The organism is Pantoea phytobeneficialis (assembly GCF_009728735.1).
Taxonomy (GTDB): Bacteria; Pseudomonadota; Gammaproteobacteria; order Enterobacterales; family Enterobacteriaceae; genus Pantoea; species Pantoea phytobeneficialis.
Genome location: NZ_CP024636.1, coordinates 1,737,022 through 1,793,357, shown reverse-complemented (window position 1 = coordinate 1,793,357; position 56,336 = coordinate 1,737,022). Strand labels below are relative to the sequence as shown.

General features: G+C 55.5%; 58 protein-coding genes and 1 pseudogene (2 of these 59 only partly in view). 25 read left to right on the top strand and 34 right to left on the bottom strand.

Annotation, left to right across the window (positions count from 1 at the left end; genetic code table 11):
• The 10 genes from glnT to exaC form a co-directional block, all read right to left on the bottom strand.
• A protein-coding gene (glnT, locus tag CTZ24_RS08365; protein ID WP_021185692.1) for a type III glutamate--ammonia ligase crosses the window boundary here: on the bottom strand, positions 1–380 show its beginning. It extends 988 nt beyond the left edge of the window; only the first 380 of its 1,368 coding nucleotides appear in the window; it begins with the start codon at positions 378–380; its stop codon lies off the left edge, out of view.
• A 12-nt stretch (positions 381–392) separates the two neighbouring features.
• A complete protein-coding gene (locus CTZ24_RS08360; RefSeq protein WP_208725285.1) occupies positions 393–1,379 on the bottom strand; it encodes an aldo/keto reductase in 987 nt (328 codons plus the stop codon).
• 10 nt (positions 1,380–1,389) lie between these two features.
• Positions 1,390–2,553 (bottom strand): aromatic ring-hydroxylating oxygenase subunit alpha, encoded by a 1,164-nt coding sequence (locus tag CTZ24_RS08355; RefSeq protein WP_208725284.1) that lies wholly within the window; start codon positions 2,551–2,553, stop codon positions 1,390–1,392.
• Between the two features lies 1 nt (position 2,554).
• On the bottom strand, positions 2,555–3,625 hold the full coding sequence (locus CTZ24_RS08350; protein ID WP_021185689.1) for an LLM class flavin-dependent oxidoreductase: 1,071 nt from the start codon (positions 3,623–3,625) through the stop codon (positions 2,555–2,557).
• Positions 3,625–4,515 carry an amino acid ABC transporter permease gene (locus tag CTZ24_RS08345; protein WP_244634030.1) on the bottom strand — a complete coding sequence of 297 codons (891 nt, stop codon included), beginning with the start codon at positions 4,513–4,515 and terminating at the stop codon, positions 3,625–3,627. The genes CTZ24_RS08350 and CTZ24_RS08345 overlap by 1 nt, the downstream gene beginning before the upstream one ends.
• A 67-nt stretch (positions 4,516–4,582) precedes the next feature.
• On the bottom strand, positions 4,583–5,365 hold the full coding sequence (locus tag CTZ24_RS08340) for an amino acid ABC transporter ATP-binding protein (protein WP_302474908.1): 783 nt from the start codon (positions 5,363–5,365) through the stop codon (positions 4,583–4,585).
• Positions 5,362–6,123 (bottom strand): SDR family NAD(P)-dependent oxidoreductase, encoded by a 762-nt coding sequence (locus tag CTZ24_RS08335; RefSeq protein ID WP_021185686.1) that lies wholly within the window; start codon positions 6,121–6,123, stop codon positions 5,362–5,364. The genes CTZ24_RS08340 and CTZ24_RS08335 overlap by 4 nt, the downstream gene beginning before the upstream one ends.
• Positions 6,111–7,745: an FAD-dependent oxidoreductase gene (locus CTZ24_RS08330; RefSeq protein ID WP_208725283.1), complete on the bottom strand. Its 1,635-nt coding sequence runs from the start codon at positions 7,743–7,745 to the stop codon at positions 6,111–6,113. The genes CTZ24_RS08335 and CTZ24_RS08330 overlap by 13 nt, the downstream gene beginning before the upstream one ends.
• Positions 7,742–8,629 (bottom strand): ABC transporter substrate-binding protein, encoded by an 888-nt coding sequence (locus tag CTZ24_RS08325; RefSeq protein ID WP_208725282.1) that lies wholly within the window; start codon positions 8,627–8,629, stop codon positions 7,742–7,744. Before CTZ24_RS08325 ends, CTZ24_RS08330 begins: the two co-directional genes overlap by 4 nt.
• Positions 8,630–9,209: 580 nt before the next feature.
• Positions 9,210–10,730, bottom strand: a complete 1,521-nt coding sequence (gene exaC, locus CTZ24_RS08320; RefSeq protein WP_021185683.1) for an acetaldehyde dehydrogenase ExaC — start codon at positions 10,728–10,730, stop codon at positions 9,210–9,212.
• A 235-nt stretch (positions 10,731–10,965) separates the two neighbouring features.
• On the opposite strand from exaC, the gene CTZ24_RS08315 reads away from it, so the two are divergent.
• A complete protein-coding gene (locus CTZ24_RS08315) occupies positions 10,966–11,529 on the top strand; it encodes a class I SAM-dependent methyltransferase (RefSeq protein ID WP_021185681.1) in 564 nt (187 codons plus the stop codon).
• Here the strand turns inward: CTZ24_RS08315 and CTZ24_RS08310 are convergent.
• Positions 11,517–12,242, bottom strand: coding sequence for a glutamine amidotransferase (locus CTZ24_RS08310; protein ID WP_021185680.1), 726 nt, complete (start codon positions 12,240–12,242; stop codon positions 11,517–11,519). The two genes, CTZ24_RS08315 and CTZ24_RS08310, sit on opposite strands and share 13 nt — an antisense overlap.
• 182 nt (positions 12,243–12,424) lie before the next feature.
• Here CTZ24_RS08310 and CTZ24_RS08305 point away from each other — a divergent pair, with 182 nt between their 5' ends.
• Together CTZ24_RS08305 and CTZ24_RS08300 are read left to right on the top strand one after the other, a co-directional pair.
• On the top strand, positions 12,425–13,309 hold the full coding sequence (locus tag CTZ24_RS08305) for a DMT family transporter (RefSeq protein ID WP_021185679.1): 885 nt from the start codon (positions 12,425–12,427) through the stop codon (positions 13,307–13,309).
• Positions 13,310–13,340: 31 nt separating this feature from the next.
• The gene (locus CTZ24_RS08300) at positions 13,341–14,705 is read left to right on the top strand and encodes a CoA transferase (protein WP_208725281.1); all 1,365 of its coding nucleotides are present in this window, start codon (positions 13,341–13,343) and stop codon (positions 14,703–14,705) included.
• 1 nt (position 14,706) lies between these two features.
• Here the strand turns inward: CTZ24_RS08300 and CTZ24_RS08295 are convergent, their stop codons facing one another.
• Genes CTZ24_RS08295 through ghrA form a run of 3 tightly spaced genes read right to left on the bottom strand, consistent with a single transcriptional unit; the run spans position 14,707 to position 17,018 of the window.
• Complete coding sequence (locus CTZ24_RS08295; RefSeq protein ID WP_021185677.1) at positions 14,707–15,267, bottom strand: TorD/DmsD family molecular chaperone; 561 nt, start codon at positions 15,265–15,267, stop codon at positions 14,707–14,709.
• A gap of 27 nt (positions 15,268–15,294) precedes the next feature.
• Positions 15,295–16,032: a phosphatase gene (locus tag CTZ24_RS08290; protein ID WP_208725280.1), complete on the bottom strand. Its 738-nt coding sequence runs from the start codon at positions 16,030–16,032 to the stop codon at positions 15,295–15,297.
• A 47-nt stretch (positions 16,033–16,079) separates the two neighbouring features.
• A complete protein-coding gene (ghrA, locus tag CTZ24_RS08285; RefSeq protein WP_208725279.1) occupies positions 16,080–17,018 on the bottom strand; it encodes a glyoxylate/hydroxypyruvate reductase GhrA in 939 nt (312 codons plus the stop codon).
• Positions 17,019–17,224: 206 nt separating this feature from the next.
• Between ghrA and treA the strand changes: the two genes are divergently transcribed.
• Positions 17,225–18,907: an alpha,alpha-trehalase TreA gene (treA, locus tag CTZ24_RS08280; protein ID WP_208725278.1), complete on the top strand. Its 1,683-nt coding sequence runs from the start codon at positions 17,225–17,227 to the stop codon at positions 18,905–18,907.
• 232 nt (positions 18,908–19,139) lie between these two features.
• Positions 19,140–21,239 carry a TonB-dependent siderophore receptor gene (locus tag CTZ24_RS08275; RefSeq protein WP_208725277.1) on the top strand — a complete coding sequence of 700 codons (2,100 nt, stop codon included), beginning with the start codon at positions 19,140–19,142 and terminating at the stop codon, positions 21,237–21,239.
• 42 nt (positions 21,240–21,281) lie between these two features.
• On the opposite strand, the gene CTZ24_RS08270 is transcribed toward CTZ24_RS08275, so the two are convergent.
• From CTZ24_RS08270 to CTZ24_RS08260, 3 genes are all read right to left on the bottom strand, one after another.
• A complete protein-coding gene (locus tag CTZ24_RS08270; RefSeq protein WP_208725276.1) occupies positions 21,282–22,112 on the bottom strand; it encodes an oxidoreductase in 831 nt (276 codons plus the stop codon).
• Between the two features lie 139 nt (positions 22,113–22,251).
• Positions 22,252–23,247: an AraC family transcriptional regulator gene (locus CTZ24_RS08265; protein WP_208725275.1), complete on the bottom strand. Its 996-nt coding sequence runs from the start codon at positions 23,245–23,247 to the stop codon at positions 22,252–22,254.
• A 140-nt stretch (positions 23,248–23,387) separates the two neighbouring features.
• Entirely contained in the window at positions 23,388–23,636 is a 249-nt protein-coding gene (locus CTZ24_RS08260; RefSeq protein WP_021185669.1) for a GlsB/YeaQ/YmgE family stress response membrane protein, read from the bottom strand.
• 183 nt (positions 23,637–23,819) lie between these two features.
• On the opposite strand from CTZ24_RS08260, the gene CTZ24_RS08255 reads away from it, so the two are divergent.
• On the top strand, positions 23,820–24,554 hold the full coding sequence (locus tag CTZ24_RS08255; RefSeq protein WP_021185668.1) for a flagellar brake protein: 735 nt from the start codon (positions 23,820–23,822) through the stop codon (positions 24,552–24,554).
• Between the two features lie 209 nt (positions 24,555–24,763).
• Here CTZ24_RS08255 and CTZ24_RS08250 read toward each other — a convergent pair whose 3' ends face one another.
• The 7 genes from CTZ24_RS08250 to CTZ24_RS08220 form a co-directional block, all read right to left on the bottom strand.
• Positions 24,764–26,248 carry an FGGY family carbohydrate kinase gene (locus CTZ24_RS08250; RefSeq protein WP_208725274.1) on the bottom strand — a complete coding sequence of 495 codons (1,485 nt, stop codon included), beginning with the start codon at positions 26,246–26,248 and terminating at the stop codon, positions 24,764–24,766.
• Positions 26,249–26,250: 2 nt separating this feature from the next.
• A complete protein-coding gene (locus CTZ24_RS08245) occupies positions 26,251–27,195 on the bottom strand; it encodes a transketolase family protein (RefSeq protein WP_208725273.1) in 945 nt (314 codons plus the stop codon).
• Entirely contained in the window at positions 27,188–28,018 is an 831-nt protein-coding gene (locus CTZ24_RS08240; RefSeq protein WP_021185665.1) for a transketolase, read from the bottom strand. Before CTZ24_RS08240 ends, CTZ24_RS08245 begins: the two co-directional genes overlap by 8 nt.
• A gap of 91 nt (positions 28,019–28,109) precedes the next feature.
• Positions 28,110–29,219, bottom strand: coding sequence for an ABC transporter permease (locus CTZ24_RS08235; RefSeq protein WP_021185664.1), 1,110 nt, complete (start codon positions 29,217–29,219; stop codon positions 28,110–28,112).
• Complete coding sequence (locus CTZ24_RS08230) at positions 29,219–30,736, bottom strand: sugar ABC transporter ATP-binding protein (RefSeq protein WP_208725520.1); 1,518 nt, start codon at positions 30,734–30,736, stop codon at positions 29,219–29,221. The genes CTZ24_RS08235 and CTZ24_RS08230 overlap by 1 nt, the downstream gene beginning before the upstream one ends.
• Positions 30,736–31,347: a DUF2291 family protein gene (locus CTZ24_RS08225; RefSeq protein ID WP_208725272.1), complete on the bottom strand. Its 612-nt coding sequence runs from the start codon at positions 31,345–31,347 to the stop codon at positions 30,736–30,738. The genes CTZ24_RS08230 and CTZ24_RS08225 overlap by 1 nt, the downstream gene beginning before the upstream one ends.
• A gap of 13 nt (positions 31,348–31,360) precedes the next feature.
• Positions 31,361–32,302 (bottom strand): D-ribose ABC transporter substrate-binding protein, encoded by a 942-nt coding sequence (locus CTZ24_RS08220; protein WP_021185661.1) that lies wholly within the window; start codon positions 32,300–32,302, stop codon positions 31,361–31,363.
• Between the two features lie 183 nt (positions 32,303–32,485).
• On the opposite strand from CTZ24_RS08220, the gene CTZ24_RS08215 reads away from it, so the two are divergent.
• On the top strand, positions 32,486–33,436 hold the full coding sequence (locus CTZ24_RS08215; RefSeq protein ID WP_021185660.1) for a sugar-binding transcriptional regulator: 951 nt from the start codon (positions 32,486–32,488) through the stop codon (positions 33,434–33,436).
• A 39-nt stretch (positions 33,437–33,475) separates the two neighbouring features.
• Here CTZ24_RS08215 and emtA read toward each other — a convergent pair whose 3' ends face one another.
• A complete protein-coding gene (emtA, locus tag CTZ24_RS08210) occupies positions 33,476–34,117 on the bottom strand; it encodes a membrane-bound lytic murein transglycosylase EmtA (protein WP_152521912.1) in 642 nt (213 codons plus the stop codon).
• 150 nt (positions 34,118–34,267) lie between these two features.
• On the opposite strand from emtA, the gene ldcA reads away from it, so the two are divergent.
• Both ldcA and CTZ24_RS08200 read left to right on the top strand, forming a co-directional pair.
• Complete coding sequence (gene ldcA / locus CTZ24_RS08205; protein WP_208725271.1) at positions 34,268–35,191, top strand: muramoyltetrapeptide carboxypeptidase; 924 nt, start codon at positions 34,268–34,270, stop codon at positions 35,189–35,191.
• A gap of 24 nt (positions 35,192–35,215) precedes the next feature.
• Positions 35,216–35,878: an MBL fold metallo-hydrolase gene (locus CTZ24_RS08200; RefSeq protein ID WP_021185657.1), complete on the top strand. Its 663-nt coding sequence runs from the start codon at positions 35,216–35,218 to the stop codon at positions 35,876–35,878.
• On the opposite strand, the gene CTZ24_RS08195 is transcribed toward CTZ24_RS08200, so the two are convergent.
• From CTZ24_RS08195 to CTZ24_RS08185, 3 genes are all read right to left on the bottom strand, one after another.
• Positions 35,879–36,292, bottom strand: a complete 414-nt coding sequence (locus tag CTZ24_RS08195) for a GNAT family N-acetyltransferase (protein WP_021185656.1) — start codon at positions 36,290–36,292, stop codon at positions 35,879–35,881.
• Positions 36,293–36,316: 24 nt separating this feature from the next.
• Positions 36,317–36,700 (bottom strand): hypothetical protein, encoded by a 384-nt coding sequence (locus tag CTZ24_RS08190; protein ID WP_021185655.1) that lies wholly within the window; start codon positions 36,698–36,700, stop codon positions 36,317–36,319.
• A 123-nt stretch (positions 36,701–36,823) separates the two neighbouring features.
• Entirely contained in the window at positions 36,824–37,048 is a 225-nt protein-coding gene (locus CTZ24_RS08185; protein WP_013508714.1) for a YgdI/YgdR family lipoprotein, read from the bottom strand.
• Positions 37,049–37,147: 99 nt separating this feature from the next.
• On the opposite strand from CTZ24_RS08185, the gene CTZ24_RS08180 reads away from it, so the two are divergent.
• Positions 37,148–37,504 (top strand): DUF4186 domain-containing protein, encoded by a 357-nt coding sequence (locus CTZ24_RS08180; RefSeq protein WP_208725270.1) that lies wholly within the window; start codon positions 37,148–37,150, stop codon positions 37,502–37,504.
• Between the two features lie 3 nt (positions 37,505–37,507).
• Here the strand turns inward: CTZ24_RS08180 and CTZ24_RS08175 are convergent, their stop codons facing one another.
• A complete protein-coding gene (locus CTZ24_RS08175; protein ID WP_036627398.1) occupies positions 37,508–37,690 on the bottom strand; it encodes a hypothetical protein in 183 nt (60 codons plus the stop codon).
• A 213-nt stretch (positions 37,691–37,903) separates the two neighbouring features.
• Between CTZ24_RS08175 and CTZ24_RS08170 the strand changes: the two genes are divergently transcribed.
• The 3 genes from CTZ24_RS08170 to CTZ24_RS08160 are packed head-to-tail and all read left to right on the top strand — an operon-like array spanning position 37,904 to position 39,873.
• On the top strand, positions 37,904–38,233 hold the full coding sequence (locus CTZ24_RS08170) for a hypothetical protein (protein WP_208725269.1): 330 nt from the start codon (positions 37,904–37,906) through the stop codon (positions 38,231–38,233).
• Positions 38,234–38,276: 43 nt separating this feature from the next.
• Entirely contained in the window at positions 38,277–38,828 is a 552-nt protein-coding gene (locus CTZ24_RS08165) for a hypothetical protein (protein WP_021185651.1), read from the top strand.
• A gap of 37 nt (positions 38,829–38,865) precedes the next feature.
• Positions 38,866–39,873 (top strand): Ppx/GppA phosphatase family protein, encoded by a 1,008-nt coding sequence (locus CTZ24_RS08160; RefSeq protein ID WP_021185650.1) that lies wholly within the window; start codon positions 38,866–38,868, stop codon positions 39,871–39,873.
• Positions 39,874–39,907: 34 nt separating this feature from the next.
• Here the strand turns inward: CTZ24_RS08160 and CTZ24_RS08155 are convergent, their stop codons facing one another.
• Entirely contained in the window at positions 39,908–40,117 is a 210-nt protein-coding gene (locus CTZ24_RS08155; protein WP_021185649.1) for a DUF2767 family protein, read from the bottom strand.
• Between the two features lie 129 nt (positions 40,118–40,246).
• On the opposite strand from CTZ24_RS08155, the gene CTZ24_RS08150 reads away from it, so the two are divergent.
• Positions 40,247–40,495, top strand: a complete 249-nt coding sequence (locus CTZ24_RS08150; protein WP_208725268.1) for an ElaB/YgaM/YqjD family protein — start codon at positions 40,247–40,249, stop codon at positions 40,493–40,495.
• Positions 40,496–40,683: 188 nt separating this feature from the next.
• Positions 40,684–43,698 (top strand): glycoside hydrolase family 18 protein, encoded by a 3,015-nt coding sequence (locus tag CTZ24_RS08145; RefSeq protein ID WP_208725267.1) that lies wholly within the window; start codon positions 40,684–40,686, stop codon positions 43,696–43,698.
• 58 nt (positions 43,699–43,756) lie between these two features.
• Here the strand turns inward: CTZ24_RS08145 and CTZ24_RS08140 are convergent, their stop codons facing one another.
• The 3 genes from CTZ24_RS08140 to CTZ24_RS08130 form a co-directional block, all read right to left on the bottom strand.
• Complete coding sequence (locus CTZ24_RS08140; RefSeq protein WP_235056625.1) at positions 43,757–44,032, bottom strand: hypothetical protein; 276 nt, start codon at positions 44,030–44,032, stop codon at positions 43,757–43,759.
• 38 nt (positions 44,033–44,070) lie between these two features.
• On the bottom strand, positions 44,071–44,268 hold the full coding sequence (locus CTZ24_RS08135) for a DUF6404 family protein (RefSeq protein WP_021185645.1): 198 nt from the start codon (positions 44,266–44,268) through the stop codon (positions 44,071–44,073).
• Positions 44,269–44,597: 329 nt separating this feature from the next.
• A complete protein-coding gene (locus CTZ24_RS08130; protein ID WP_208725266.1) occupies positions 44,598–45,227 on the bottom strand; it encodes a hypothetical protein in 630 nt (209 codons plus the stop codon).
• A 650-nt stretch (positions 45,228–45,877) separates the two neighbouring features.
• Here CTZ24_RS08130 and CTZ24_RS08125 point away from each other — a divergent pair.
• Together CTZ24_RS08125 and CTZ24_RS08120 are read left to right on the top strand one after the other, a co-directional pair.
• Complete coding sequence (locus CTZ24_RS08125) at positions 45,878–46,063, top strand: ribbon-helix-helix protein, CopG family (RefSeq protein WP_208725265.1); 186 nt, start codon at positions 45,878–45,880, stop codon at positions 46,061–46,063.
• A 297-nt stretch (positions 46,064–46,360) separates the two neighbouring features.
• Positions 46,361–46,980 (top strand): annotated as a pseudogene (locus CTZ24_RS08120) (hypothetical protein); the annotation flags it as partial.
• 704 nt (positions 46,981–47,684) lie between these two features.
• On the opposite strand, the gene icd reads toward CTZ24_RS08120, so the two are convergent.
• Positions 47,685–48,935 (bottom strand): NADP-dependent isocitrate dehydrogenase, encoded by a 1,251-nt coding sequence (icd, locus tag CTZ24_RS08115; RefSeq protein ID WP_013508701.1) that lies wholly within the window; start codon positions 48,933–48,935, stop codon positions 47,685–47,687.
• Between the two features lie 131 nt (positions 48,936–49,066).
• Between icd and rluE the strand changes: the two genes are divergently transcribed.
• The 8 genes from rluE to CTZ24_RS08075 all read left to right on the top strand — a co-directional run.
• Complete coding sequence (gene rluE, locus CTZ24_RS08110; protein ID WP_208725264.1) at positions 49,067–49,720, top strand: 23S rRNA pseudouridine(2457) synthase RluE; 654 nt, start codon at positions 49,067–49,069, stop codon at positions 49,718–49,720.
• A gap of 16 nt (positions 49,721–49,736) precedes the next feature.
• Positions 49,737–50,213, top strand: a complete 477-nt coding sequence (locus CTZ24_RS08105) for an NUDIX domain-containing protein (protein ID WP_021185641.1) — start codon at positions 49,737–49,739, stop codon at positions 50,211–50,213.
• 38 nt (positions 50,214–50,251) lie between these two features.
• Positions 50,252–51,364, top strand: a complete 1,113-nt coding sequence (mnmA, locus tag CTZ24_RS08100) for a tRNA 2-thiouridine(34) synthase MnmA (protein ID WP_208725263.1) — start codon at positions 50,252–50,254, stop codon at positions 51,362–51,364.
• A 34-nt stretch (positions 51,365–51,398) separates the two neighbouring features.
• Entirely contained in the window at positions 51,399–52,040 is a 642-nt protein-coding gene (gene hflD / locus CTZ24_RS08095; RefSeq protein ID WP_208725262.1) for a high frequency lysogenization protein HflD, read from the top strand.
• 48 nt (positions 52,041–52,088) lie between these two features.
• Positions 52,089–53,459 (top strand): adenylosuccinate lyase, encoded by a 1,371-nt coding sequence (gene purB, locus CTZ24_RS08090; protein WP_208725261.1) that lies wholly within the window; start codon positions 52,089–52,091, stop codon positions 53,457–53,459.
• 104 nt (positions 53,460–53,563) lie between these two features.
• Entirely contained in the window at positions 53,564–54,232 is a 669-nt protein-coding gene (gene phoP, locus CTZ24_RS08085) for a two-component system response regulator PhoP (RefSeq protein ID WP_021185638.1), read from the top strand.
• Between the two features lie 3 nt (positions 54,233–54,235).
• The gene (gene phoQ / locus CTZ24_RS08080) at positions 54,236–55,696 is read left to right on the top strand and encodes a two-component system sensor histidine kinase PhoQ (RefSeq protein WP_021185637.1); all 1,461 of its coding nucleotides are present in this window, start codon (positions 54,236–54,238) and stop codon (positions 55,694–55,696) included.
• Between the two features lie 57 nt (positions 55,697–55,753).
• On the top strand, positions 55,754–56,336 hold the 5' portion of the coding sequence (locus CTZ24_RS08075) for a ribosomal protein uL16 3-hydroxylase (RefSeq protein ID WP_208725260.1). It continues 539 nt past the right edge of the window; the window shows 583 of its 1,122 coding nt (coding positions 1–583); it begins with the start codon at positions 55,754–55,756; its stop codon lies off the right edge, out of view.

Here is a 56,336-nt window from a genome sequence, read left to right as displayed (position 1 = left end):
CCGAGGTTAAACCCAAAACCCAGGGCGTTAGCCTGTTTAATCACGTTCTGCAACGCCACCCGCGTGCTGAGCGCATAGGGTTCGCCCTGAAAGTGGTTATCGGCGGGCATCCACGCAATCTTCGGTTCCCAGGGTAACTGGATGATGTGGTCGAGATCCGGCACCGAGGTCAGTTCATCTTCGTGCGGCGACTGACCCAGACCGTCCAGCGCATAGCCGGTGTAACGTTCGGAACCCTGTGCCATCTGATCCAGATGACCAATCGGCACCACTTTACCCTTGGGGACACCGTGAATGTCCACGTACGCGCCCATGCAGTACTCCACCCCTTTAGCCATCAGGGCCTGTTTGATCTCGGCGATCTGTGCTGCGCTTTTCATTGGTGCCCTGCCTTAGTCATGTTCAACAATAGAATGGGGAATATATGGGGCGTCGAGCGCGGCGATTTCGTCAGCGCTTAACGTCAGATCCAGCGCCGCCAGTGCGTCGCTCAAATGCAGGGGACGGGTGGCTCCAATCACGGCCGCCACCACCGCCGGACGGCTGTAGATCCATGCCAGCGCCACCTGTGCCATCGGCACGCCACGCGCCTGCGCTACCTGCTCCACCGCGCGGATCACCGCGCTATCGGCGTGCTCAGTCGCGGCATAGAGAAAATCGGTATAGCTGTCGTCGGCACCACGCGTACTCGACTTCGCCGCCTCCACCGGGCGGGCCAGCCGTCCGCGCGCCAGTGGGCTCCAGGGCGTCACCGCGACCCCTTCCGCCTGACACAGCGCCAGCATTTCGCGTTCTTCTTCGCGATAGATCAGGTTGAGGTGGTTCTGCATGGCGATAAAACGGCTCCAGCGTTCGTACTTCTGGATTTGCAGCGCCTTGCTGAACTGCCATGCGAACATGGACGACGCTCCGAGGTAACGCACCTTGCCAGCCTTCACCAGGTCGTTGAGCGCCTCCAGCGTCTCTTCAATCGGCGTGTCATTATCCCAGCGGTGGATTTCATACAAGTCGATGTAATCGGTGCCGAGTCGGCGCAGGCTGTGATCGCACTCCTGCATAATCGCCTTACGCGACAACCCCTTGCTGTTTGGTCCACTGCGCATTGGGTTATACAGTTTGCTGGTGATCACCACTTCATCGCGGGAGGCGAAATCACGCAGCGCACGACCAAGGATCTCTTCACTCGCCCCTTTGGCATAGATATTGGCGCTGTCGAAAAAGTTGATGCCCTGCTCCAGCGCGGCACGGATCAGTTCGCGGCTGGCGGCTTCATCCAGCGTCCAGCTCCGGCCACTGCGCGCCGGTGGCGCATAGGTCACCGTCCCCAGACAGAGCGCAGAGACATCCAGGCCGGAGTGTCCCAGCTTCAGATAACGCATTGCCTGCTCCTCACTCCGCCATGCGGATTTTCAGGTAATTGGCCAGATGCCAGACGGTGGTTTCGAGGTGGCTCAGGCGTCCCGGACGTGCGAGACGGGAACGGCTACCGCGCTGCTGCTCGGCGTTGATCCACTGGTCTTCATCGATAATCGCCAGGCTGCCCTGCTTCATCGTCGCGGCGGTCTGAGGAAAATCCTCCCGCGCCGCAGACGCCTGCGATACCAGCACCACGCGGTGCCAGCGAGTAGCATGTGGCGACACCGGCAGAATGGCACTGATGGAGAGACGATCCGGATTCAGTGAGATCAGGCAGTTGGGAAACAGCAGCAGCAATTCACTGAAGCGCATCTGCTCGTCGCTCAGGCCACTGAACGGTTCCAGACCGGCGGTCAGGATCTCGCTCAGTTCACCGTTTTTCCGCAGCGGCTGATGACAGATGGTCCAGCCCGGGCCTTCATCAATGATCGAACTGAGTCGACCGGGAAAGCTATCCTCCAGCGTGGTGCGATGCACCGCCGCATGGTGGTAGCACTCCATAAACGTTTCGATCGCCATTTTCCAGTTGTACGGACAGTCGTAATCCAGCGTGTAAGCGGTTACCAGATCGGCGACGTGGTAGCGTTGAAAACGTTCGGTGAGCGGTGCCAGCCGGGGTGCCAGCGGCTGGGCATCGGCGTTGAAGGTGACAAAGATCATGCCGAACACCACCTCATGGCGGATCTTCGGCAGGCTGCACTGCTGACGGTCAAAGTCCTGCGCCTGATTCATGGATGGCGCGCCACTCAGCTTGCCGTGGGTGTTGTAGGTCCAGTTGTGGAATGGACAGATAAATGAACGGCTGTTGCCGCTGCCGTGCGCAATCGGCGCCCAGCGATGCAGACAAACGTTGGAGAACACCGCAATGCCAGCGTCGTTCCGCAAAATCAGTAACGGCTCGCCCACCACATCCAGCGTGAAGAAATCATTCAGGTTAGCAATTTGCGACTCATGGCCGACAAATAACCAGTCCTGGCGGAACACTTTGTCTTCTTCGAGACGGAAAAAACTGTCGCTGTTATAGGCTTCTGGCGGCAGGGTTTCTGCACGGCTGGCATCATGGCGTTGCTGCTCCAGCATCCGTTGCAGAATGCTGTCACCGTCATCAAACACCACATCAATCTTCTCGCGATACATTTCACTCTCCTCTGGCGGTACGAAAGGTCAATGGACCAAGCTCTTTTTCCAGCAGCGGCACGACCCGCTCGCCAAACAGCGTCAGCGAACGACGCGCATCAGCAATCGGCATATCGCCAAACTGGAAGAAACAGTTGTAGTGGCTGGGACGGAGGGTGCGGATCTCCGCCAGCATGCGCTCAGCGACGGTTTCCGCATCGCCAATCATCAGGTTATTGCTCACCGTCTCCAGCGAAGGTTCATCTGCTAACGCTGGCGCGTGGATAAACGCCTGCTCGCTGACGCTGGTGTTCTCGCGCAACGCCGCGATCATGCGCGCGACAAACAGCGCGCGTTCCGCTGCGGCATGGGCCTGCTGGCGGTTGTCACAAACGTGGATATATTGCTGCACCGCCACCGGCATCGCCGCGTCGAGGCCCGCCTGCTGCCAGCCGAGACGCGCATCGGCCACCATCTGCTGCAATTTGTGAGTGCCGCGATAACCCGCAGTAAAAAACGGCGTCGCCTGCCAGCGCTGAAACTGCGCAATCAGTTGCGGATTGGATGAGGTGAGGTACAGCGGCGGTAAGGGTTTCTGCAACGTGTCGAGCAGAAAATCGGTACGCAGCGGCTGACCAAAACGGTCTGGCGAGTGGGTATAGCCCTGGGTCAGGGCATCGCTGATAAACTGCCAGTGCGCCAGTAGTTGCTGACCACGGGTTTCTACATCCAGTCCATAGCGGTCAAATTCCCACGCCTGATAACCGCTGCCTATACCCAGCACCAGCCGCCCTTCCGTCAGGCGATCGACCAGCGCAATCTCCTGCGCAATACGCATCGGCTGGTACAACGGCAATACCACCACCGCCGTACCCAAGCGGATACGCCGCGCATAACCGGCCATATGTGCCACCAGCATCAGCGGCGATACGCTGAGCGAGTAGTTGGTGAAGTGATGCTCGGCAAACCACGCGGTATCGAAGCCGATCTCCTCCGCCAGCAGCACCATGCTGCGCATATCCTCAATCACCCCCTGTACACCGCGCGGGTTGTCTTTATACGACATCAGGTTGAACAGACCGAGTTGCATCATTAACCCCTTGTCCAGCGATAGTGATGTTCCACACGCGCCTGCACCAGACTGAGCACGGTGGTGGCGGCGAGATACCAGATACAGGCAACAATCAGCAGCGGGATGTTTTCGTATGTGCGTGAGTAGATCGCCTGCGCCGAGTAGAGCAAATCCGAGAGCGAAATCACGCTCACCAACGAGGTGGTTTTCAACATGCCAATCACCTGGTTGCCGGTGGGTGGTATGATGAACGGGATGGCCTGCGGCAGGATCACCCGCTTCAGATACTGGCCGCGTGTCATACCCAGCGCCCGGGCGGCCTCCTGCTGGCCATCATCCACCGAGGAGATCCCGGCACGGATGATCTCCGCCATATAGGCCGACTCATTCAGTCCAAGGCCGAGAATCGCTGCGGCCAGCGGAGTGATCAAATCGTTGGTGCTCCCGCTCCACAGGGTAAACAGGCCGGGGATCCCCAGGCTGACCTGCGGATAGAGCGCCGCGAGGTTGTACCAGAAAATCAGCTGCACCAGCACCGGCGTGCCGCGAAAGAACCAAATCCAGCCGCGGCTGAAACCCACCAGCAGCGGGTTACTGGAGAGGCGCATCACCGCCAGCAGCACGCTGAGTACAATCGCCAGCACCATGATCACCAGCGTCAGCCAGAAGGTGGTCCACAGACCGAGCAGGATGGTGGGTGAGAACAGGTATTTACCCACCGTCGCCCAGGCGAAATTAGGGTTGGTGATCATCGAATGCGCTACCAGCGCCAGCAGCACCGCCAGCACCAGTGCGGAGATCCAGCGACCGGGATAGCGCTGTGCCACCACATGGCGGCCATGATCCGCTGGTGTGCGCGTGGCATTCAGCGGGGAAGTCAGGGTTTTATCCGTCATCAGCGTTCTCTTCATCGTTTTAACCGGACAAATTTAATTAACTGATTAATTAAGATCTACAGTCTGCCTGCGCATCTGTCAATCATTCGGTGCTCACTGCCTGCACTCGGGCGAGAAAATCTCGGGTACGGGGATGGCGTGGTGCGGAAAAAAAGTGTTTAGATTCCGCCACTTCAATGATTGCGCCGTTGTCCATAAACGCGACACGATTGGCGACATCACGCGCAAAACCCATCTCATGGGTGACAATCACCATCGTCATACCGTCACGCGCCAGATCGCGCATCACCGCCAGCACTTCCCCCACCAGCTCAGGATCGAGCGCGCTGGTGGGTTCATCAAACAGCATCAGCGACGGCTTCATCGCCATCGCCCGTGCAATCGCCACCCGCTGCTGCTGACCACCCGACAGCGCCGCCGGACGCGAATGGTAACGATGGCTGAGCCCGACGCGATCCAGCAGCGCTTTGGCCTCCGCCATCGCCTGGGCGCGCGGCACTTTTTTTACCGTCATCGGCGCTTCCATCACGTTTTCCAGCGCCGTCATATGGCCGAACAGATTAAAGCGCTGAAACACCATGCCAATATTGACGCGGTTACGCGCCACCTCAGCCTCCTTCAGTTCGTACAACTTTTCCCCCTGCAATCGGTAGCCGACCATACCGCCATTGACCCACAGCTCACCGCCGTCAATCTTTTCCAGGTGATTGATACAGCGCAGGAAGGTGGATTTTCCCGAGCCGGAGGGGCCAATCAGACACACCACCTCGCCTTGTTCAACGCTGAGATCCACCCCTTTGAGGATCTCCACGCCGTGAAACGATTTGGTGACCTGCTGCGCATCCACCATCAGCGTTTTGCTCATCTCGCCTCCTGTTCGGTCATGTACCAGGTATTCAGGCCACCGCTGTCGAGGATCAGCATCTGGCCGGTGAAAGAGGCCGTGGTGGCCAGAAATGCCACGCTGCGCGCCACCTCATCACTGCTGACCGGACGTTGCAGCGGCAAGCGCGCCACCTCCTGCGCCAGCAGTGGCTCCTGGGTAGCCCAGTGACTATCCGGGTCACGAATCGGTCCCGGACTGATGCCGCACACGCGGATACCGCGAGGTGCCCATTCAATCGACATTTGCGCCGTCAGATTCACCACGCCCGCCTTCGACGGACCAAAGGCACCCGCATTGGGGTAGCAACGATGGGCAGACGCACCGGCGATATTGATAATCACTCCACCGGGTGCCATGCGCCGCACCGTTTCGACACTCATCACAAAGGTGCCGGTTAGCTGGGTATTCAGCACCTGCTGCCACTGTTCATCGCGCAGTTCCAGCAACGGAGCCGCCGCAGTTGATCCGGCGTTATTGACCAGCAGACTCGGTGCGCCAAGCACGTTGACCACCTCGTCGAGAACCTGCTGCACCGCCGGGCGATCGGTGATATCGACCCGCCAGAAAGCCGCCCGCGCGCCCTGCGCCGTCAGTTTGTCCACCGCGTGTTGCGCCGCCTCGACATCGCTGCGCACCAGCAGCGCGATGGCATAGCCCTGCCGCGCCAGTTCGCGGGCAATACACAGGCCGACACCGCGTGAACCGCCGGTAATCAGCGCGGTTTTTACGCTGTGCATAATCTTGCCTCCTCGGTTAATGCCTGACGGCGTGCCAGCAGCGACGAACCGCAGATATAGCCCCAGGTCAGGTTGGGCCCGAGCGTGGTGCCTGCGCTGACCGCTTTGCTGCCGATCGGATTAGCCATCGCCGCCCCGGCACAATACAAGCCCGCCAGTGGCCGACCATCGCGATGCAGCACATTACCGCTGGCATCGGTACGCGGCCCGCCTTTGGTGGCAAGGAAGGTGCGGTTGAACGGTATGGCGATAAACGGGGCATGGCAGATCGCCGCTAATCCCCCCTGCAAGCGCCGGTCAGCTTTGCCATGCGCAGCACTCAGATGACGGGAAAAATCTTCATCAATGCCCCGGGCGCAACTGTGGTTAAACCGCGCCACGCTGGCCTCCAGTGCACCCGCAGGCAACGCCAGTTGTTGCGCCAGTTGCGTCAGCGTCGCGGCCTGCCGCAGCCAACCCGGTGTACGCCAGCGGTAGTAACGCAGCAGCGGTGCCCGGCGTAGCAAACGAGCGTCGCTGATCAGCCAGACCGGCAGATGGCGCGGCAACCCCTGCGCATCACGCGCATCCAGCGCCGCACCGAGGTTAAAAACAAATTCATTGGTGAAACGCTGACCGTGGCGATCGACCAGAATGGCGTTGGGTTCGTAATGGAAGAAAACAGACAACCCGCTCCACGGCTGGCCTGGCGCGGCGGGTATACCGCCCCCGATATTGGCCTGATCCATATGCGCCAACTGCGCACCTGCGCTTTCCGCCATACGCTGCCCATCGCCGCTGTTATCGCGGGGGCTGGCGATAAAATCATACGGACCTGGGAAATGCTGCTGCCGTTGCTGCGCATCCCACTCGAAACCGCCGCTGGCGATCACTACGCCACAACGCGCCTCAATCTCCCGTTCCTCGCCCTGATGCCGGTAACGCACGCCCGTGACCTGATGGCTACCGCGCATCAGTAAGCCCTGCACCGCTGCCTCAGTGATAAACTCGCAGCCCGCCGCCTGACAGCCATCAAGCAACCCGGCCACCAGCGCCGCGCCTTTGGTCAGTTCCCCACGCCACTGTCGCCGGAGCAGACGCGGCAACGCGCGCAGATACGTCCGTATCGGCTGATGCCAGAGGTCACTCGTCAGCAGTTCGTGGTAGGAAAACAGGCGCGGTAACGGCGTGGGACGTAAGCGCCACGGACGTTGCGGTTGCAACGGCATGGGTGCCAGCATCCGCCCCTGCTGTTTGGCTCCCGGCAGCGGCCACAGTGGATCGCCCTCTGGCGTCAGGGCGAAACGCAATGCGCTGTGCTGCTCGACAAACGCCAGCATCAACGGAGCTTGCTGCGCCAGCGCCTGCCAGAGCGTGTCCTCGCTCGCCTGCCAACCTTCAGGCGCACTGGCACGCAGATAATCGAGCGCCTCTTGTGATGAATCGGCCAGGCCGGCGGCCAGGGCGTGATGGTTGGCTGGCACCCAGGTGGCCCCGCCAGACATCGCTGTGGTGCCGCCCAACCAGGCGCTTTTTTCCAGCACCAGTACCGACAAACCGCCCACCGCCGCCCGCAGTGCGGCGCTTAGCGCCGCACCACCGGAACCGATCACCAGCACATCACACTGGCGACCCCCACTCATAATGGCTGTGTGCTGGTGAGGTTGATGCCGGGTTTATCCAGCTTCATCGCCTCCAGATCCCACTTCTCCATGATCTTGTCGTAGGTGCCGGTTTCATGCAGCACGTTAAGCGCCTTCAGCAGCACCTCCGCCAGTTGGGTGTTCTCTTTCGCCACCACAATACCGAGGTAGTATTTCGGCATCAGTGGCATCTGCACGGTGCGAATGGGATGCGGGGCTTTTTGCTTGATGTCATCCACCGAGGCGGCATCGTTCAACACAAAATCCACCCGGCCCGAATAGAGACCGAGCAGGACCGCATCAGCCGACGGCAGCGTCACCTGTTCGATCGCCGGTTTGCCGTTTTTGGTGCAGTTCGGGGTGTAGATCTCGCTGATGGCTTTTTCGAAATCGGTACCGGTTTGCACGCCCACTTTCAGGCCGCACAGGGTCAGCGGATCGTTGGTGATGGATTTTTCGGTCGCCAGCGTATACACCTCGCTGGTGGCGTAGGCGTAGTTAACAAACGACACCTGCTTTTCACGTTCGGCGCTGTCGGAGATACACTCCATTGCCACGTCATAACGACCGCTTTTTACGCCCGGTATCAGCCCGGCGAAATCGATCGAAACCGGTTTGACTTTGATACCCAGCACCTGGCCGATCGCGTCCCACAGGTCCGGCTCAAAGCCGACCATGGTTTTATTGTCTTCCGCGAAGGATTCGCACGGCGGGTAGTGAGCATCAGTGACCAGATTGAGGGTTTTGCTGCTACGGATTTTTTCGGGTAACTGCGCATGCAGGGAGGCATGCATTTTGAGTGGCGCATCGGCGGCCTGCGTGGAAAATTGCGTCAGTGCAGAAACCAACAGCGATGCAGCAACAACCAGACTTTTCATTCTCATGCTTTTAACTCCAGTAGAAAGGCGCGATGCCTGAAGACCCTGATGATTTAAAAAAGCAAAAAAGGAAGACGGTGCGCAGGAAGAATTGCAAGCGTTATGCCAGTTTTTAAATAACTGATTAATTAATCATGAGAGCAGAGAGCACAAGGGATGAGGCGTGAGACGGCAGCGGGTGCGGCCTGGCACGTTGAACAGAGAATCACCAACGGAGTGCATAAAGTGAGCTGATGGTGCAAAAAAACACCGCGGCGCGATCAGCGCCGCCAGGGGGGATAAATTGTAGCGGCACGATTTATCGTGCAATTTGGTGTGCAGTGTGGGGGGACAAAACGCGCGATAAATCGCGCCGCTACGGTACATTGCACATATTTGTAGCGGCACGATTTATCGTGCAATTTGGTGTGCAGTGTGGGGGACAAAACGCGCGATAAATCGCGCCGCTACGGTACATTGCACATATTTGTAGCGGCACGATTTATCGTGCAATTTGGTGTGCAGTGTGGGGGACAAAACGCGCGATAAATCGCGCCGCTACGGGAGCGTGGGGAAATGGCAGCGGGTAACCCCGCTGCCAGCTTCATCAGAAGAAACCGAGTGGTTGGGTGCTGTAACTCACCAGCAGGTTTTTGGTTTGCTGATAATGATCGAGCATCATTTTGTGGGTTTCACGGCCAATTCCCGATTTTTTGTAGCCGCCAAACGCCGCATGTGCCGGGTAGAGATGATAACAGTTGGTCCAGACGCGGCCGGCTTTAATCGCGCGTCCCATCCGGTAAGCCCGGTTGATATCGCGTGTCCAGACGCCCGCACCCAGGCCATACATGGAATCATTGGCTAAGGCGATAGCTTCGGCTTCATCTTTAAAGGTCAGGATGCCGACCACCGGGCCAAAGATTTCTTCCTGAAACACCCGCATGCTGTTGCTGCCTTTCAGCAGCGTCGGCTGAATATAGTAACCGCTGGCGAACTCTTCTCCGACACTCTCGATGCCACCGCCGTGCAGCACCTCAGCCCCCTCACGTTGGGCAATTTCCAGATAGGAGAGGATTTTGTCGAACTGCTGCTGTGACGCCTGTGCACCGATCATGGTTTCGGTGTCGAGCGGGTTGCCACGTTTAATGGTTTTGATGCGTTTCATCACCGCCGCCATAAAGGGTTCGAAAATCGATTCCTGTACCAGCGCGCGTGACGGGCAGGTACAGACTTCGCCCTGATTAAGGAAGCCCAGCACCACCCCTTCCGCCGCTTTCTCAATAAAGCTCTCCTCGGCCTGCATAATATCTTCGAAGAAGATATTGGGTGATTTACCGCCCAGTTCGACGGTGGACGGGATCAGGCTTTTCGCCGCCAGTTCAAGAATATGGCCACCGGTGGCGGTTGAACCGGTAAAGGCGATTTTGGCGATACCCGGGTGCGATGCCAGCGCTTCACCGGCTTCTTTACCGTAGCCATGCACCACATTGATCACTCCCGGCGGGACCAGGTCTTTGATCAAATCAAGGAACAGGGTGATGGATAGCGGCGTCTGTTCTGCCGGTTTCAGCACCACGCAGTTTCCCGCCCCAAGTGCCGGAGCCAGTTTCCACGCAGCCATCAGCAACGGGAAATTCCACGGGATAATCTGCCCTACCACGCCCAGCGGCTCGTGGAAGTGGTAAGACGCCGTGAACTCATCAATCTCCGAAGCGGTGCCTTCCTGTGCGCGCACACAACCGGCGAAATAGCGGAAATGGTCCACCGCCAGCGGCATATCGGCAGCGAGGGTTTCACGCACCGGTTTACCGTTATCCCAGGTTTCATTCACCGCCAGATATTCGAGGTTTTCCTCCAGCCGATCGGCGATCTTCAACAGTACCAGGGAACGTGCCTGCGGGGAGGTTTTGCCCCAGGCCTCTGCGGCGGCATGGGCGGCAGCGACAGCATTATCAATATCCTCACGGTCGGAGCGCGGAAACTCGCCAATCGACGAGGCATTAATCGGCGAGGTGTTGACGAAGTAGTTACCGTTCACCGGTGCCACAAACTCACCGTTGATAAAGTTGCCATAGCGTTTTTGGAGTCTAATCAGAGAACCTTGTTCTCCAGGTGCAGCGTAACGCATGATGTTTCTCCTTGCGGGACAGAGGTTTTGTGTAACAACTGCGAAACTTATTATTAACATTGATCGATCAATAGCACGCTGTCAGATCTGCCGGTGGGAAACTGTGACACCGCGCGATAAATCGCGCCGGTTTGCTGCCTGGAAAATTCCGACTTTTGCCGGTTATGCAGTAAAAAGCGGAACATGTCCGATAAATAGGGTCAATATGAAGCAGGACACTAACCAGGAGAAAGAGATGTTGGCTTCAGCCCTGACGTTAATGCGCGCCAAAGCAAATTTTGTTCATCAGTTCATTCGCAACCCCCGCAAAATGGGCAGCATCACGCCCTCCTCCGCGGCATTATGTCGAACCATGACCGATGCGGTTAACTGGGATCGTAGCCTGCGTATTGCTGAATTGGGTGCGGGCGATGGGGTGCTGACGCGACAGATTCTGCAACGCATGTCGCCACAGGCCCAACTGGATGTGTTTGAAATCAGCCCGGAGTTGGTGAAGACGTTACGTGCTTTACCGGATGATCGTATGCAGGTACGCGCCTGTTCGGCGGAATATCTGTCCGGTGAATATGATGCGATTTTTTCCGGCCTGCCGCTGCTGTCACTGCCGGTAGCGACCCGAGACGCCATCCTGCAAGCCGTGCATGATGCGCTGGGACCGCGCGGCGTCTTCGTACAATTTCAGTACACTTCGCTCACGCAACCCAGCTTGTCCCGTTATTTCACCTGGCAGCGCCAGCGGGTGCTAAAAAACGTGCCACCCGCCTGGGTTTATCGCTGCACCCGTCATTACGCGCCCTGAGCCTGCACGCGCGGCTGTGGCCGCGTTTGCTGCCAGAAGCGATGCAGCAGTTCCCGCGCCCAGTCTTCACCCGTCAGCTCACTCCCCTCATCCGCCACGCCTGCCGGTAAACAGGCGGTCATGATGCCGCGGGTAAATTCAGGGTGAAACTGTACCGATAATGCCTGCGCGGAATAACGCAGAATCTGGCAGCCATCCAGTTCGGAGGAAGCCAGGACCCGCGCCTGGGCCGGTGGTGTGATCACCGACTGACGATGTGACAGCCAGGCATGAAAATCGTCCGGCAGGGTTGCCAGCCAGGGATCTTGTGCCGCCTGCGCATGGCGGGTCAGGGGTTTCAGGCCACGTTCCCAGCCATTGGGGTTATCCGCAACTTTACCACCCAGCGCATAGGCCATCAGTTGATGTCCATAGCAAACCCCCAGCAGTGGCAGCTCCGCCTCCAGCGCCGCCCGAATCCAGGCTGCGGTGCGTTCACTCCATTCCGCATGGTCGGTCACCATCGCCCAGGAGCCACTGAGGATCGCGCCGCTGACGCGATCAAAAGCGGGCAACTCATCACCGAGGTGCGGTCGCACGATCACATAGTCGCCGGGCTGAAGCGCCAGCGCATCAATAAACCAGACGGGTTGTTCACCGATTTGCGCCACAACGGCCGGTGGCGGTACTTCAAGTTGAATCAGGGCAAGGGGTAAAGCGCGGGTCTGTGTCATTCCGAAGACTGTCCTCTGCAAGGTCACGTTTCGGAAAACCAGTCTGACAGTAATTGCCTGCAATGTGTAGATTTTTTGCGGGAAAGCATCGAGAGAAAATATTTTTGCCTGCGCTGCACCAACCACACCGCTTCATGCCATCATTAGCCGGTGACAACAGAATTTCCGTGAAGGATGACATTGTGGCTGTGCGGCATTTTTTTCTGGTCCTGCTGGTGGTATCCATCTGGGCCTTCAACAACGTGGCGATAAAGTGGGGATTGCTGGAACTTCCGCCACTGTTTTTGACCTGGATGCGTTTTGTGGTGGTGGCGATCATGTTGATCCCCTTCTGCCGCATCACCCGTGAGCAGTTGCCGTGGCTGTTGCTGCTGGCCTTCACCTTTGGTTTTCTGCACTTCTCGCTGCTGTTTGTCGGCATGCGCTACACCGACGCCGGCACCGGTGCCATTGTGGTCCAACTCGGCACGCCGATAGCCATGCTGCTGGCGATGGTGGTACTGAAAGAGAAGCTACGCCTGGTGCAATTACTTGGCATCGCGATTTCATTAAGCGGCGTGGTGGTGCTCTCCGGTAGCCCCACCATTCCCGCCTGGTGGGTATTGTGTATCCTGCTGTGCAGCGCCACCGGCTGGGCGGTGAGCAATATGATTGTGAAGAAATCGCCGCCGATTAAACCCTTGACCCTGACCGGCTGGATTTCATTTCTGGCCGTGCCGATCGTGGGTGTCGCCTCCTGGCTTACCGAGTCGCAACAATTTTACGCCCTCGGGCACGCGGGCTGGCGTGGCTGGTTTGCGATTCTTTACAGCGCCCTCGCCTCATCTATCATTGCCTATACCCTGTGGTACACGTTGCTGAAAAAGTACAACGTCAACCTGATAATGCCCTACTCGCTACTCACCCCGGTGCTGGCCGTGCTGATGGGCGTGGTGGTTCTGGGCGATAGCCTGAACAGTTTTAAGATCCTCGGCGCATCGCTGGTGGTGTTGGGCACGGCAATTGCGGTGATTAACCTGCGCAATCTGCGGATGCACGCGCGCTTTCCGCGCCTGCGCCGTCGCTAAGATCCCGCTCTGATTGACCCGGAGGCTTCGCATGGATTACCAACTCGCTGCCGCACTCTGGCAGCACATGTGGCAAGGATTACGAGGCACAGCTGATACCCCGCCGCCCCTCACCTTTTCTCAGGCCGACACCTTCCCTTCGGCCTATGCCGTCAGCGAACTGGCGGCCACCAGCATTGGACTGGCGACCCAGGCGGTGAGCGATCTGCTGGGACGTTCGGCTCCGGTGAGTGTCAATGTGCGTCTGGCCTCGCGCTGGTTCCAGCACAGTTTTATACCGCTTAACCGCCCACCGGCGGCATTGTGGGATCCGTTCGCCGGGGATTACGCCACGCGTGATGGTTGGATCCGCCTGCATACCAACGCCAGTCATCACCGCCAGGCGATGGAGAAGGTGCTTGGTGTGCATCGCGATCGCACGGCACTGGCAACTGAAGTGCTGAACTGGTCGGCAGCAGCCCTGGAACAGGCGGTGGTGGATGCCGGCGGTTGCGCTGCACAGATGCGCAGCGTCGAGCAGTGGCAGCAGCATGCGCAGGGCATTGCCGTAGGTCAGGAGCCGTTGTTCGCGCAACAAGCCACCGCGAGCGGAGAGATTCCCGACTGGCCGCTCAGCGCAGCACGTCCGTTACGGGGCATCCGCGTGCTGGATCTGACGCGCATCATCGCTGGCCCGGTCGCCACACGTTTTCTCGCCAGCCTGGGTGCCGAGGTGCTGCGCATCGATCCTCCCGACTGGCAGGAACCCTCGCTGGAAGAGGAGATCACCAGCGGCAAACGCTGTGCGCGGCTTGATTTGAAAAGTGTGGTCGGACTGGATCAGTTGCGCACGCTGCTCAGTCAGGCTGATGTACTGGTGCACGGCTATCGCGCCGATGCGCTGGAAAATCTCGGACTGGATGCCGCCACTCGCCAGCAACTCGCGCCGGCACTGGTTGATGTCAGCCTGAATGCCTGGGGCTGGCGCGGCCCGTGGCGTAACCGACGCGGTTTCGACAGTCTGGTGCAGATGGCTTGCGGCATTGCACATCAGGGGATGCAGTGGAGCGGCAGCACCAAACCCACACCTTTGCCGGTGCAGGCGCTGGATCACGCCACCGGTTATATGCTGGCAGCCGCCGTGCTGGAGGGATTACGTCAGCGCCGCCTGAATGGCACGGGCTGGCAGGCACGTCTGTCGCTGGCGCGCACCGCTCTGCTGTTGCAGCAACACGGCTTTGCCCCCAGCGGAACGCAGAACGGCATCACGCCGCAGCCTGATGATGTGCTGCCAACGCTGGAAATCACCCATTGGGGGATCGGTGAGCGGCTGCGTGCGGCGTCATACCTGCCCGGCACGCCGCAGCTGTGCGCTACGCCGGGCGTCCCGCTCGGCAGCAGCGCCGCTCGCTGGTAACTTATTCCGCGTCGCCGGCTTCTTCCGCCAGCTCGTCACGCATCGCCTGAATCGCTTCGCGGCTCAGCATCGCCAGGGTGCGATAAAACGCGGTGCTGGCGTGCGCCTCCACCTTGCCAAGGAAGGTGCCGCACCACGGCAGCAGGTAGTCATCAAACAACGCCGTTTGCGCGGCAGATTCATCTTCCGCCGACTGATCTTCCAGCCAGGATGCCGCCAGCAGCAGTACGCCGAAATGATCGGCAGGCGCGTCGCTCAGTGGCATGCCGCGAGAGCTGAGAAACGCGCGCACCTCCGCTTCGGTCGCACCATTCGGCCACTGTGAGGCATAGGGCGGCACGCTACAGTCGCTGCCGACAAATAACGCGTTATAGTCGGCGGCCAGCGCCTGTGGGTCGCTATTCTGCTGCAACCGGGTCAGCAGCTCATCCTGCTCCAGCGGCCACTGCGCCTGTAATTTCCCCTCACGCAGTAAGGTGAACAGGGGCACCAGCAGCGGGTCCTGCGGCTGACGATTGAACAACGAGCCGATGACACGGCAGAGAATGGAAAACTCATTCATGCAACAGAATTCCTTGAGGCAAAAAAGTTAAAAATCCGCCAGTTCGGCAATATGCTTGCCGGTACGCTGTTCGAGAAAATCGAGCAGGCGGCGCGGCGTGACATTTAACACGCGATCTTCCGGAAAATCCACTTCACGCGCGATACGCAGGCAATGTTCGAAATTTCCGAGGGTAAAGGCGGTATGGGAGTCGGAACCAAATGCCAGACGCCCACCGGCATCGCGTACCGCTTCGGCGATAGCACGGCAGTTAGGTTCACTGCCCGGACGAGAATGGGTGAACGATGAGTTGTTCAGCTCCAGCGCCACATCATAATGCGCCGCCGCTTCCGCAATCGCGCGGATATCCACCGGGAATTTCGGGTTGCCCGGATGGCTGATGATATGCACCAGGCCGCTCGCCATCGTGGCGATCATCGCTTCGGTATGATGCGCTTTGTCGCGCGGGGCATACACCGGTTCATGGAACCCGGCGACGATCAGATCCAGCGCATCCAGCATCGGGCCACTGCAATCAATCTCGCCCTGCTGGTTTTTGATATTGGCTTCAATACCGCGCAGCACGCCCACACCGTCAATCACGCGCGGCCAGATACGCATGTTAACGAAGTGCCAGTAATGCGGCGCATCGGCCATATCCGGGCCGTGGTCGGTAATCGCGAATAACTTCAGACCGTTCTGTTTCGCCTGCACGACATAGTCATGCAGGGTGCTGTAGGCATGGGTGCTGGCCACGGTGTGCATATGTAAATCAACGGGATACATCGGATTCTCCTGACAGACCGCCTGCCACGCGCAGGCAGCAAAGTAAATTAATAACCGCGCTGACGATCCACCCGTCCGGTGGGCTGCTGTCCCTGCTCCAGCTCAAGTATGGCACCGGCAATATAATCCATCGCCTCATGCGGTAAGGTAATGGCCGCATTATGGGGCGTGATTGTGACATGCGGATGTGACCAGAGCGGATGGTGCGCCGGTAGCGGCTCGGTCTGGAAGACGTCCAGAGCTGCCGCCGCCAGTTGGCCGCTGTTGAGTGCCGCCAGCAAATCGTCTTCCACCACATGCGCACCTCGTGCGATGTTGAGAAAATACGCCCCTTGTGGCAAACCACTAAGCAACTGGCGATCAATCAGGTTGGTGGTTTCAGGCGTGGTTGGCAGCAGGTCAATCAACACCTGAGTGCCATCGAGAAACGCGGGCAACTGATCACGGTCATGGAACGTGGTCACCCCCTCAAGCGTTTTCGCTGAACGGCTCCAGCAACGTACCGGGAAGCCCCACTGACGCAGGCTCTGCGCCACGCTACTGCCCAGCACGCCAGCCCCGAGAATACCAATGGTGAAGTTTTCACGCGTGTACGGTTTGAGCTGCTGCCAGTGTGCCTGTTGTTGCTGGCGCTGATAATCGGCAAAGCGGCGGAACCAGCCGAGTACGCACCATGTCGCGTATTCCTGCATCTGTCGTGCCATGCCGGTATCTTCCAGCCGGAACAGCGGCACCTCTGCTGCCAGCATTTCCGGGTGCTGACGCAGTTGCTGTAAAATTTCGTCCACGCCTGCGCCCATCGCAAACACGCCTTTTAACGCACGTCCACGCAGCATTTCCACCGGTGGTGAACGGACCACCGCATAATCCGCCGGTGCATTATCGTCTGGCTGCCAGCGACGGACCTTAGCCTGCGGTAAACGCTGACGTAACCCACTGAGCCAGCTCTCGGGGTCCATCGACGGGTGATACCAGATAATCTCCATACTGCTCTCCTTTTTTTCTTTCAGCCTCAGGGAAATAGCGTCGCAGGGCAAGCAAAAACTTAGCGCGAATGCAATTTCTTCCGTGATTAATTCCAGGTGCTTCACATTTCCTGTGCCATAAGCGGCTAAGCCCGGTGATAGCGACTAAAGTTGTTTGGGTGGTCAATGCGTTAGCGCACCACCTTTTCGGACAAGGAGAAAAACCGATGATAAAAAATGTCGTATTTACATCAGGGCATCTGCGCCTGTTGCTCAGTACCGCTCTGCTGATGGGAAGTGCCGTGGCTCATGCCGAAGATAATGGCCGTATGCTTAACAACCAGCCTCAGCCACCCGATATCCGTCTCGGTCCTCTTTTTAATGCGGTGCAACAGGCAAAATTTTATCCGGACCAGAAAACCTTTGCCGATGCGGTGCCGAAATATAACCCCTCATCGATTCTCGCCGACTGGCAGATGCAGAAAAGTCAGCGCAACTTCGACCTGAAACATTTCGTTGATGCCAATTTCACGCTGCCCAAAGAGCAGGATAAATACGTGCCTCCCGCCGGTCAGAGCCTGCGTGCCCACATAGATGGCCTGTGGCCGGTACTGACACGATCCACACCGCAGACCAGCCAGTACGATTCTCTGCTGCCGTTGCCCAAACCCTATGTGGTGCCCGGTGGTCGTTTCCGTGAGGTGTATTACTGGGATAGCTACTTCACCATGCTCGGCCTGGCGGAAAGCGGCCACTGGGATCGGGTGCAGGATATGGTGGATAACTTTGCCTCGGAACTGGATCGTTACGGCCATATCCCCAATGGCAACCGCAGCTACTATCTGAGCCGCTCGCAACCACCGTTTTTTAGCCTGATGATCGACCTGCTGGCGTCCCACGACGGTGACAGCGTCTACACCCACTATTTGCCGCAGTTACAGAAAGAGTATGACTACTGGATGGCGGGCAGTGACACGCTGGCTGCCGGTCAGGCCAGTAAGCGGGTGATTAAACTGAGCGACGGTACTCTACTCAACCGTTACTGGGACGATCGCGATGTGCCGCGTACCGAATCCTGGCTGGATGACGTGAATACCGCGAAGAAAGCGACGCAGCGTGATAAGGCGCAGGTGTATCGCGATTTGCGCGCCGGCGCAGCATCCGGTTGGGACTTCAGCTCACGCTGGTTTACCGATGCGCACAATCTGGCGACCATTCGTACCAGCCAACTGGCCCCGGTCGATCTCAACAGCCTGCTGTTCCATCTGGAACAGACGTTATCTAAAGCCGAGAAGCTGGCGCATCACAATGATCGGGCGCAGCAGTTTGCCAGCAAAGCGGAAACCCGCCAGGCGGCGATCAATCGTTATCTGTGGGATGAGCAGCATGGCTGGTACGCCGACTACAACTGGCAAAGTAAGCAGGTTCATCCACAACTCACGGCGGCGGCGTTGTTCCCGTTATATCTGCAACTCGCCAGCGATAAACAGGCGGATCGCACCGCTACTGCCGTGGAAAAACAGTTGCTGAAACCCGGCGGGCTGGTGACCACTACCATCAATAACGGCCAGCAGTGGGATGCCCCTAACGGCTGGGCTCCGTTGCAGTGGGTCGCGGTGACCGGACTGGAACATTATAAGCAGCCGCAACTGGCCCAGCAGATTGGTCAGCGCTTTTTACAGAACGTACAGATGACCTATGACAAGGAGCATAAGCTGGTTGAGAAATACGTGGTGGAAGGGGCGAAACTCGGCGGTGGCGGCGGGGGCGAGTATCCGTTACAGGATGGCTTTGGCTGGACCAACGGCGTAACCCTGATGCTGCTCGACAAATATTGTCCAAAAGAGAAAACCTGCGACAGCGCGCACGACATTCCGAATATGCCCACGCTGACCGCGACACAACCGTAATCCTTCTCTCCTGGCCGGGTCATTCGATCCGGCTATTTATCCATCGTAGCGGCGCGATTTATCACGCATTTCCGCGTTCGATGTCGGTAAAAACCGCGCGATAAATCGCGCCGCTACGCAATGCCCGGTTAATCAAACCCTCATTTACATCTTGAAACGCCTTTATCGAAAAGATAATAATTCTCACTCTTATAACGATTTCTATTATCTCATTTCTTTCGAAGGAACTAAGATGACCTGCCTGTTTACCCTCAATCGTTGCCGCGTGCTGTGCGCACTGGCCCTGGCGTTACCCGGCATCAGTTTTGCTGAAGATACGCTGGTGGTCACCGCACAACCGCAGGAGAGCGCCACCTCCCCCACGCAAGGCTATCTGGCGACACGCAGTAGCGGCGCAAGTAAAACCGACCAGCCGCTGATCACCACGCCGCAGTCCATTTCGGTGGTGACGCGCCAGCAGATGGAAGATCAGGGCGCGACCGATCTTAACCAGGCGCTGAATTACACCCCTGGCGTGTTTACCAACTTTGGCGGCGCAGCAACCCGTTACGACACCATCTCGCTGCGTGGCTTCCACGGCGGTGATGTCGATAACACCTTCCTTGATGGCCTGCGCGTCATGAGCGATGGCGGCAGCTTTAATATCCTGCAAGTGGATCCCTGGTTCCTGGATCGCATTGATATTATTAAAGGCCCCTCGTCGGCGTTATATGGCCAGACGGTGCCCGGCGGCCTGGTGAATATGGTGAGTAAACGACCGCAATTCGCTGAAGAGGGACATTTCCGCCTGTCGACCGGTACCAACGCGACCAACAGCGCGGCCTTTGATTACACCAACGCGATTAACGATCAGTGGGCATTTCGCCTGACCGGCATTACCCGCAACAGCGACACGCAATACGACCATACTCGCGAAGAGAAATACGCCATTTCGCCGCAGCTGATGTGGCAACCCAATGACGATACCAGCCTGATCCTGCGCGCTTATCTGCAAAAAGATCCGTCAGGCGGCTATCATGGTTCGGTGCCTGCCGAAGGTACGCTCTACAGTCACAATGGCCGCAAACTGAGCGACAGTTTTTATGAAGGCGATAGCGCGCTTGATCAGTTCAAACGTCATCAGCAGATCTACAGCTACGACTTTTCCCATCGTTTCAATGAAGTGTGGTCAGTGCACTCCACCGGCAGCTACAGCCACTCGAATGTCGATCTGGATCAGGTCTACCAGATTGGCTGGGATGCAACTAACCCGGACCTGCTGACGCGCTATTATTCTGGCGAGCGTTCGTCGCTGTCAGCCTGGGCAACCGATAATCAGTTGCAGGCGGATTTCACCACCGGTGCGGTACAACACCGCGTCACTCTCGGGGCGGAATATCATCGTTATAAGAACGATATTCTCAGCGCCAGCGGCTACGCCAGCTCACTCAATCCGTGGACCGGCGTCGCAGTGGGCAGCATGCCGGACTACGACTGGACAGCTGAGACGCGTCGTTACTATCAAACCGGTTTGTATTTGCAGGATGAACTGCAACTGGACCGCTGGCACCTTGATCTGTCTGGCCGCTATGACCGCATCGTTTCAGAAAATGGCACCAGCCGCCGCCAGGATGATCACGTTAGTGGCCGTGCCGCCCTGCTGTACGCCTTCGATAATGGACTCTCCCCGTATGTCAGCTGGAGCCAGGCCATCACCCCTGCTTCTCTGACCGACCCCTACGGCAACCAGCTAAAACCGACGACCTCTGAACAATACGAGGCCGGCGTGAAGTATCAGCCGGTTGGCACACGCGATATGTATTCGATTGCGGTGTACGACCTGACGCAGAATGATGTTGCCAACCGTGATGTGATTTCCGGCACCTATACGCCATCGGGCAAGGTCCATTCACAGGGTATCGAGCTGGAAGCACGTAACCAGATTACGCCACGCTTCAGCACCATCGCCGGGTATACGCTGAACCATCTGCGCTTTAAAGATTCTGTTGATGGCAACGACGGCCATACTCCGTATGTCACCCCCAACAGCATGGCGTCATTCTGGGGTCATTATCAGTTCGACTACGGTCTGAGTGCCGGAGCTGGCGTGCGGTACATTGGTAAGCAGTGGGCGGATAACGAAAACACCACGCGTTTGCCTTCGGTGACCTTGTTTGATGCGTCATTACGTGCCGATTTGGCCGCGTGGAACAGCAGCCTGAAAGGTGCATGGTTGCAGGTCAGTGGTAATAACCTGACCGATCGTAAATATCTCGCCGCCTGCTATGGCACCGGTTATTGCTACCGCGGCGCGGAACGCACCGTGACAGCGACCATCGGGTACGATTTCTGATGCCCCGACCGCATCTGCTGAAATCATCAGATGCGGTCTGAATCAGCGCGATACCCCGGTTGCCAGACGCATTAAGCGGTCAAACGCACGGTCAGATAACCAGCGACGCAGGAAGAGCAACGGTCTGGCACCGAAACCGACGGCGTAGCGCGTTTTGGGGCGGCGTGCCTTTACCGCTCTGGCAATGGTGTCGGCGATCAGCGTTGGCGGAGACAGACGTTTACGGCCCGCCTCCCCACCCATCGATTCGGCCATCGACTTCGCCTGCCCGGCATAAGCTCCCTGGCCAGAAACCTCGCGCAACTTGTCGGCGGCAATATCGGCCCACTCAGTGCGAATTCCCCCCGGTTCAACCACCACTACGTCGATGCCGAAAGGTTGCACTTCCATGCGCAGACAGTCGCTGATGGCCTCCAGTGCGAACTTGGTGCCATGATACCAGGCACCGAGTGGCGTATGGAGTTTGCCCCCCATAGAACTGATATTCACGATGGTGCCCGATCGCTGCGCCCGCATGTACGGCAGCACCAACTGACATAAGCGCGCGGCACCGAACACATTGACCTCAAATTGCACGCGCGCCTCGTCCAACGGCACATCTTCCACCGCGCCGTACGAGCCATAACCGGCATTATTCACCAACACGTCAATACGTCCTGACCTGGCGATGATCCGGGCGATACCCGCCTGCATCGATGCATCATCGGTCACATCCATTGCCAGGACATGAACACCGCTATCGGCCAGATTTTGCATCCGTTCAACACGGCGCGCGGCAGCATATACCGTGAAACCCAGGGCTTTGAGACGATGCGCGGTCGCTGCACCAATACCGGAAGAAGCGCCTGTGACGAGAGCAACTTTGGTGGTCATAACAGATTTCCTTAAACGAAAACGCAAGAGCCAAGCGGCCAGGATTAGCCACTTTGTTAGCGGGAGAGTGTAGGTAATGGGTGAAGGCATTTCTCTGGCGAAAAGCGCCAGATTGCTTGCAAAAAGCGCCAGGCTTTACTCAACGCATCGCACTACGGACACCATCAGGCGTCTGCCCGGTCCAGCCGTGGAATGCACGGTAAAAAGAGTTGGGATCTTCAAAGCCGAGTAGAAAAGCGATCTCTTCACTGGAGAGGGTGGTGTTGCTGAGATAATGACGAGCGAGGCTTTCGCGGGTCATATTCACCAGCGCACGAAAACTCTCGCCTTCTGTCTCAAGGCGGCGCTGCAAGGTCCGCGCACTGATACACAGACGCGCAGCGACATTATCAATGGTGGCCGTATTGCCAGGTAACAGTTCCAGCAGCACAGCGCGCACTCGCTCGGTCGCCGTGGCCGTCATATCGAGCTCACTCAATCGACGGCGCAAATCCGGCTCGAATACCCGCCACATGCCGTCATTGACGGTCAGAAAAGGACGTAACGCATCTTCCGCAGCAAAGGCAATGGTGGGGTGTTTGCCCTGCTGCACCGCAGTGCCAAAGAAGTGCTCGAAACCGCGGATGTTATGGCCTGACGGGAGGACCACCCGCAACGCCCGGACCGGTTCACGCGTCGCCAGCCGAACTAATCTCAGGAAAAAGGCGATCTCAGCCACTTGCAGTGAGTCCGGGACCTCAGCGGGTAACTCAAGCCAACGTGGCGCTACCGTCAACTCACCCTGCTGACCGACCTCCACCGTCAGGCTCATTGGTGCTACCAGCTGCTTATATTTTGCGAGGCGCTGAACCGCCTGCATCAGATTGGCGCTACACAGGGCCGCAAACAGCGGCGGGTTGAAAGATTCGGCGGATACCGCAGCCACTATGCGCAGTGGAAACAGCTCGTCACCAGCTTCCGCCGCCATCGCACGCCAGAAGCGAAAATATTCATCGGACGTCAGCCCGCGATCCTGATGGGAAAACCTGTCTTCCGGCAGTCCCGCACGGCGCAGCACATGGTGAGCGGAAATCCCCATGTCCCTGAGCAGCGGTTGCCACCCGATATCCAGCGCAAAAGTTTGGTTACGTTTCATTTTTTCAGTATAACGCTGCCAGAGAGACGCTGGCTGGCAAAATACGCCAACTTACCTGCCAAGTGCGCCAGCAACATGCGTGGAATGTAAAAAACCCGCCATCTGCTGCCAGATGACGGGTTTCAGGGAAACCGGATGGGTTAACTGCGCACTTTACGATAAATCCACAGCACCACAATGGCACCAATCACCGCCACCACGAAGCTGCCGAAGTTGAATCCGTCCACCTTACCAAAGCCAAACAGGGTACTGATCCAGCCACCAACCACCGCACCCACTACGCCGAGAACCACGGTCATAATGAATCCGCCACCGTCTTTACCCGGCATAATCCATTTAGCGACAATCCCGGCGATCAGACCAAAAATAATCCATGAAAGAATACCCATTTGTTGCTCCTTACTTTATTAATCAAGGTGTTCACAGCGCTAAGTATAGACGGAATATTTTGAGCTGCTGCACAAACGCAACGGGAAATAATAGTTAGCAGGCTAAAGCTTTTTTATCATGTACCGATAACTGACGGAAAGCCGCGCACGCGTGATAGTAACGATCGGATAGTGGAGCAGGACGTGAGAGAAGCCGATAAAGAACAATATATTAAACGAGGTACATTGGCCGTTCTGAATGTAATGAAGGACCTGTTACGTTTCCAGACCCCGCTAATGGTGAACTTCTCGCGCGGACAATTTATCAGCCGCATGCTGGCGGCCGATGAAGATCAGGTGATCTTCGATCTGGGTAGCCATAGCCAGGATAATGAGATGGCTTTGCGGAGTGGTGAAGTCAACATCGCCGCTGAGACTCAGGGGGCAAAAGTCGAGTTCAGTCTGAGCAGTTTGCAGAAGGTGGACTACGAGGGGTTGCCTGCCTTTGCCGCTGCCCTGCCGGAGCTGGTGTGGCAAATTCAACGCCGTGAATTCTTCCGTGTTAACGCGCCGATGGAGCCTGTCTTCTGGTGCCACAGTGAATGGCCGGATGGTAACAAAGCACGCTTTCGCTTGCAGGATCTGTCACTGGGTGGCATTGGGGTGCTGGTGGATGAAAAACTGCCGGAAGATTTAAACAGCGGCGACACCTTTAAGAAACTGCGCGTCGAACTGGGCGAATATGGTCAGTTTGAGGTGACGGCACAACTGCTGCACATCGGTGAGCGCAGCACCATTACCAGTAAGAATGAAACCCGCGTGACACCCCGGCTAAGCTTCCGTTTTACCGCCATTGAGCCAGTGCAGGAGCGCCAGCTACAGCAGGTGATTTTTGCGCTGGAGCGCCTGGCGCGTGATAAGGCGAGTCGGTTTCAGTAGTATTGCATTGGCTGCTTTCCCCCTCACCCTAACCCTCTCCCGCCAGCGGGAGAGGGAACTGATCGAGCACAATTTCCACAAGCGAGAGAGGGAACTGATCGAGCACATTTTCCGTTAGCGGGAGAAGGGAACAGTTCGGGCAGATTGCACGTCTCCCTCTCCCGCTGGCGGGAGAGGGCTGGGGTGAGGGCTCAGGCCGCACCTTCCAGTCAAGGCTGGTAACGACAGCGTGCCACGGCTGCCAGCCATCCCTGATAATTTTCCTGCATGCTTTGCGCCTGCTCCTGTCGTGGATAGATCACGCTTCCCCCCTGTAACGCCGCCATGTCACTGCCCTGCTGCCACCAGCCCAGCGTGCGTCCGGCCAGCAACGCGGCTCCCAGCGCTGAGACTTCGGGAGTGGGTACGCGGCGCAACGGGCGTTGCAACACATCGGCCTGCAACTGCATCAGCCAGCTATTTTCCGTGGCGCTACCGTCAACGCACAGGGCCGGAAGCTGCACGCCACTCGCCTGCTGCATGGCAAAAAACACATCGGCAATCTGAAAGGTAATGGATTCGAGCGCCACGCGTGCCAGCACCGCCGGGGTTGCCGCATCGGTCAAACCGCACAGCATGCCGCGCGCTTGCAGATCCCACCAGGGCGCGCCGAGGCCGGAGAGCGCCGGGACAAAATAGATACCCTGGTTGCTCGCAGTGCTTTGCGCCTGTCTGGTCAACTCACGCGGGTCGCTGATGCCAATCATCCGTCCCAGCCAGGCTGCCCCCGAGCCGGTATGGGTGATGTTGCCCTCAAAGGCAAAGCGTAAAGCGCCATCATGCCACGCCACCGTGGTGCTCAGGCCATTTTCGGTCAGTAACGGTGTCGCCATCGACATCATCAACGAGGAGCCGGTGCCGTAGGTGGCTTTCACCACTTCCTCGCTACCGCTACGCTGTGCCTGAAGCGCGGCGTGGGAATCACCGATGCGTGCCAGCAGCGGCGTGCCGGGTGGCAAACCGGGGATATCCTCAATCGCCACTTCCCCCTGCGCACTGGCCGACGGCACGATGACCGGCAGCGCCGCGCGGGGAATGTGAAATAGCGCCAACAATTCATCATCCCAGTCGCCACTGTGCAGGCTATACAACTGGGTGCGCGCGGCGTTGGCATGATCGGTGACGAAACATTTGCCGCCCGTAAGCTGCCAACTGAGCCAACTGTCGACCGTACCAATACACAACTCCCCCGCCTGCGCACGCGCCAGACCATCCGGCAAGGTCGCCAGCATACCGGTCAGCTTGGCCGCGGGAAACATCGGGTCCACCGCCAGCCCGGTCAGGCCGGTGATACGCGGTGCTTTTCCCGCCTGGCGTAAGTCACGACAGAACGATTCGGAACGGCGATCCTGCCAGCTCACCAACGGGGTTAAGGGTTGCCCATCGCGCCGTTGCCAGATCAACACCGATTCACGCTGGTTGCTGATCGCCACCGCCTCCACAGGCTCGCCGTGGCACTGCGCAAGGCAGTCGCTTACCGCCTGTTTCACCGCCTGCCAGATGGCTAAAGGGTCCTGCTCCGCCAGGCCAGGCTGAGGATGGTTGAGTGCCAGCGGCTGACTGCCGCGCGCCACCACCGCGCCACTGCGATCCACGGCGATCGCCTTGGCGTTGGTGGTGCCCTCATCGATCGCCAGAATTAACGGACCTGCCATGTTTACTCTCCTGTGCAGATACGCAGCGCATTTTTCACCACGCTGGCCGCATCGATGCTATGTCGCGCACGGGTTGAGGCACGGTCGCCCGCAATCGCGTATTGCCCATCGGGAATGCCGAGCCGCAATAACGGAATGCCACATCCCCCTTCCGCCAGCACCTCAGCCACCAGACTACCGACGCCACCATTGACGTTGTGCTCCTCAACGGTAATCACCGCAGGATAGTGATTTAACAGTTCGCGCAGTTGTTGGGTATCACAAGGGCGAATCGATGGAATGGCGATCACACCTGCGTCGATTCCCTGGCTTTGCAGTTGCTCAGCCGCATCGACAATCTCATGCACCGTCGACCCCATCGCCACCAGCGCAATCTCTTTTCCGCTGCGCAAGACATCGATATTGCCGGGACGGAACTGGTAGCTGTCATCGTGCAGCTGGCGCAAGTCCTTGCCGTCCAGACGGATGTACACCGGTCCAACATGATCCAGCGCGTAGTCGATTATCTGACGACACTCCAGCGGGCAGGATGGCGCATAAATTTCGATGTTGCCGAAACCACGCATAATCGCGATGTCATCAATGCTGTGGTGGGTACTGGCGAGCGGGCCGTAGCTGGTACCGGCATTCAGACCAAACAATTTGACGTTGGTGTTGTTGTAACAAACATCGACTTTCACCTGTTCATTGGCGCGTGAAATCAAGAAGGGTGCGGCGTTGCAGGTCACCGCTACTTTGCCACCAATCGCCAGCCCGGCCGCGGTGCCAACCAGCGTCTGTTCGGCGATGCCGACGTTGACCAGCCGATCCGGAAACGCCTTGATAAAGGGGGCGATTTTGGCGGTGGAGGTCGAATCCGCCACCACCGGCACCAGATCAATACCGCGATTGACCGCATCGATAAAAGCATTGACCATGACATTGGCCAGGTGTTGTGCGTTACTCATCTTTCAACTCCTCCAGCGCCTGAGCGATCTCTTCTCCCTTCGGTACCCGGTGATGCCACTCAGCTTTGCTTTGAATAAACGAGATACCAAAGCCTTTCTCGGTATCGGCCACCACCACCTGCGGTTTGCCGTTACGCGGCAGGTTTTCCAACGTTGTCACCACTGCCGCCATATCGTTGCCATTACATTCCGTGACCTCTAAACCAAACGCGCGCCATTTCTCAGGGAGCGGATCGGTATTCATAATGTCGCGGGTATGCCCTGCCAGCTGTAACTTGTTCTTATCGTTGATGATCACCAGGTTATCGAGGCCATAATGGGCCGCAACCAGCGCCGCTTCCCAGTTGCTGCCCTCTGCCAGCTCACCATCGCCGGTCACCACATACACCATTCTGTTGCTGCCATCTTTTTTCGCGGCCAGCGCGATGCCCACCGCCACCGGCAATCCGTGGCCGAGTGCGCCGGTATTCAGCTCCACGCCCGGCGTTTTTTGTCGCACCGGATGACCCGGCAGATGGGAGTCGGAATGTTGATAGCTGGGGAGCCAGTCCGTCGGGAAATAACCGGCTTCAGCCAGCACGCAGTAATAGCCACCCACCGCATGGCCTTTTGACTGGATATACATATCGCGTTGCGGATCGTTGATGCGGTCCGGCGCGCAGTTGAGAATGCGAAAATAGAGCGCCGTCAGGATTTCGACCTGCGACAAATCGGCCCCGGTGTGTCCACCCGCCGGGCTACCAGCGTTGAGCTGGATGATGCGACGACGCACCGCGCGCGCTTTGGCGGTCAGCTCGTCCACAGAGTATTTGAAAGGATTCATGGTTACCTCTGAATTTTAAATCGTTACTGAATATATATTCCTGCATAGCAAAAAAAGGGGGACAGACAAATGCCGTCTGCGCCCCAACCGATTAAAGCTTCGTTCCGCTGCCTCCCTCTTCAATCAGCGCTTTCTGGGCCACCACGGCGGCCTTTTGCTGCATCCGGCTCTGCATCTGGTCGATGATTACTGCGACGATAATGACGATACCTTTGATCACCATCTGCCAGAACTCGCTGACCCCCATCATGATTAAGCCGTCGGCGAGAAAGCCGATGACAAAGGCCCCCACCAGCGTGCCGAGGATGGTACCGCGTCCTCCTGCCAGTGAAGTGCCGCCGAGCACCACCGCCGCGATGGCGTTCATTTCAAAGGAGGTACCGTTGGCCGGATGGCTGGCAACCAACTGCGAGGACACCACAATCCCGGCAATCGCTGCACAGAACCCGGACAAGGTATACACCCAGATTTTTACCTGCCTGACCTTCACCCCGGAGAGTTCTGCGGCACGTTCGTTATCGCCAATGGCATATACCTGGCGGCCAAAGGGCAGCCGTCGCGCAATGTAAGCAATCACCAACGCCAGCACGATCATCATCCAGATAGCCCAGGGCAAACCGAGAAAATAACCGGCACCGATTTTGTCAAAGCCGGTGTTGCCGAGCAGTGGATTCCCTTGAAGCCCAGGGAAGGTTTCACCTCCGGACGTCAGCATCGCCGCGCCTCGCAGGATGTACATGGTGCCGAGGGTGCAGATAAAAGGCGCAACGTTGTAACGCGTGATAATCCAGCCATTTGCCGCGCCGATTAACGCGCCGACCAGCAGCACCAGCGGCACAATCACCCACACGCTGGGGAAAATGGCGATGCCGAACATTGGCAACACAATCCCTTTGGTGATCAACCAGCCCGCGATCATGCCGCACAGGCCCAGCGTGGCACCGATGGAGAGGTCAATACCGGCGGTAATGATGACAAAGGTGATACCCAGCGCCAGGAAGGCGTTGATCGCGATATGCTTCACCATAATCACCATGCTGCCGAGCGAGAGAAAATCCGGCACCGTGGCCGAAAAGAACCCGACAATCAAAAACAATGCGATAAAGGTGCGCAGTTTTAACAACAGCAGGATCAGGCCTTCACGAGAGGTAACGGCTTTTGCGGGTTGCGCGGCGAATGCCACGGCACTGTTGCTTTTCATCACGAGAACCCCTGTGCACTTGCTTTAACCAGCGCCGCTTCTTCCGCTTCTGCACGCGGAAGGTCGGCCGTAAGTTTGCCGCCGGACATCACCAGAATACGGTCAGCCACCGCCATGATCTCTTTCAGGTCGGAGGTGGAGAACAGCACCGCAATACCCTGCTCCGACAGCCGTACCATCATGCGGAACACCTCCGCTTTAGCCCCGACATCAATGCCGCGACTCGGCTCGTCCAGCAGCAGCAGGCGCGGATTGGTCAGCAACGAACGGCCAATCACCACTTTTTGCTGATTGCCCCCGCTCAGCGCGCTGATGGCGACATCCGGTGACGACACCTTGATCGCCAGGTTGCCGACGGTACTGGTTACCGCTTCCCGCTCGGCCTGCTGCGCAATCACCATGCGATGTGACAGACGACGCCACAGGCTGGCGATGGTCAGGTTGCTCGCCACCGACGAGATGGGAAAGATGCCCGCGCGTTTGCGATCTTCCGGCACCAGACTCATCCCCATGCGGATGCGTTCAGCGGTAGGCAATCGCGTGGGTAGCGGTTTGCTGTCGAGCCACAATTTGCCGAGATAGTTGCGCTGGCTGCCGAGCAGGCATTCAAACAATTCGGTGCGACCGGCGCCCATCAGGCCATAAATGCCGACAATTTCCCCGGCACGCACCTGGAAGCTGACATCATCCACCAGCGTATTGCCGTTCGGGCTGACGCAGGTGATGTGCTCCGCTTCCAGCACTGCCGCACCGAATTGCCGATGTGCGGGGAGGAAATTGCTGACCGGTTCACTACCCAGCATTTCACGCACAATCCACGGCACATCGATATCGCTGACCTGCGCTTCGGCCTGAAAGCGTCCATCACGCAGAATGGTGATCACATCACCAATCGCCATTAACTCCTCCAGTCGATGCGAGATATAGATAATGGAGACGCCCTGACGCGTCAGTTCGCGAATCACCCGGAACAGGATTTCCACCTCGGTTTTACTCAGCGCCGAGGTCGGTTCGTCGAGGATCAAAATATCGGCATCTTCCGCCAGCGCTTTGGCGATCTCCACCAACTGCTGCTGACCCACCTTGAGATTGCCCACTTTCTCCTGTGGCGCGATGGGTTGATCGAGGCGCTGCATCAACGCGGCGGTGCGTCGCGCCTGTTCAGCCTCATTGATCGGACGGATACCCCGCTGAATCTCGCGGCCGAGAAAAATGTTCTCAGCCACGCTGAGGTTTTCAAACAGGTTCAGCTCCTGATGCACCATGCCGATACCGTGACGGGCCGCATCGCGGGTACTGTGGAACACCACCTTCTGGCCATTAAGAAACATTTCGCCGCTGGTCGGTTGCTGCACGCCCGCGAGAATTTTCATCAGCGTCGATTTACCGGCGCCGTTCTCGCCGATGATGACGTTGACCTTGCCACGCCAGACGCGATAATCCACGCGGTCCAGCGCCAGGGTACCGGGAAACAGCATCGACATATGATTCGCTTGCAGGATAATTTCGTCGCTCATCATCCATTCCCCTGTTGCAGCTGGATCGCCACCACTTCATCGACCGTGCCCGGCCCCATCGTCACCGCCAGCAACATCTGCACCGGTTTGCCTTGCCAGCTACTGTCCACCGTGGGCAGTTGTTTCACCGCATGACGGTTTAACGCTTTGGTCAGCTGTGCGTACTGCACCTGATTGGTGAACTCCTCAAAGCGGAAACCGGCGGCATCACGGATGGCGTTGCTACGCAACACCGGGCCAATCAGCACCTTGACCGGTTTGCCGTTGACGGTGACAGTCAGCACACGCTCACGATCGTTACTGCTATCCAGTGCCGTCACGGTGCCGCCCGCGCGCACAAACACGCTTTCGCTGGTGCCCGCTTTCAGCGTATGGCTTTTGGTTTCCATATCGCCCCAGCTGAGCGCCTGTTTTTCTGCGGGCTGTGCCACCCGACTTTGCCAGCTCTCCTCGGCGATCTGCTGCGGCGTCTGATTGGTATAGCCGGGTTTGGCGTGGGGATCTTTCGGCATGATGGGATTGCCGTTTGCGTCGAGATCCACCACCGTGCACGCCGTCAGCATCAACGCCAGTGCCGCCATGATGATTACGCCTGTCGCTCTGCCCTTCATGCCGTACTCCCGCTTACTGCGCCAGACGGAAGTTTTTCAGCTTCGCGGCATTGCTGTCGTCGATCAGCACGCAATCCATCAGCTGTTTCTCTTCTTTCTGCGCTTTGCCGTGCGTCAGGTAATAATCCGCCTGCTCCACCGCCATTTGTGCCTGATCCCAGCCCGGCTGGAGCACCGTGGCTTTGATATTGCCTTTATTCAGGATCGAGTCGCGGGTGTAATCGCTACCGTCAAAACCCACCACAATGACGTTGGTTTTACCTGCGGCTTTCAACGCCGCTTCAGCGCCAAGCGCCATCGTGTCGTTACCGGAGATCACGCCGACGATATTCGGGTTCTTCTGCAAAATGGTTTCCATGCGGCTGAAGGCTTCCGTCTGGCTCCAGTTGGCACTCTGCTGCGCCACCATCTTCATGTCGCCGTAGTCATCCAGCACATCGTGGTAGCCCTGTGAACGCACACCCGCGTTGGTGTCAGATTCTTTGCCCAGCAGCTCAACGTAATCCCCTTTTCCGCCCAGCAGCTTGGCGAACTTCTGCGCACCGAGTTGAGCACCCTGATAGTTGTTGGAGACGATTTGCGCCACCGCCACGCCGGTCTTGTTAATTTCGCGGTCAATCAGGAACGTGGGGATACCAGCATCTTTAGCCTTCTGTACCGGCCCTACCGTGGCATCCGCCCCGGCGTTGTCGAGGATGATCGCTTTGGCTTTGCGCGCGATGGCGGTTTCAATCAACTGGTTTTGTTTGTTGACGTCATCATCGTGCGAGGCCACCAACGTGGTGTAGCCCAGCGCTTTTGCCTTTGCCTGCGCACCATCGGCTTCGGCTTTAAAAAAGGGGTTATCGTGTGACGGGGTAATAATGGCCAGCAGGCCCTTATCTGCCGCCTGTGAGGCCGCAGATAACGTCAGGAGTGAAGCCAGCAGGGTAACTTTGACGAGGGATGCTTTCATTGGTTTTTCTCCGCTTGAATATATATTCAAATGCGATTTTATATGCATAATGACTATGCACCCCAACGAGGATGCCGTCCAATGCCGGATCCTGAAAAAGCGAAAACGATCACAAATTGTTCAGCGTTGTTATTTATGACCGGCTGATTAACAATACCAGGCAGATTTGGAGAGGGATAAATCATGGCAAAACAGGATGAACAGCGGCTGATGGTGAAGATTGCTACCCTTTATTATGTTGAAGGGTTGAAGCAATCGGATATCGCACAGCTACTGAAATTGTCGCAATCCTTTGTTTCACGCATTCTCAATCGCAGCGTAAAGGAAGGCGTAGTAAAGATTAGCGTGGTCCCGCCCGCGAATGTGTTTCCCGAGCTGGAGAAAGCCATCGAGCAGACTTACCAGCTTCCGCAGGCGATCGTCGTCGATGTGCCGGAGCAGGCTTCCGCCTTACAGATTAAACAGGCGATTGGCTCGGCTGCTGCGCACTATCTGGAAACGCGTTTACGTGCCGATGAGTTGATCGGCATCTCCTCTTGGAGCGGGACGATCCGGGCAATGGTGGATGCACTGCATCCGCTTAACGCGCCCTGTCGCGGGGTGATTCAGTTACTCGGCGGTGTCGGCACCAACGGCAATGTTCAGGCTACCATCCTGACACAGAACCTCGCGGCGCTGTTAAATTGCCCGGCATGGCTGCTGCCATCACAATCGATTGAACATTCGGTGCAGGACCGTCAGCGCTTGTCGGTGAATCCCGATGTTGCCGTGGTGCTGGAGAAATTCGAGCAGGTGGATCTGGCGATTGTCGGCATTGGCGATCTGGAGCCTTCCGCGCTGTTGCGTAATTCCGGCAACTACTACGATGAAGAGATGTTACGCACCCTCGCCCAACGTGGCGCGGTGGGTGATATCTGTCTGCATTACTTTGACGCTGATGGGCAGCCCGTCCTGAACACCGCTGAAGATCCGGTGATTGGTATGGAGCTGGCACAGGTGAAAAATTGCCCGCAGGTGGTAGCACTGGCGGGTGGCAAGGAGAAAGCTCAGGCTATTCGTGGTGCGTTGCGCGGGGGCTATGTGAAGGTGCTGATTGTGGATTATCCCACCGCAAGGTTGTTGGTGGAGGGGTAAGTCAACCGTAGCGGCGCGATAAATCACGCCGCTACGGGATTAACTGATGGTGCGATACGCGGTGGTGACTTTCCACAAATAGCGCGGCGCCTGGGCTGCCGGATGTTTGTTCTGTACGTGCTGATAGAACTCGTCCGGCGTCATCGCATTGATCATTGCAATGGCACGATCGCGGTCGCGTGAGAAGGTTCGCAGCAGCGCGCCGGCACCGTTAGCATAGGAAACAATAGTGGCGTAACGCAGAGTCAGTGGATCACGAATACCTGCCAATTCCGATTCCTGCAAAATACGGATATAGGCCGCGCCAATATCGATGTTTTTTGCCGGGTCGCGTAACTCGGATGAAGTGGGCTGACCACGACGGCCCTGGGCGCGATACACCGCACGGCCCGCCGTTGAGGCTTTGATCTGCATCAGTCCGACCGCATTTGATCGGCTGATCACGCTGGGGTTACCCCCTGATTCGACACTAATAATGGCGCTGATAAGCTTTTCATCAACGCCATAATGACTGGCGGCATCTTCAGTAAACATTGACCAGGCGTCATTGAGTTTTGACGGTGGAGCCTGGGTTAAAGGTGTATTCTTCTCTGGTGTTACCACGGTCTGCGGTTCGCTGGCACAGCCCGCCAGCAATAACGCAGAGAGCATAAGTAGTCGGATTTTCACTGAATGTTGGATTCCGCAATAGATTCGGCGCAACCTATCATACCTGGCTTGCCGCAGGGTAAAATTACCGTTTGTCCTAAATTCGTAAAAAAACTTGCCAGGTCGTGACTTCCGTAACGCATTTCGTCATCATCGGCAAGCCAACCCACACAGGATGAGAATATGGTTGCCCCCCGTTCGATACGTCTGATCGCCCCTTCCGGTTATTGCCACAATCAGGATGCTGCCCAACGCGCCGTGACACGTTTACAGGCAGAAGGCCACCATATCGACAATCAAATCGCCATCGCCCGTCGCTTTCAGCGTTTTGCCGGAAGCGATCAGCAGCGGCTGGATGACGTCAATCAACTGGCCTCACTCAGCACCTTGCCGGACATCGTGCTGGCGGTACGTGGCGGCTATGGCGCATCGCGTTTGCTGGATAATGTCGATTATGTGGGTCTACAGCGCCAGTTGCTGAATCAGCCGGTCGCCTTGTGCGGCCACAGTGACTTTACCGCGCTGCAACTGGCACTGCTGACGCAAACCGGGTTGATCACCTTCAGTGGGCCGATGCTGGCTGGTAATTTCGGCGCAGAGACATTATCTGATTTTACCGTTTCGCACTTTTGGCAAGCGCTGACTTCACCTACAGTCAAGTTACACTGGCGCAGCAGCAGCCCGGATGAAGGCCGCTGGCAGGGCACCTTGTGGGGCGGTAATCTGGCAATGATCTGTTCGCTGATTGGCACCCCCTGGCTGCCACAGATTGAAGACGGCATTCTGGTGATCGAGGATGTTAACGAACATCCGTTCCGCATTGAACGCATGCTGATTCAGCTGCATCAAAGCGGCATTCTGGCACGGCAAAAAGCCATCGTGACCGGCAGCTTCACCAGTACCACCCTGTCGGATTACGACAATGGTTTCAATTTCGAGAGCGTCTGGCAACGCGTGCGGGATGAGTATCAACTGCCGGTGATCAGCGATTTGGCCTTTGGTCACGGCGCTGACACCGTTACGCTTCCCCTCGGCGCTAGCACCAGTTTGCAGATTCAGCACGGAGAAGCCCAGTTCGCCTTTACCGGCCACCCGACATTGCGCTAACGGCATTGCCGCAGGAGACCGACATTGAAGCCGCTTTACGAGGACTTGTGGATCTCCACACCCGAATTTCCCGCAGACAATGCGGAAAGTGACCTGATGATGCATGGGTTTATGTTGCGCCATCCGCGCGGCAACCTGTTGATTGGTCGGGTCGAAAACCAGCTCGATCATGAGGTGCTGGCCGATGTGGGTGGCGTGATTCGTCATTATCTTACCCACTGGCATGAGGCTGCTCCCGGCGCGCTGATGATTCAGCAGCGCTTTAACAGCGCGTTATATTGCCACAACCGGGCGCTCGGTCCGGTCAGCCTGATCATTGAGCCGGATGATACCTTCAGCCAGCAGGAGGTCCACTTTGGTGATTTCCATCTGCTTCCTACCCCAGGACATACCCCAGGCAGCAGCAGCTACCTTTATCATTCGCCGCTGGGTCGCACCTATCTGTTTGTTGGCGATACGCTGACGCGCGAACATAATCGCTGGATTAGCGTTCTGGTACCGGAAAGCAATCCGGCTGAATTATTACAATCACTCGATCTCTACCGTTCATTACGCCCGGATGTGGTGCTGATGAGCACCACCCGCGGCCATCTGTCATGGCAGAAAATGACGCTGAAAAGTTGGTTAGCGGCGATCGACGAAGCAGAACAGGCACCGCTGGATTTACGCCAGCGGCCGCCTGGTTAATCAGAGGGTTTTGCTGAGATAGTGGCGCTGATGATGCCGTGGATAGTTATCCAGGCTAAAGCGTAAGGTGTAACCGAGCTTTTCGTAGAAGGGTCGTGCCTGGAAGCTGGCCGTATCCACCTGAGCATAACAGCAGCCGCGCGCGCGCGCCTCTTCTTCCGCAGCGCCTATCAGTTTGCTGCCCACTCCCTGCCCGCGCAGCGCGTCACTGACCCATAGCATATCAATACGCAACCAGTTGCCACTGGTGGATCCGGTCAGTCCCGCCAGTTTTTTCCCGTCGGTATCGGTAACAAACACGCCAATCGATTTGATTTCATCGACATTGATAAAGCGGCTGTTAAACGCATTCAGCCCGAGGCGAACCTCATCGAGATCCTGATGAGTGACGCTTTCCGTGACCTTAAGTTGCATAGTCGACTCCTTGTGGCAGCAATGTTATGAAGGCGGATGCTGGTTATCGTCGTAACGCTCCAGCGAGAGGATATCAATATCGCGCTTTTCCGTGCGATTGCAGGGCACCAGCTTATCGCTGTCAGCATAAACGAAAAAGGTATCACCATTGTTTTTATTCACCATTAACTGGTCACCATTACGGAAACGGGTAATCGCCACCGGATCACCGTCCTGCAAATGGGTACGTTGCTGACCCGCAGCAATCTGGAAATGGTGTGTCGGCCACATTAGCATGCTGAGGCCATACTCGGCGCGCGAGACGGTCATGGTTGGGCGGCCCGGGCAGGCGATCTGGAATTCGCTTTCACTCCAGGCGGGCGCAATCTGGCACGCCAGCAAACCTGCGACAATAGCTATCGCCTTCATTGGATTCTCCGCTGAGGTTAGGTAATGATTTCATTAGGGTTTTGCAGAGGGTATCACAAAATAAAAGCGTGCGGCGCAGGATGGCCCGCTAAAGGCGGGCCGCAAGGTTCTGGCGAGGAAAAATCAATTATCGACTGAAGACATGTCTTTGATCTGGCTTTGATTTATCTGCTGCTCCTTACCGTAGATATCTTTGTAAGTAATCATGCCAGTATCTTTATCAACCACCGGTTTACCCTCGGTGACAATGGTTTGACCATCATTGGTGTGCATCACATGGTCAGATGCGCAACCGGCCAGCAGCAGGCCCAGACTAAAAGTACCAATCAGAAACAGTGTTTTTTTCATCTCATCCTCCTTTTGGACTCAGGGTCAGGTTTAGCACAGGTAACAGGAAACTGAACCAGGATAAGGACTAATGCGCTATGATCGCGCCAGGAGGACGTTATGAGAGATGAAAACGCGCTCTTTGCTCGCCTGGCACAATCGACCTTTCGCAGTCGCTTTCACCTGGGGCCAAAGGAGCGGCAGTATTGCCTGGATAAAGGGCCGGAGATAATCGGCCAGCATGCGGCGGATTTTATTGCGCGTCGCCTGGCGGATGCTGAGCCACAAAACGACGGGAAACAGACGCCAATGCGAGGTCATCCGGTGTTTATCGCCCAACACGCGACCGCAACCTGCTGTCGAGGGTGTTTGGCAAAATGGCATGGTATTGCGGCACATCAGCCGCTATCGACAGACCAGCAGCAATACATCGTACGCATTATCCACCGCTGGTTGTCAGGAGAAATGAATCGCTAAGGACTACTCTTCGGCGGCCACTTCAGCCGCCACTAACATCAACGCCAGACCGGCATCATCAGGATTAAATTGTTGCATGGTTGCGCGAATTGCCGCGACACAGTTCATCACCTGCTGCTTTTGTTCAGCTTCAAGCTTATCAATCGCATGCTGAAGAATCATTAGACTGGCTTGTTCTTCTCTCATTCATTCCCCCCGGTTAGGCTGGTCCATCGCGCAAGAGTGGCAAGAATAACGTTTATCTGCTAGCAAAGTCACCCCCTTAACATTCTCATCGCTTAACGATTACGCAAATAGCAAATGGGAAGCGGCGCCAGACCTGCTATGATCAGCATATCGTGGTCATTCAAGAGAGTTTTCGTGCCACGGCAAACCAGGGATCGAACCAGGAACAGGACCATGTTGCGAATTACCGTTGTACTCACCTTATTGTTACTGGCAGGCTGTAGTTCTGCCCCAAAAGGGGTAGATTGTCCCGGACAAGTCGCTACCATTTATGGTCAGGCGATGGGCAACACCGAAGCACGTATTTTCGACCTGGTTAGCGCCTTCTCCGTCAGCAAAGATGGCGTCATGGTAAAAAGTGGCCCCCTCCACTCAAACGATCGCTTTCAGTACGTCCCTTCGGCGGTGACCCGCGAGGGCTATTACGCCCAGCGTTTGTCGGATAAACAGTTCCGCCTGATTAATCCGTATCAAAACACCATGATCACCTGGACATGCCCGTAAGCCGTGTTTATTGTCAGAAATCGTCAAGCTGAGAGACTGGGTCATGGAAAAGAGTCTGGATAATAACGGCTATATCGAATTTCCCTTCCCCGCGACCGCCAATGCGGATGGTTCAGTCAACCCCTGCGGCATTGATCTCACCCTGGAGACTGACCGCATTGAAGAGATTGCGGTGTGTCAGCACTCCGCCAATCTCCGGCGTTTGCTGGAAGAAGTGAATTTACAGGACGGCCTGTTTATGACGCTGGCCTGTGACTGGCAGCAGCGTGACGATGGGGTGTGCGGTTTTATTGATGTGGCTTTCCGCCCCCTCTACTCGGCCAGCAGCAAGGACGAGGCTCTCGCTCTCGATCAGGCCTTTGAAATCTATCTCTCCCGCCAGGAGAAGCAACACAATATGGCCGGTGGCGCATTGGTTAATTATGCGCGCGCAGTGCTTGACTGGAGCTGGTCACCCCTGCATCAACGCCATTTGCACTATGAAAAAGTCACCCTACGCTACTACTGCCAGCAGGCGGAAGATGCCGAATGGTGTTTTGATCATCTGCGTCATTTCCTCGTGAGCTGGTATCCGGCTTATCGCGGTACACGTTAATTTTCCCTTTCATTATTTTCCTCTGACAGGAGCCGCTATGCGACTTGTGGTACGCGTTGTAGTGCTGTTTTTTGCCGTATTTCTGCCTTCACTGGCCTTTGCTGATAACTGCTGGCAAACCCGCGCCGGAATCGATATGGGATCCGGTACCACCAAAATTGCCGTGACTGAAGTGAATATCTGCCAGCATCAATTGGGCAAAGTGCTGTTTGAAGATCAGCGCCCGGTGGGTTACAACGATGCGCTGGCACGTTCCGGCAACAATCAACTGGATGAAGCGATCCAACAACAGGGATTGACTGCCTTGCAGCAGTTAGTCACCCAGGCTCGGCGCTATCACCCGCAGCGTATCAGCGGTGTCGCCACTGCGGTGTTCCGTTCTGCCAGTAACGGCCAGGCGGTGATTGACCGTTTTAATCAGCAAGCGGGTGTACAACTCAAAATCATCAGCCAGCAGCAGGAAGCCGAACTGGGGTTCCGTTCTGCTAAAGCGGCACTGCATGACCCGACATTACGCGATAACGACCTGCTGGTATGGGACATCGGCGGCGGCTCGATGCAGATGACTGCCTGGCGTGACCAGTCAGGTAAGACGGTTTCCGACGTTTATCAAGGTAAACTCGCCTCGGTCACGCTGAAGAACTTTATCGTCGATGTATTAAAAAACCAGCCATCTGCCACCTCTCCCAATCCAATTGGCTCCTGGCGCCCTTCCGTACTGCGCTTTGTCGAGTTTTACGCCCACAACGATGTCCCGCCGCAGATTAAACAAGATCTCGCTACGCGCCGGGTGATCGGGATCGGCGGCGTACACGGTTTCTCGATTAAGAATCAACTGAAAATCAAAGATAATCGCTATGACCTGGCGACTCTGGAACAGGTAGCAAAACAGCAGGTATGGAAAGGTGACAGCGAACTCACGGGCGATTACCGCGCTACCGATGTCAGCAATTTGCTGTTGGTGGAAGGCTATATGCGCGCCCTTGGCATTAAGGATGTCACTGTCGTTAAAGCCAGCCTGATTCAGGGCGTCGTACTGGAATAAAAGACAGCCGGGCGTCGGTCTGACGCCCGGGCTCTCAGGACGGTTTTACCAGCCGGATAGCATGTTCCAGCATACGTTGTTCATCGCGTTCATCATGGGCGCGATGCTGGCGAGTACGCTTTAGCAGGCTGGTGATCTCTTCCCTTTTGGTTTCGTGCCCGCACTCCGCCAGCACAATCACCGCATCACCAATTACCCGGCAAACTTCGTCGTAATCGTCTTCACTTAATACGTCACGTTTCATCGCCCCTCCTGACGTCAAATACCTTAACCAAGCCTGGTCAGGATTTCGTTATCCTGCAAACCCCGGTTGCTGCTCACGTATTCCCTGACTACGCTGAAATGGCAATTCACTATTATCAGGGAGTCATTTATGACTGGAAAAGCGGAAGCAAAATTGAATGAAGCCGCGGGTGCGGTGGAAGAAAAAGTGGGTGAAGTCACTGGATCACGCCGACGTCGGTTCAAAGGTGCAGCACGGCGCTACCCGGCGCAGGCCAGCTATGTCGCCCAGGATGCTGCCGATTGTGTGATTAAAAGCGTGCGCGAAAATCCGGTGACCGGAATAGCCATCGCCGCCAGTGTCGGTGTGGTGATCGGTTTCTTACTGGGGCGCAAGTAAGCGTTTGATTTGCGCATGGAGGCGCAAACTTAATTCAGTGAATGTAAGTTTATGTTTTAAAATATTCGACTTTGCCTGAGTTCTCTTTAATTCCCTCCTCATTTCTATTGTTCACAGAGAATCCTCTCAACTTATTCCCTGAGCATTTTATTTATTATTTTCATCGAATTATACAATGGAGATGTTCAGTGAAGAAGTTATCAATTATTGCGATAGCGACGCTATCTGCAATTTATGGCAGCAATGTATTTGCAGTTGAAGTAACACCAGAAGAAAGCGGAAAAATCAGTGCCGATCTTCATGGCTCCGCAGGTGAAGTCAGCCGCCATCGTGGTGAGCGACTGAAAACCAAAATCCAGTGGAAAGCCTGGAGTAATGATATGGAAGGGCTGCATCCGCATAGCCCGAAGAACTATCAAGTCTATAAAGTTGAATACGCGAAGCCAGGTGACATTTATCCGTCATCGGGTAACAGCAATGAAATGATTCTCAAAGAGAACGAAAATGGTTTTGCCGCCAATCTGGAAAAGAACGTCCCTTTCCAACTGAACAGCAACAAGATTGTTGGGATGTATTATGACGAGTGGGCCTACTGGGAACGCTCGTTCTCGGCTGATTTAGTTCCGGCCAAAAACCTGACACACATTTTCTGGAGCTTCCTTGGCCTGTGTGACTTTGGTGCACAACGACCCGGCAATGTCACCCTGCCCAGCACCGGCAACACCGGACTGGTAGCAGAAGGTAACGAACGCGGACAGAAAATCCTCAAAGGCATGTGCGGCCAGGGCAACCTGCCGACAGAAAGCGGCGATACCAGCTGGCAAGGCAACGATACCCCGGCTAAACAGCAGGGCGATTTCAATGTCACCCGCTACGATCCGCAAGCGTCTTATTATGGCCTGAAAGCGCTGGAAAGAATGAAGAAAGCGAATCCGCAGCTGAACGTGATGGTCTCCATCGGCGGCTGGTCGATGAGTGCGCCGTTCCATGCGATGGTGGAAACCAAAGAAGGTCGCGATATCTTCGTTAACTCAGTGATGAACTTCCTCAGCGAAAATCCGTTCGTGGATGGTATTGACCTTGACTGGGAATTTGTCGGTTCTACCGGACCGTCAGCGATGGGCAATCTGGCCACCGATGGTTATCAGAAAGAAAAAGAACGCTATACCGCGCTGGTCAAAGAACTGCGTAAAGCGATGGATGCCAAATATAGCGGTGCACAGCGTAAGCAGTTAAGTGCGGCCGTCAGTGCATCACCGGCAAAACTCGCTGCGATCGACTTTAACAGCCTGAAAGATGATTTTGATTTTATCAATATCATGACCTACGACATGTACGGTGCCTTCGCCCGTAACCCGGGTCACCAGGCTGCCGTCTATGCCAAACCGATCGCCGGGACATATTACCAGCAGGGTGGTCAGGATAAAGTCAAAGACGAAGCCGGTAACATCATCATTGATGGCCAGGGCAACGATATGACCGGAGAGCAAACGCAGCGCGGATTCAGCACCGAAGGCGCAGTGAAAGCCATTCTGGACAACAACCCGAACTTCCCATCAGAGAAACTGGTGGTGGGTGCAGCGGCTTATAGCCGTGGCTGGCATAGCGTCAGTGTGAAACAGGAACACGATAAACTGTTCTGGCATGGTATCGCCAACGGTGAAGAAGTGAGTCGTAAGGGGCTTGGTAGCAACGGTTCCTATGAGCATGGCGTGACCGATTATCGTGAGCTGTACGATAACATCATCAGCAAGAAACAGGACGTTTACTACGATAAACAGGCTGAAGCCGCGTATATCTGGAAACCCATCGCTAAAGTCAATGGTAACCCAACCGCACAGGTTGAAACCTTCGATTCCCAACGTTCCGTGATTGCGAAAGGCGACCTGGTGAAGAAATACAAACTGGGTGGTATGTTTGCCTGGGCGGCAAGTAATGACAATGGTTTGATTCTGAACAGTATGAACGCCGCAGTATGTAACAAGCAGGCTAATGGCAGCTACTACAACTTCAGCGAAGATTATAACGGCGTTGTGGATACCAAAGTCATTGATTCACAGAATGGCGTACCGACCAAAGTGGACGAGAGCATGTCCGGTCCCGTCGCGTACAACTTCAACGGTCAGAACTATTGCAACTCAAGCACCCCAGAAGTACCGGAAACTCCGGAAAGCCAGGCACCTACCGTTACACTGGATAAAACCAGCATCAATGTGGTGGGCACCAGTGACTATGGCTTTGGCTACCCGGTAATTGCTGGCAGCAACCAGGATTCTGTGACCTGGAAATGGGAACGCATTGAGGGCAACAGCGATATTTATCTGAAGTCTTACGATAAAGCGTCAGCTGAAATCGTCGTACCGAAAAATCTGTTTGATGTCTCTGCGAAATTCCGTGTAACCGCAACCAATGGCGACAAAAAATCTGGCGAAGCTTTTGTCACCGTGAATGTTGTAAAACCTGCCGTTTCCATTAGTGGTTCGAACACTATGGCCTCAGCAAATCCGGTTAAACTGGAAGCCGAAGCTAACTTTGATCAGGTGACTTATGCATGGACGCTGAAGCAAGGTGCACAAGTCGTTGCCAATGGTATCGATCAGAACGGACAGATCAAAGCGGGTCTGGCTGCGGGAGATTATATTGCTGAGGTGACAGCCAGCAGTGTGAAAGGTGCGCGTTCTGCCACTCAAACACACGCGGTGAAAGTGACTCAGGAAGTGCAGAATAACGATCAGGCATTTATCAATGGCATGAAGTTAGGTCTGCAATTCAAAGACGAAGGCAACAGATACTTCATTACAGGTACAGTAGCATCTTCTCAGACACCAACCAGCAAACCCAATTACTCATGGTCGCCAATGGGTGGTACTCAGGAAAGCACCAACGGACTGTCTTATTTCACCTTCTCAGTGGAAAAAACCAGCAGTCCTCAGCTGATGAATCTGAAGGTGGACGTCACCGCAGGTAAAGAGACGCGTCAGTTGATGGAAAACTTTACGGTTCCGGCGTTATCGGGTTCCGCAGGTTATCCAGCCTGGGCTTATGGCAACAACTACAAAGCCGGTGATGTGGTGACCCACAAAGGCAAAGTGTTTGAGTGCGTGGTAGCAGGCTGGTGTAGCCAGACAGGACAATGGTCTCAGCTGCATTATGAGCCAGAAGTCGGTATCAGCTGGACTCAGGCGTGGAAATACCACAAATAATTAAGCAGCAACTCGCTTAATCATGACCTAAGCTGCGGTAGCGTCTACCGCAGCTTTTTTATTGGTGGTACCCCACCTCATCCCGCCGCTCCTGGATGTGTTCATCCGGCGTTTCCGCCACATCCGCTATGCCACTGTTGCCGGCATCAAGGTGGCGGCCACTGTATGCATGCATATGTGGCGGCCCTGGTAACGGTTGCGCGCATGACCCAAACGACAACAGCAGAAAAAACCACGCGGCCAGCGGCATCTTCCTCATCATCAACTCACCTGCACAATGATCCAAAAGTGCGACCAGCGTGCCTGAACCGATGCAAATTAATGTCAGCGCCACGCAAAGCTACGTGGGCAGCATTGAGCAGATGCGAACAATTATGCCTGTGATTTACGTGCCTTATAGCGCGCCACCATGGTTATCAAGGCCTGGTAGATCAAGCCTGCATACAGGCTCATGACTACCGCCATGCCAGGTTCTTTGCCTTGACTCTGCCAGGAGACGAACCACATAAAAATGCCCCATAGCAGCGAAAACAGCAGCCAGCCTTTAACAAATTTCATCACGCCCTGCATCGTACCCTCCTTTAGATGAGCGCTGACGATAGCGGTTTGTACGCGAGATGACACGAAATGTTGTCTGTGTATGTTAACTGGCTCAAAATTTTGCGGATGGATCGTGGCGGCGCGATTTGTCGCCTCGCCAGAGAAGAGGTAATGCCCCACCCGGCGCTTATCTCCGGCACTCGCAATGGCTTAGCTCTTGAAGGGGCATAAGAATCATCTCAAAAATCCGCGCTAAAAACTTAACTTTTATTGCCATGCTTATTATTAGCTAAATAATTATCACTTTACTCAAAAGTGTGGTCATTCTGTCAGCGGCTCACCATGACATGGGGACTGGATTAATTAATCAACTTTTTGCGACGGGCATCCATGAAAGACAGTTTATCGCCTTGACCATTGCACGGCACGGCGTGCCAGTAAAGGCGCACATAGCCGCCCTGGTGCTTCTGCTTACAGCTCTCCGCCACTTCATACGCTAACCGGGAGGCGTTAAACAGGTTCAGATAATGATCGCTTTTAAGGTCATCTATCACGGCCTGCTTGAGATAGGCGTTTATTCGACTGTCGCGCATCATCGACACGAAATCACGAACAGCCGTGTAGGCAAGGTTCCGGCATTGCAGACGTATTTTGCCCTGGCTGTACCTTTCGCAATTCGAAATGTCTGTTTCTACTGAGCTGAAAAGGAGTGAAACCGGAAACTCCGCGGGAGTCATGACTTTTGCCTCGGCCGGATTTCTTTTCGCTGAGAGTTTGATCATGGGATTCAATGTCATTATCTCTCGGGAAACTGGCTCAAGTTCGGTCGGCAGCCTACTCAAATCAGCGCTTTCCAGCGGCACATAGGGATCATCGTTCTTGAGTAAGGGACCTGACGGCTGTTTAGATTTCAGTACCGTCTCCGTTGAACCGTGTCCGGTGCAACTTGATAAAACAAAAGCAAAAATCAGTAAAACCCAACGTTTCAAAACAGCATACCTACGCAACAACTCAAAGAGGGCCAAGAGGGTAACGCATCTGCACCCTGAAGATCAGCATTCCGTGACGGCGTTTTGTAACAAAAGTATCGTGTGTTTGAGTGACAGACTCAGGAGCAGCCAGTTGCTGACATTTTCATGGCCTCTAACCTCCGTGGTTACGATCGGTGCTGCCTGTAGTATCAAAGAATAGTTACCTCAGCGTTGCTTATGTACATCACTCACACTGGCTTAGTTATTGAAAGGGTAAAAATGAACAAGAGCACACATATGCGCCCTCTGATAATGAAAACCCCGACGCGCACCGGCAATTAATTTCTCGGTTCGTCAACCACAGGGGCTTATGAATTACGGAAGAAAACTTAAGTCTTCTTCCTTTGGCCCTTAACACTTACAACATTAATGATGTTTTTAGAAATTGTGATTAAGAGAACAATCACGCACATTATTGAAAAAATAGATTTTTAACAGCAATAAATCTCATCAACAAAACCTCATTAAAGCCAAGCCAATTCTAAATTTGAAAGCTATAGTTAGGTCTCACTTGGGATGGTTTATATAGGCATCGCCATGATGATTTAAGCCAATCTAATTGATAATGATTACCGCCTGATTTCGCGCCACCTCATAAGGGTTATAATATGATTCAATCAGCAAGTAGCATTCAGAAACGCAGCGATGAGAAGCGTGGATTTAAACCTAAAACCTATAAACTCTCTTTGACTGCCATCGAGAAGATAGAGTTACTGGCCCGGGAGAAGGGTGTTTCCCAAGGGACAATCATTGCCGATGCAATAATGAACTATGATGGGTCACAAAAAAGTTAAGCCACGAAATTATTTAATTCAAAACTAAAACACCCGTTCAGGAACTATTTCGGCCATTAAAGAGTGTTGGAACCATATATATCACACTCACAACGAAATTGCGGACCTCGATAGCAAATAACCCCGCCATTTGGCAGGGTTCCGCTGTTTTAGCTGCATGTCTAAGTGACCACTTGTAACTGGCTACAACAGTTTTTGCCTAACGCAGGAGAATTATTTACTATTAATTAGAAATTTTTGAGTATGGCATTGAACGTGGCACCGCCATACATACGACAACCGACGGAGAATGGATGCATGGCACGTAATATGGCCCCGGGCTATTGTATTGTCGAGCGGCCTGGGTCACTTGATTATCAGGCCAGAGAACTGTTCAGAGATACCCGCACTCCAGCTGCTCAGATGTTCATGAGAATGAATACTGATACACCCTGGTTAAAGCCCGGGCAGATATTGATTGTTGCCGATCCTGATACACCAGCACCAATGACTTTGCAGGCACTGTCAGCACTCAGGCAAGCCAAAACAAAAATAAACCAGGCTTTGAACGGAGTCAGCACAGAAGAAGCCAGTTTCATGCAGAAGTATTACGGAGTTATCGCGGGCCTGACAAATGCCGGAGACAAGATTTTCGGTACTGTAGGAGATGCAGGCGAAAAATACTATTCCTCTATAGAACAGACCCTGTAGAAAATCGAGGGCAGCTACCAAAATCACTTCCGCACACAAGGCACCCTTATAAGTCAGCAATTTTTGTGGAGCGCAATCAGCTATTGAACCAACTGAAAGAACTGGTAAATAAACCCCTTCTCAAGTCTCTAAACCGTTATGATCTTAAACTTCGGCCTTACGAAGATATGCGCAGAGCATTAAACCTTTCAAGCCGCTCGATCGTTCATGAGTGGTCAACGTTTGGCTGGAAGTTCCGCAGCTGACTTGATTATGGATTCAATATACAAACACCTGGACATCTGACAGCAAATGAAAATTTTTGTAATCGCCATTATCATTGTTGCCAGCCTGGCTTTTATCGCCTCAATCATCTGGTATGCAATCAACAGGCCCAAGTACTACGAATTATTGAATCGCTTCCAAAGAAAATATACGTTTCCTGCTCCGTACTCATTTAGCTGCATGGTAGGTTTTTTTGGCGCACCACTTATGGCTTACTTTTTCCTTCGACTAAAGAACAGGAAGAACATACTGTTTGTTGAGAAAGCCAGCGATGTATACCCCTTTCCGGATAATGACACTATCAAATTAATGTCCTGGTTACCGGTCTTCAAAGGTTTATTAATAATTTGCACGGTTTGCTATTCCTTCCTCATGCTTCTTGCGGTTTTTCTGGAGGCAAAGGACAGATTATTCCCATAGTCTGCATGCTTTATCGTCGGGACAAACAGCCCACTAAGTGGGTTGTGGCATACTAATTCTAAAGCAAGTTGTCCATTTCCAGTTTTACATCAAACATCAACAGACAGCCTTCCACAATACCTTCTGCCAACATGAGTTTTATCATGACCATTCCCTCAGTGACCTTTAGTTTCTTCACAAATGCATGCCGCACCAACAAAAACGGGAGCCATTGGCTCCCGTTTTGCACTCTACCCGCTAAGGCAGATTACATATTCGCGATAATCGCGTCACCAAACTCTGAACATTTCAGCAGCTTAGCGCCTTCCATCAGACGTTCGAAGTCATAGGTCACGGTTTTGTTGGCGATAGCGCCTTCCATGCCTTTAACAATCAGGTCTGCGGCTTCGAACCACTCCAGATGGCGCAGCATCATCTCAGCGGAGAGGATAACGGAACCTGGGTTCACTTTATCCTGACCCGCATATTTCGGTGCAGTACCGTGGGTCGCTTCGAACAGCGCACATTCGTCACCGATGTTGGCACCCGGTGCGATACCGATACCGCCAACCTGCGCCGCCAGGGCGTCAGAGATGTAGTCACCGTTCAGGTTCATACAGGCGATCACGTCGTACTCTGCCGGACGCAGCAGGATCTGTTGCAGGAAGGCGTCAGCGATGACGTCTTTCACGATGATCTCTTTGCCGGTGTTCGGGTTTTTGAACTTCATCCACGGACCGCCATCGATCAGTTCGCCGCCGAACTCTTCTTTCACCAGCTGATAGCCCCAGTCTTTGAAAGAACCTTCGGTGAACTTCATGATGTTGCCTTTGTGCACCAGGGTCAGGGAGTCACGATCGTTAGTGATGGTGTATTCCACTGCGGCACGCACCAGACGTTTGGTGCCTTCTTCTGAACACGGCTTCACGCCGATGCCACACTGCTGCGGGAAGCGAATTTTCTTCACGCCCATCTCTTCACGCAGGAACTTGATCACTTTGTCCGCTTCCGGCGTACCGGCTTTCCACTCGATACCGGCATAGATATCTTCGGAGTTTTCACGGAAGATCACCATGTCGGTATCTTCAGGACGTTTTACCGGGCTCGGGGTGCCTTTGTAATAGCGTACCGGACGCAGACATACGTAGAGGTCCAGCTCCTGACGCAGCGCAACGTTCAGAGAACGAATACCGCCACCAACCGGGGTAGTCAGCGGGCCTTTGATGGCAACGCGATATTCTTTGATTAAATCGAGGGTTTCCTGCGGCAGCCAGACGTCCTGGCCGTAGAGTTCTACTGATTTCTCACCGGTGTAAATTTCCATCCAGGAAATTTTTCGCTCGCCGTTGTAGGCTTTCTTCACAGCGGCATCAACCACTTTCAGCATCACAGGCGAAACGTCAACACCGATGCCGTCACCTTCAATGTAGGGGATGATCGGGTTATTAGGTACTACCAGTTTGCCCTGATCCAGGGTGATTTTCTGACCTTCCGCCGGAACAACTACTTTGCTTTCCATTAACCTCTCCTTCGAGCGATTTTTTGTTAATGATTTGTAAGATGCGCGTCAATACTACTTGAATATTTCCGCCGCGCCAATCACCGCAGTTTCGCGTTATAATGCGCTGATTGTCACCGACTGCAAAGCCCATGCGAAAAACTTCTCAACGAATTCACCAGGATAAACGATTCAGCGGCCCGGCACGTAAGCCTGTCCGCCGTGATACGCGGCCCAAAGGCCCGGTACGCGTCATACTCTTTAACAAACCTTTCGATGTTTTACCGCAATTTAGCGATGAGGCCGGACGCCGCACCCTCAAGGATTTCGTGCCCGTTACCGACGTCTACGCCGCAGGCCGCCTCGATCGCGACAGCGAAGGGCTGATGGTGTTAACCAATGATGGCGCACTCCAGGCGCAGTTAACACAGCCCGGTAAGCGAACCGGAAAAATCTATTTTGTGCAGGTGGAAGGCGAACCGCAGGAATCAGATTTATCCCGCCTGCGCACGGGCGTGACGCTGAATGATGGCCCCACCCTGCCTGCCGGTGTCGAGTGCGTCGCCGAGCCGGAATGGCTGTGGCCACGCCAGCCGCCGATTCGCGAACGCAAAGCTATCCCCACCAGTTGGTTAAAGATCACCTTATATGAAGGGCGTAACCGTCAGGTGCGACGCATGACGGCACACATAGGTTTCCCTACCCTGCGCCTGATTCGCTATGCCTTGGGGGAACATCAGCTGGATAATCTGGCGCCAGGCGAATGGCGTGATATCAGCGCACAATTTTCAATAACTTCAGGTTAACAATCCGGGAGGATCGATGTTTAAACCTCATGTCACGGTGGCGTGTCTGGTGCAGGCGCAAGGTCAGTTGCTGGTGGTGGAAGAACAGGTCAATGGCCGCGCTACCTGGAATCAGCCCGCCGGTCATCTGGAAGCGGATGAAACCCTGTTGGAAGCGGTACAACGCGAGCTGTTTGAAGAGACCGGCATCACCGCCACGCCGGACTATTTTCTCGGTGTGCAGCAGTGGATCGCCCCGGATAATACGCCTTTTGTGCGGTTCCTGTTTGGCCTGGATCTGGCAGAAATGGTCGCCACTACGCCACATGACGATGACATCGATTGCTGCTGGTGGCTGACGCCAGAGCAGATTATCAGCGCCGATAAGCTGCGTTCGCCGCTGGTGGCGGAAAGTGTGCGGCTGTGGCAACAGGGGGCACGCTATCCTCTGCAACTGGTTGCTCCGTTCCAGTGGCCGTTTCACGAGGGTGCGCACCCGGCTTCCGCGTGCTAGAATACGCCGCCTGTTTTTATCGTAATCAAGAGTGCGTCATGTCTGACAACAGCCAGAAAAAAGTGATCGTCGGTATGTCCGGCGGCGTCGATTCTTCCGTTTCCGCCTGGTTACTGCAACAGCAGGGTTATCAGGTCGAGGGCCTGTTCATGAAGAACTGGGAGGAAGACGACGGCGAGGAGTATTGCACTGCCGCTGACGACCTGGCTGATGCGCAGGCCGTATGTGACAAACTCGGTATCAAATTGCACAAAGTTAACTTTGCCGCCGAGTACTGGGACAATGTTTTTGAGCATTTCCTCGAAGAGTACAAAGCAGGCCGTACGCCGAACCCCGATATTCTGTGCAACAAAGAGATCAAATTTAAAGCGTTTCTCGAATTCGCCGCTGAAGATCTCGGTGCTGACTTTATCGCGACCGGCCACTATGTGCGTCGTCAGGATGTTGACGGCCAAAGCCGCCTGCTGCGCGGCCTCGACGGCAATAAAGATCAGAGTTACTTCCTGTACACCCTGAGCCATGAGCAGGTTGCGCAAAGCCTGTTCCCGGTGGGTGAGCTGGAAAAACCAGAAGTGCGTCGCATTGCCGAGCAGCTTGATCTGATCACCGCGAAGAAAAAAGATTCCACCGGCATCTGCTTTATTGGCGAACGCAAATTCCGCGATTTCCTTGGTCGCTATCTCCCGGCTCAACCGGGCGAGATTGAAACCGTTGACGGCGAAATCGTCGGTGAGCATCAGGGCCTGATGTACCACACCCTGGGCCAGCGCAAAGGATTGGGCATTGGTGGTCGTAAAGAAAGCAATGACGATCCCTGGTACGTGGTCGATAAAGACGTCGCCCGTAACCGTCTGATTGTGGCGCAGGGTGGTGATCATCCGCGTTTGATGTCCGTGGGGCTGATTGCCCAGCAGTTGCATTGGGTGGATCGTCAACCGATTACCGCGCCGCTGCGTTGCACGGTGAAAACCCGTTACCGCCAGACCGATATCCCGTGCGAAATTATCCCGCACGGCGATGACCGTATTGAAGTGCGTTTTGATGAGCCGGTTGCGGCTGTCACGCCGGGCCAGTCTGCCGTGTTTTACCTCGGTGACGTTTGCCTGGGTGGCGGCATTATTGAACAGCGTCTGCCCTGGACAGCGGCCTAAGGTCGGCGCTGCCGACGCGTATACAGGAGTAACCGTGGCTAAGAACTATTATGAGATAACGCTGGCACTGGCGGGCGTCTGCCAGGCTGCGCATCTGGTGCAGCAGCTGGCGCATCAGGGTACCTGCAATAATGACGCGCTGAGCGTGTCACTGCGCAGCCTGCTTGATCTCAATCCCGGCTCAACGCTGGCGGTGTATGGCAATGATGAGGCCAACCTGCGGCTCGGGCTGGAGACGCTAATGGCGGTGCTGAACAGCAGCAGCCGCCAGGGTGCCGGTGCAGAATTAACGCGTTACACCCTGAGCCTGATGGTACTGGAGCGCAAACTGCACGGGAACAAACAGGCATTGAACATCCTGGCCCAGCGCATCAGCCAGTTGGATCGCCAACTGGCGCACTATGAACTGGAATCCGACACCATCACCAGCGCGATGGCAGCGATTTATGTCGATGTGATTAGCCCGCTTGGCCCACGTATTCAGGTGACCGGCTCCCCACAGGTGCTGCAAAGCTCACAGATTCAGGGCCGCGTGCGCGCCGCGCTGCTGGCGGGTATCCGTTCTGCCGTATTATGGCAGCAGGTCGGTGGTGGCCGCCTGCAACTGATGTTCTCGCGTCAGCGTTTGCTGAGTGAGGCAAAAACCATTTTATCCCGGCTGGGAACGGCGTATTAAACGTCTTTCCGGCATTACGCTTTGTTAAACGATTCAGGAGTTGCACTGATGGAATTATCCTCTCTGACCGCCGTCTCACCTGTCGATGGTCGTTACGGCGATAAAGTCAGCCCGCTGCGCGCGATTTTCAGCGAATACGGTTTGCTGAAATTCCGCGTTGAGGTTGAAGTTCGCTGGTTACAGAAACTGGCCGCGACCGCAGAGATCAAGGAAGTTCCTGCATTTGATGCTGACGCAAACGCTTTCCTTGACGCTATCGTCACCAATTTCAATGAAACTGACGCAGCGCGCATCAAAACCATCGAGCGCACCACCAACCACGACGTGAAAGCGGTGGAATACTTTCTAAAAGAGAAAGTGGCCGACGTCCCTGCCCTGCACGCGGTATCTGAGTTTATCCACTTCGCCTGTACTTCCGAAGATATCAACAACCTGTCGCACGCGCTGATGCTGGAAACCGCCCGCCGTGACGTGATTCTGCCGTACTGGAGCAAAATCATTGCCGCAGTGAAAGGCCTGGCGCAGGAATATCGCGACATTCCGCTGCTGTCGCGTACCCACGGCCAGCCTGCCACCCCGTCCACTATGGGTAAAGAGATGGCGAACGTCGCTTACCGTATGGAGCGTCAGCTGCGTCAGCTGGGCAACATCGAAGTGCTGGGCAAAATCAATGGTGCGGTAGGTAACTACAACGCCCACATCGCTGCCTATCCGGAAGTGGACTGGCACCAGCTGAGCGAAGCCTTCGTTACCTCTCTGGGCATCACCTGGAACCCCTACACCACGCAGATTGAGCCGCACGACTACATTGCTGAAATGTTCGACTGCATCGCACGTTTCAACACCATTCTGATCGACTTTGATCGCGATATCTGGGGCTACGTGGCGCTCAACCACTTCAAACAGAAAACTATTGCCGGTGAGATTGGTTCTTCGACCATGCCGCATAAAGTTAACCCGATCGACTTCGAAAACTCCGAAGGTAACCTCGGCCTGGCGAATGCGGTGATGCAACATCTGGCCAGCAAACTGCCAGTTTCGCGCTGGCAGCGTGATTTGACCGACTCCACCGTCCTGCGTAACCTGGGCGTTGGCGTGGGTTATGCGCTGATTGCCTACCAGGCGACGCTGAAAGGCATCTCTAAGCTGGAAGTGAACCGCGATCGTCTGCTTGACGAGCTGGATCACAACTGGGAAGTTCTGGCGGAGCCAATCCAGACGGTAATGCGTCGTTATGGCATCGAGAAGCCGTACGAGAAACTGAAAGAGCTGACGCGCGGTAAACGCGTGGATGCGGCCGGTATGCAGGCGTTTATCGATAGCCTGGAACTGCCGGAAGAAGAAAAAGTGCGTCTGAAACAGATGACGCCGGCAAACTACCTTGGCCGTGCGGTCCAGATGGTTGACGACCTGAAGTAATCGCCACCCACGCAGGCGCGCCGCGGCTCGCCTGCGTTAATCTGCGGTTTAGCTGACCTGGCATATACTTTTCTCCATCAATGTGTTGAAAGTAAGGAAATGCTATGCGTGTTCTGGTTGTGGAAGATAATGCGCTGCTGCGTCATCATCTCGCCGTGCAATTGCGCGAAATGGGCCATCAGGTGGATGCCGCAGAAGATGCGAAAGAAGCCGATTATTTTCTCCAGGAGCATGTGCCGGATATTGCGCTGGTCGATCTCGGCCTGCCGGGCGAAGACGGTATGTCACTGATCCGCCGCTGGCGTGGTGATGCCATTCGCCAACCGATTCTGGTGCTGACCGCGCGTGAAGGCTGGCAGGCAAAAGTGGAGGCGCTGGAAGCCGGTGCCGACGACTATGTCACCAAACCTTTCCATATCGAAGAAGTGGCAGCACGTTTGCAAGCGCTGATGCGTCGTAACAGCGGTCATGCTTCCCAGATTATCTCGATGCCCCCGTTTCAGGTTGACCTCTCGCGTCGCGAGCTGACCATCAATGAAGAACAGGTCAAACTGACGGCGTTTGAATACACCATCGTGGAAACCCTGATCCGCAACGCCGGTAAAGTGGTCAGCAAAGATTCGCTGATGTTGCAGCTTTATCCCGACGCCGAACTGCGTGAAAGTCATACCATTGATGTGCTGATGGGGCGTCTGCGTAAAAAAATTCTCGCGCTCTATCCGACGGAAGTGATTAACACCGTACGCGGCCAGGGCTATCGCTTCGATCTCTGATAAATGAACTGGTTGCGTCGTCTGCGTCCCTTCTCACTGCGCGCCCGCTTTTTGCTGGCGACGGCAGCCATTGTGTTGTTTCTGTCGCTCTCCTACGGCATGGTTGCCGTGGTGGGTTATGTGGTGAGTTTTGATAAGAACACCTACCGCGTGATGCGAGGCGAGAGCAACCTGTTCTTCACCCTCGCCCAATGGCAGGACAACAAACTCACCATTGCTCAGCCTGAGCGCATGACGCTGAATTTCCCGACGCTGGTGTTTATCTACGATGAACACGGCAAATTGCTGTGGCAACAGCGCGATGTCCCGGAGATTCGCAAGAAAATTCAGCGCGAGTGGTTACTCAAACCAGATTTTTACGAAATTGATACCAGCAATCGTACCAGCCTGGCGGCGATGGGGAATAACCCGGTGGCGCAGAGGCAATTACACGCCTGGGATACCGACAGCAACGACACCTTTACCCACTCGGTTGCCGTCAATCGCTACGATGCCACCACCAACTTACCGGCGCTGACGATTGTGGTAGTCGATTCGATCCCGCAGGAACTGCAACATTCGGATGTGGTGTGGTCATGGTTTAGCTATGTGCTGGCCGCGAATCTGCTGCTGGTGATCCCGTTACTGTGGCTGGCCGCGCACTGGAGCCTCCGGCCCATTGGTGATCTCACTTCTCAGGTACGCGAGCTGGAAACCAGCCAGCGTGAAAACCTCGATGATAATCCTCCGCAGGAACTGAAGAGCCTGGTTCGCAACCTGAATTTGCTGCTTTCCAACGAACGACAGCGTTATACGCGCTATCGCACCACACTGTCCGATCTCACCCACAGCCTGAAAACCCCACTGGCGGTGTTGCAGAGTACGCTGCGTTCACTACGCAGCGGCAAAGAGCTGACGGTGGAACAAGCCGAACCGGTGATGCTGGAACAAATCAGCCGTATCTCGCAGCAAATTGGTTATTACCTGCATCGCGCCACCATGCAGGCCGACCATAACCCGTTGCAGCGCGACCTCCATTCCGTCTCCGCGTTGCTCGACAGCCTGTGCTCGGCGTTAAACAAGGTTTATCAACGCAAAGGGGTGGAAATCACCCTCGATATCTCCCCTGAGCTGACCTTTATCGGTGATCAAAACGATTTCATGGAAGTGCTGGGCAACGTACTGGATAACGCCTGCAAATATTGCCTGGAGTTTATTGAGGTCACCGCGCGCCAGACAGACAAAGCTCTGCATCTGTATATCGACGACGATGGTCCCGGCATTCCCGAAAGTAAGCGGGATTTAATCTTTGTACGCGGGCAGCGCGCCGATACGTTGCGTCCCGGCCAGGGCCTGGGTTTGGCGGTGGTGCGCGACATTCTGGAACAATATGCCGGTCAGGTTATCGCCACCACCAGCCCGCTGGGCGGTGCCCGTATGGAAGTCATCTTCCAACGTCAGGAAGTTGAACATCGTCGCGAGTAGAACGGCACGCGGGCTGTTATACTTGCAGGCATTCATGGCCCTAACCGGAACCCTTCTATGGATTATCAGCTCGATCTTAACTGGCCCGATTTTATTCAGCGCTACTGGCAAAAACGCCCGGTGGTGCTCAAACGTGGTTTTAAAAACTTTATTGACCCTATTTCTCCTGATGAGCTGGCCGGTCTGGCAATGGAAAACGAGGTGGATAGCCGCCTGGTGAGCCACAACAACGGCAAATGGCAGGTAAGCCACGGTCCGTTTGAGAGTTATGATCATCTCGGCGAAAACAACTGGTCGCTGCTGGTGCAGGCGGTGAACCACTGGCATGAGCCTTCTGCGGCACTGATGCGTCCGTTCCGCTTCTTGCCCGACTGGCGCATTGACGATCTGATGATCTCCTTTGCCGTGCCGGGCGGCGGCGTAGGTCCCCATTTCGACCAGTATGATGTGTTTATTATTCAGGGCACCGGACGTCGTCGCTGGCGCGTTGGCGAGAAAGTGCCGATGAAACAGCATTGCCCGCACCCGGACCTGCTCCAGGTGGAACCCTTTGATGCCATCATCGATGAAGAGATGGAACCGGGCGATATTCTCTATATTCCGCCGGGATTCCCGCACGAAGGTTACTCGCTGGAAAACG

Bases quoted from the DNA above. Each gene is read 5' to 3' on its own strand.
- CTZ24_RS08275 (WP_208725277.1), top strand. From the start codon at position 19,140: ATGACCTGCCTGTTTACCCTCAATCGTTGCCGCGTGCTGTGCGCACTG.
- exaC (WP_021185683.1), bottom strand. From the start codon at position 10,730: ATGCGTTACGCTGCACCTGGAGAACAAGGTTCTCTGATTAGACTCCAA.
- CTZ24_RS08225 (WP_208725272.1), bottom strand. From the start codon at position 31,347: ATGAAGGGCAGAGCGACAGGCGTAATCATCATGGCGGCACTGGCGTTG.
- treA (WP_208725278.1), top strand. From the start codon at position 17,225: ATGATAAAAAATGTCGTATTTACATCAGGGCATCTGCGCCTGTTGCTC.
- CTZ24_RS08340 (WP_302474908.1), bottom strand. From the start codon at position 5,365: ATGAGCAAAACGCTGATGGTGGATGCGCAGCAGGTCACCAAATCGTTT.
- CTZ24_RS08245 (WP_208725273.1), bottom strand. From the start codon at position 27,195: ATGAGTAACGCACAACACCTGGCCAATGTCATGGTCAATGCTTTTATC.
- CTZ24_RS08330 (WP_208725283.1), bottom strand. From the start codon at position 7,745: ATGAGTGGGGGTCGCCAGTGTGATGTGCTGGTGATCGGTTCCGGTGGT.
- CTZ24_RS08240 (WP_021185665.1), bottom strand. From the start codon at position 28,018: ATGAATCCTTTCAAATACTCTGTGGACGAGCTGACCGCCAAAGCGCGC.
- ghrA (WP_208725279.1), bottom strand. From the start codon at position 17,018: ATGGAGATTATCTGGTATCACCCGTCGATGGACCCCGAGAGCTGGCTC.
- CTZ24_RS08345 (WP_244634030.1), bottom strand. From the start codon at position 4,515: ATGAAGAGAACGCTGATGACGGATAAAACCCTGACTTCCCCGCTGAAT.
- CTZ24_RS08260 (WP_021185669.1), bottom strand. From the start codon at position 23,636: ATGGGTATTCTTTCATGGATTATTTTTGGTCTGATCGCCGGGATTGTC.
- CTZ24_RS08160 (WP_021185650.1), top strand. From the start codon at position 38,866: ATGCGACTTGTGGTACGCGTTGTAGTGCTGTTTTTTGCCGTATTTCTG.
- CTZ24_RS08265 (WP_208725275.1), bottom strand. From the start codon at position 23,247: ATGAAACGTAACCAAACTTTTGCGCTGGATATCGGGTGGCAACCGCTG.
- CTZ24_RS08215 (WP_021185660.1), top strand. From the start codon at position 32,486: ATGGCAAAACAGGATGAACAGCGGCTGATGGTGAAGATTGCTACCCTT.
- CTZ24_RS08150 (WP_208725268.1), top strand. From the start codon at position 40,247: ATGACTGGAAAAGCGGAAGCAAAATTGAATGAAGCCGCGGGTGCGGTG.
- CTZ24_RS08235 (WP_021185664.1), bottom strand. From the start codon at position 29,219: ATGAAAAGCAACAGTGCCGTGGCATTCGCCGCGCAACCCGCAAAAGCC.
- CTZ24_RS08350 (WP_021185689.1), bottom strand. From the start codon at position 3,625: ATGATGCAACTCGGTCTGTTCAACCTGATGTCGTATAAAGACAACCCG.
- phoP (WP_021185638.1), top strand. From the start codon at position 53,564: ATGCGTGTTCTGGTTGTGGAAGATAATGCGCTGCTGCGTCATCATCTC.
- CTZ24_RS08290 (WP_208725280.1), bottom strand. From the start codon at position 16,032: ATGTATCCCGTTGATTTACATATGCACACCGTGGCCAGCACCCATGCC.
- CTZ24_RS08125 (WP_208725265.1), top strand. From the start codon at position 45,878: ATGATTCAATCAGCAAGTAGCATTCAGAAACGCAGCGATGAGAAGCGT.
- CTZ24_RS08325 (WP_208725282.1), bottom strand. From the start codon at position 8,629: ATGAGAATGAAAAGTCTGGTTGTTGCTGCATCGCTGTTGGTTTCTGCA.
- CTZ24_RS08360 (WP_208725285.1), bottom strand. From the start codon at position 1,379: ATGCGTTATCTGAAGCTGGGACACTCCGGCCTGGATGTCTCTGCGCTC.
- CTZ24_RS08250 (WP_208725274.1), bottom strand. From the start codon at position 26,248: ATGGCAGGTCCGTTAATTCTGGCGATCGATGAGGGCACCACCAACGCC.
- mnmA (WP_208725263.1), top strand. From the start codon at position 50,252: ATGTCTGACAACAGCCAGAAAAAAGTGATCGTCGGTATGTCCGGCGGC.
- CTZ24_RS08170 (WP_208725269.1), top strand. From the start codon at position 37,904: ATGTTGCGAATTACCGTTGTACTCACCTTATTGTTACTGGCAGGCTGT.
- CTZ24_RS08220 (WP_021185661.1), bottom strand. From the start codon at position 32,302: ATGAAAGCATCCCTCGTCAAAGTTACCCTGCTGGCTTCACTCCTGACG.
- phoQ (WP_021185637.1), top strand. From the start codon at position 54,236: ATGAACTGGTTGCGTCGTCTGCGTCCCTTCTCACTGCGCGCCCGCTTT.
- CTZ24_RS08195 (WP_021185656.1), bottom strand. From the start codon at position 36,292: ATGCAACTTAAGGTCACGGAAAGCGTCACTCATCAGGATCTCGATGAG.
- CTZ24_RS08165 (WP_021185651.1), top strand. From the start codon at position 38,277: ATGGAAAAGAGTCTGGATAATAACGGCTATATCGAATTTCCCTTCCCC.
- rluE (WP_208725264.1), top strand. From the start codon at position 49,067: ATGCGAAAAACTTCTCAACGAATTCACCAGGATAAACGATTCAGCGGC.
- CTZ24_RS08135 (WP_021185645.1), bottom strand. From the start codon at position 44,268: ATGCAGGGCGTGATGAAATTTGTTAAAGGCTGGCTGCTGTTTTCGCTG.
- icd (WP_013508701.1), bottom strand. From the start codon at position 48,935: ATGGAAAGCAAAGTAGTTGTTCCGGCGGAAGGTCAGAAAATCACCCTG.
- CTZ24_RS08180 (WP_208725270.1), top strand. From the start codon at position 37,148: ATGAGAGATGAAAACGCGCTCTTTGCTCGCCTGGCACAATCGACCTTT.
- CTZ24_RS08315 (WP_021185681.1), top strand. From the start codon at position 10,966: ATGTTGGCTTCAGCCCTGACGTTAATGCGCGCCAAAGCAAATTTTGTT.
- CTZ24_RS08155 (WP_021185649.1), bottom strand. From the start codon at position 40,117: ATGAAACGTGACGTATTAAGTGAAGACGATTACGACGAAGTTTGCCGG.
- CTZ24_RS08175 (WP_036627398.1), bottom strand. From the start codon at position 37,690: ATGAGAGAAGAACAAGCCAGTCTAATGATTCTTCAGCATGCGATTGAT.
- CTZ24_RS08310 (WP_021185680.1), bottom strand. From the start codon at position 12,242: ATGACACAGACCCGCGCTTTACCCCTTGCCCTGATTCAACTTGAAGTA.
- CTZ24_RS08185 (WP_013508714.1), bottom strand. From the start codon at position 37,048: ATGAAAAAAACACTGTTTCTGATTGGTACTTTTAGTCTGGGCCTGCTG.
- purB (WP_208725261.1), top strand. From the start codon at position 52,089: ATGGAATTATCCTCTCTGACCGCCGTCTCACCTGTCGATGGTCGTTAC.
- CTZ24_RS08300 (WP_208725281.1), top strand. From the start codon at position 13,341: ATGGATTACCAACTCGCTGCCGCACTCTGGCAGCACATGTGGCAAGGA.
- CTZ24_RS08230 (WP_208725520.1), bottom strand. From the start codon at position 30,736: ATGAGCGACGAAATTATCCTGCAAGCGAATCATATGTCGATGCTGTTT.
- CTZ24_RS08190 (WP_021185655.1), bottom strand. From the start codon at position 36,700: ATGAAGGCGATAGCTATTGTCGCAGGTTTGCTGGCGTGCCAGATTGCG.
- CTZ24_RS08335 (WP_021185686.1), bottom strand. From the start codon at position 6,123: ATGCACAGCGTAAAAACCGCGCTGATTACCGGCGGTTCACGCGGTGTC.
- CTZ24_RS08355 (WP_208725284.1), bottom strand. From the start codon at position 2,553: ATGTATCGCGAGAAGATTGATGTGGTGTTTGATGACGGTGACAGCATT.
- CTZ24_RS08270 (WP_208725276.1), bottom strand. From the start codon at position 22,112: ATGACCACCAAAGTTGCTCTCGTCACAGGCGCTTCTTCCGGTATTGGT.
- CTZ24_RS08295 (WP_021185677.1), bottom strand. From the start codon at position 15,267: ATGAATGAGTTTTCCATTCTCTGCCGTGTCATCGGCTCGTTGTTCAAT.
- CTZ24_RS08105 (WP_021185641.1), top strand. From the start codon at position 49,737: ATGTTTAAACCTCATGTCACGGTGGCGTGTCTGGTGCAGGCGCAAGGT.
- ldcA (WP_208725271.1), top strand. From the start codon at position 34,268: ATGGTTGCCCCCCGTTCGATACGTCTGATCGCCCCTTCCGGTTATTGC.